Annotated in this window: 49 protein-coding genes and 1 tRNA gene (1 of these 50 running past the window's edge); 22 read left to right on the forward strand and 28 right to left on the reverse strand. The window is 63.3% G+C overall.

The annotated features are described in order from the left end of the window. From ACDA63_RS15550 to ACDA63_RS15575, 6 genes are all read left to right on the forward strand, one after another. A partial coding sequence (locus ACDA63_RS15550) for a hypothetical protein (RefSeq protein WP_373664193.1) occupies window positions 1–209 on the forward strand: 209 nt, incomplete at its 5' end. A gap of 81 nt (window positions 210–290) precedes the next feature. Further along, complete coding sequence (locus tag ACDA63_RS15555) at window positions 291–635, forward strand: hypothetical protein (protein WP_373664194.1); 345 nt, start codon at window positions 291–293, stop codon at window positions 633–635. 214 nt (window positions 636–849) lie between these two features. After that, window positions 850–1,383, forward strand: coding sequence for a MarR family winged helix-turn-helix transcriptional regulator (locus ACDA63_RS15560; RefSeq protein WP_373664195.1), 534 nt, complete (start codon window positions 850–852; stop codon window positions 1,381–1,383). A 452-nt stretch (window positions 1,384–1,835) separates the two neighbouring features. Beyond that, window positions 1,836–2,558, forward strand: coding sequence for a helix-turn-helix domain-containing protein (locus ACDA63_RS15565; RefSeq protein WP_373664196.1), 723 nt, complete (start codon window positions 1,836–1,838; stop codon window positions 2,556–2,558). Window positions 2,559–2,770: 212 nt separating this feature from the next. Then, window positions 2,771–2,992: a hypothetical protein gene (locus ACDA63_RS15570; RefSeq protein ID WP_373664197.1), complete on the forward strand. Its 222-nt coding sequence runs from the start codon at window positions 2,771–2,773 to the stop codon at window positions 2,990–2,992. A 41-nt stretch (window positions 2,993–3,033) separates the two neighbouring features. After that, window positions 3,034–4,821, forward strand: a complete 1,788-nt coding sequence (locus tag ACDA63_RS15575; protein ID WP_373664198.1) for an ABC transporter ATP-binding protein/permease — start codon at window positions 3,034–3,036, stop codon at window positions 4,819–4,821. 2 nt (window positions 4,822–4,823) lie between these two features. On the opposite strand, the gene ACDA63_RS15580 is transcribed toward ACDA63_RS15575, so the two are convergent. Both ACDA63_RS15580 and ACDA63_RS15585 read right to left on the reverse strand, forming a co-directional pair. Then, a complete protein-coding gene (locus ACDA63_RS15580) occupies window positions 4,824–5,723 on the reverse strand; it encodes a DUF72 domain-containing protein (RefSeq protein WP_373664199.1) in 900 nt (299 codons plus the stop codon). 9 nt (window positions 5,724–5,732) lie between these two features. Further along, window positions 5,733–7,838 (reverse strand): ATP-dependent helicase, encoded by a 2,106-nt coding sequence (locus tag ACDA63_RS15585; RefSeq protein ID WP_373664200.1) that lies wholly within the window; start codon window positions 7,836–7,838, stop codon window positions 5,733–5,735. Between the two features lie 230 nt (window positions 7,839–8,068). Here ACDA63_RS15585 and ACDA63_RS15590 point away from each other — a divergent pair, with 230 nt between their 5' ends. After that, window positions 8,069–8,842: a ferredoxin--NADP reductase gene (locus tag ACDA63_RS15590; protein ID WP_373664201.1), complete on the forward strand. Its 774-nt coding sequence runs from the start codon at window positions 8,069–8,071 to the stop codon at window positions 8,840–8,842. A 21-nt stretch (window positions 8,843–8,863) separates the two neighbouring features. Here the strand turns inward: ACDA63_RS15590 and ACDA63_RS15595 are convergent, their stop codons facing one another. From ACDA63_RS15595 to ACDA63_RS15605, 3 genes are all read right to left on the reverse strand, one after another. Beyond that, window positions 8,864–9,361 carry a YgjP-like metallopeptidase domain-containing protein gene (locus ACDA63_RS15595; protein ID WP_373664202.1) on the reverse strand — a complete coding sequence of 166 codons (498 nt, stop codon included), beginning with the start codon at window positions 9,359–9,361 and terminating at the stop codon, window positions 8,864–8,866. Between the two features lie 64 nt (window positions 9,362–9,425). Beyond that, window positions 9,426–10,781, reverse strand: a complete 1,356-nt coding sequence (locus tag ACDA63_RS15600; RefSeq protein ID WP_373664203.1) for an NTP/NDP exchange transporter — start codon at window positions 10,779–10,781, stop codon at window positions 9,426–9,428. Further along, the gene (locus ACDA63_RS15605; protein ID WP_373664204.1) at window positions 10,771–11,736 is read right to left on the reverse strand and encodes an aldo/keto reductase; all 966 of its coding nucleotides are present in this window, start codon (window positions 11,734–11,736) and stop codon (window positions 10,771–10,773) included. The genes ACDA63_RS15600 and ACDA63_RS15605 overlap by 11 nt, the downstream gene beginning before the upstream one ends. A gap of 289 nt (window positions 11,737–12,025) precedes the next feature. Between ACDA63_RS15605 and ACDA63_RS15610 the strand changes: the two genes are divergently transcribed. After that, complete coding sequence (locus tag ACDA63_RS15610; RefSeq protein WP_373664205.1) at window positions 12,026–12,235, forward strand: hypothetical protein; 210 nt, start codon at window positions 12,026–12,028, stop codon at window positions 12,233–12,235. A gap of 87 nt (window positions 12,236–12,322) precedes the next feature. Here ACDA63_RS15610 and ACDA63_RS15615 read toward each other — a convergent pair whose 3' ends face one another. After that, window positions 12,323–12,565: a hypothetical protein gene (locus tag ACDA63_RS15615; RefSeq protein ID WP_373664206.1), complete on the reverse strand. Its 243-nt coding sequence runs from the start codon at window positions 12,563–12,565 to the stop codon at window positions 12,323–12,325. Window positions 12,566–12,795: 230 nt separating this feature from the next. Here ACDA63_RS15615 and ACDA63_RS15620 point away from each other — a divergent pair, with 230 nt between their 5' ends. After that, on the forward strand, window positions 12,796–13,134 hold the full coding sequence (locus ACDA63_RS15620; protein ID WP_373664207.1) for a hypothetical protein: 339 nt from the start codon (window positions 12,796–12,798) through the stop codon (window positions 13,132–13,134). 67 nt (window positions 13,135–13,201) lie between these two features. Then, window positions 13,202–13,813 carry a LysE family translocator gene (locus tag ACDA63_RS15625; protein WP_373664208.1) on the forward strand — a complete coding sequence of 204 codons (612 nt, stop codon included), beginning with the start codon at window positions 13,202–13,204 and terminating at the stop codon, window positions 13,811–13,813. A 44-nt stretch (window positions 13,814–13,857) separates the two neighbouring features. On the opposite strand, the gene ACDA63_RS15630 is transcribed toward ACDA63_RS15625, so the two are convergent. Continuing rightward, on the reverse strand, window positions 13,858–15,294 hold the full coding sequence (locus ACDA63_RS15630; RefSeq protein WP_373664210.1) for a diguanylate cyclase: 1,437 nt from the start codon (window positions 15,292–15,294) through the stop codon (window positions 13,858–13,860). 276 nt (window positions 15,295–15,570) lie between these two features. On the opposite strand from ACDA63_RS15630, the gene ACDA63_RS15635 reads away from it, so the two are divergent. Together ACDA63_RS15635 and wrbA are read left to right on the forward strand one after the other, a co-directional pair. After that, the gene (locus ACDA63_RS15635; RefSeq protein WP_373664211.1) at window positions 15,571–17,571 is read left to right on the forward strand and encodes a phosphatase PAP2 family protein; all 2,001 of its coding nucleotides are present in this window, start codon (window positions 15,571–15,573) and stop codon (window positions 17,569–17,571) included. A gap of 182 nt (window positions 17,572–17,753) precedes the next feature. Beyond that, complete coding sequence (gene wrbA / locus ACDA63_RS15640) at window positions 17,754–18,353, forward strand: NAD(P)H:quinone oxidoreductase (RefSeq protein WP_373664212.1); 600 nt, start codon at window positions 17,754–17,756, stop codon at window positions 18,351–18,353. Window positions 18,354–18,431: 78 nt separating this feature from the next. On the opposite strand, the gene ACDA63_RS15645 is transcribed toward wrbA, so the two are convergent. The 7 genes from ACDA63_RS15645 to ACDA63_RS15675 all read right to left on the reverse strand — a co-directional run bounded on the left by ACDA63_RS15645 (window position 18,432) and on the right by ACDA63_RS15675 (window position 29,300). Then, window positions 18,432–18,508, reverse strand: a tRNA-Pro gene (locus tag ACDA63_RS15645). Between the two features lie 107 nt (window positions 18,509–18,615). After that, entirely contained in the window at window positions 18,616–20,721 is a 2,106-nt protein-coding gene (gene ppk1, locus ACDA63_RS15650) for a polyphosphate kinase 1 (protein WP_373664213.1), read from the reverse strand. A gap of 364 nt (window positions 20,722–21,085) precedes the next feature. After that, window positions 21,086–21,985: a DUF4434 domain-containing protein gene (locus ACDA63_RS15655; protein ID WP_373664214.1), complete on the reverse strand. Its 900-nt coding sequence runs from the start codon at window positions 21,983–21,985 to the stop codon at window positions 21,086–21,088. Next, on the reverse strand, window positions 21,985–24,969 hold the full coding sequence (locus ACDA63_RS15660; RefSeq protein WP_373664215.1) for a tetratricopeptide repeat protein: 2,985 nt from the start codon (window positions 24,967–24,969) through the stop codon (window positions 21,985–21,987). Before ACDA63_RS15660 ends, ACDA63_RS15655 begins: the two co-directional genes overlap by 1 nt. Further along, window positions 24,966–27,176 carry a cyclic di-3',5'-guanylate-activated glycosyltransferase NrfB gene (gene nrfB / locus ACDA63_RS15665; protein WP_373664216.1) on the reverse strand — a complete coding sequence of 737 codons (2,211 nt, stop codon included), beginning with the start codon at window positions 27,174–27,176 and terminating at the stop codon, window positions 24,966–24,968. The genes ACDA63_RS15660 and nrfB overlap by 4 nt, the downstream gene beginning before the upstream one ends. Before the next feature lie 10 nt (window positions 27,177–27,186). Next, window positions 27,187–28,293, reverse strand: coding sequence for a non-hydrolyzing UDP-N-acetylglucosamine 2-epimerase (gene wecB, locus ACDA63_RS15670; protein WP_373664217.1), 1,107 nt, complete (start codon window positions 28,291–28,293; stop codon window positions 27,187–27,189). A gap of 236 nt (window positions 28,294–28,529) precedes the next feature. Further along, window positions 28,530–29,300, reverse strand: coding sequence for a ThiF family adenylyltransferase (locus tag ACDA63_RS15675; protein ID WP_373664218.1), 771 nt, complete (start codon window positions 29,298–29,300; stop codon window positions 28,530–28,532). A 234-nt stretch (window positions 29,301–29,534) separates the two neighbouring features. On the opposite strand from ACDA63_RS15675, the gene gltS reads away from it, so the two are divergent. Beyond that, the gene (gene gltS / locus ACDA63_RS15680) at window positions 29,535–30,752 is read left to right on the forward strand and encodes a sodium/glutamate symporter (protein WP_373664219.1); all 1,218 of its coding nucleotides are present in this window, start codon (window positions 29,535–29,537) and stop codon (window positions 30,750–30,752) included. 85 nt (window positions 30,753–30,837) lie between these two features. On the opposite strand, the gene ACDA63_RS15685 is transcribed toward gltS, so the two are convergent. Beyond that, window positions 30,838–31,326, reverse strand: a complete 489-nt coding sequence (locus tag ACDA63_RS15685; RefSeq protein WP_373664220.1) for an AP2 domain-containing protein — start codon at window positions 31,324–31,326, stop codon at window positions 30,838–30,840. Window positions 31,327–31,489: 163 nt separating this feature from the next. Beyond that, entirely contained in the window at window positions 31,490–32,857 is a 1,368-nt protein-coding gene (locus ACDA63_RS15690) for a protein kinase (protein WP_373664221.1), read from the reverse strand. A gap of 219 nt (window positions 32,858–33,076) precedes the next feature. Between ACDA63_RS15690 and grpE the strand changes: the two genes are divergently transcribed. The 3 genes from grpE (at window position 33,077) to dnaJ (ending at window position 36,959) form a co-directional block, all read left to right on the forward strand. Next, on the forward strand, window positions 33,077–33,649 hold the full coding sequence (grpE, locus tag ACDA63_RS15695) for a nucleotide exchange factor GrpE (RefSeq protein WP_373664222.1): 573 nt from the start codon (window positions 33,077–33,079) through the stop codon (window positions 33,647–33,649). A 157-nt stretch (window positions 33,650–33,806) separates the two neighbouring features. Next, entirely contained in the window at window positions 33,807–35,729 is a 1,923-nt protein-coding gene (dnaK, locus tag ACDA63_RS15700; protein WP_373664223.1) for a molecular chaperone DnaK, read from the forward strand. Between the two features lie 84 nt (window positions 35,730–35,813). After that, on the forward strand, window positions 35,814–36,959 hold the full coding sequence (gene dnaJ / locus ACDA63_RS15705; RefSeq protein WP_373664224.1) for a molecular chaperone DnaJ: 1,146 nt from the start codon (window positions 35,814–35,816) through the stop codon (window positions 36,957–36,959). Window positions 36,960–37,027: 68 nt separating this feature from the next. Here dnaJ and ACDA63_RS15710 read toward each other — a convergent pair whose 3' ends face one another. The 7 genes from ACDA63_RS15710 to ACDA63_RS15740 form a co-directional block, all read right to left on the reverse strand. After that, on the reverse strand, window positions 37,028–38,578 hold the full coding sequence (locus tag ACDA63_RS15710; RefSeq protein WP_373664225.1) for a hypothetical protein: 1,551 nt from the start codon (window positions 38,576–38,578) through the stop codon (window positions 37,028–37,030). A gap of 75 nt (window positions 38,579–38,653) precedes the next feature. After that, window positions 38,654–40,567, reverse strand: a complete 1,914-nt coding sequence (locus ACDA63_RS15715) for a bifunctional sugar phosphate isomerase/epimerase/4-hydroxyphenylpyruvate dioxygenase family protein (protein WP_373664226.1) — start codon at window positions 40,565–40,567, stop codon at window positions 38,654–38,656. 9 nt (window positions 40,568–40,576) lie between these two features. Continuing rightward, window positions 40,577–41,482: a shikimate dehydrogenase gene (locus tag ACDA63_RS15720; RefSeq protein ID WP_373664227.1), complete on the reverse strand. Its 906-nt coding sequence runs from the start codon at window positions 41,480–41,482 to the stop codon at window positions 40,577–40,579. Between the two features lie 29 nt (window positions 41,483–41,511). After that, the gene (locus tag ACDA63_RS15725) at window positions 41,512–42,522 is read right to left on the reverse strand and encodes a TRAP transporter substrate-binding protein (RefSeq protein ID WP_373664228.1); all 1,011 of its coding nucleotides are present in this window, start codon (window positions 42,520–42,522) and stop codon (window positions 41,512–41,514) included. 92 nt (window positions 42,523–42,614) lie between these two features. Further along, window positions 42,615–43,892 carry a TRAP transporter large permease subunit gene (locus ACDA63_RS15730; protein WP_373664229.1) on the reverse strand — a complete coding sequence of 426 codons (1,278 nt, stop codon included), beginning with the start codon at window positions 43,890–43,892 and terminating at the stop codon, window positions 42,615–42,617. A gap of 10 nt (window positions 43,893–43,902) precedes the next feature. Continuing rightward, the gene (locus ACDA63_RS15735) at window positions 43,903–44,475 is read right to left on the reverse strand and encodes a TRAP transporter small permease (protein WP_373664230.1); all 573 of its coding nucleotides are present in this window, start codon (window positions 44,473–44,475) and stop codon (window positions 43,903–43,905) included. A gap of 176 nt (window positions 44,476–44,651) precedes the next feature. Next, complete coding sequence (locus ACDA63_RS15740; protein ID WP_373664231.1) at window positions 44,652–45,359, reverse strand: TetR/AcrR family transcriptional regulator; 708 nt, start codon at window positions 45,357–45,359, stop codon at window positions 44,652–44,654. Window positions 45,360–45,512: 153 nt separating this feature from the next. On the opposite strand from ACDA63_RS15740, the gene selD reads away from it, so the two are divergent. From selD to ACDA63_RS15760, 4 genes are all read left to right on the forward strand, one after another. Further along, window positions 45,513–46,550, forward strand: a complete 1,038-nt coding sequence (selD, locus tag ACDA63_RS15745; protein WP_373664232.1) for a selenide, water dikinase SelD — start codon at window positions 45,513–45,515, stop codon at window positions 46,548–46,550. Continuing rightward, the gene (gene mnmH, locus ACDA63_RS15750; RefSeq protein WP_373664233.1) at window positions 46,550–47,650 is read left to right on the forward strand and encodes a tRNA 2-selenouridine(34) synthase MnmH; all 1,101 of its coding nucleotides are present in this window, start codon (window positions 46,550–46,552) and stop codon (window positions 47,648–47,650) included. The genes selD and mnmH overlap by 1 nt, the downstream gene beginning before the upstream one ends. A 199-nt stretch (window positions 47,651–47,849) precedes the next feature. Further along, a complete protein-coding gene (cycA, locus tag ACDA63_RS15755; protein WP_373664234.1) occupies window positions 47,850–49,253 on the forward strand; it encodes a D-serine/D-alanine/glycine transporter in 1,404 nt (467 codons plus the stop codon). Between the two features lie 646 nt (window positions 49,254–49,899). Next, entirely contained in the window at window positions 49,900–51,384 is a 1,485-nt protein-coding gene (locus ACDA63_RS15760) for a hypothetical protein (RefSeq protein WP_373664235.1), read from the forward strand. Between the two features lie 140 nt (window positions 51,385–51,524). Here ACDA63_RS15760 and ACDA63_RS15765 read toward each other — a convergent pair whose 3' ends face one another. From ACDA63_RS15765 to yjgA, 3 genes are all read right to left on the reverse strand, one after another. Further along, complete coding sequence (locus ACDA63_RS15765) at window positions 51,525–52,133, reverse strand: hypothetical protein (RefSeq protein WP_373664236.1); 609 nt, start codon at window positions 52,131–52,133, stop codon at window positions 51,525–51,527. Window positions 52,134–52,263: 130 nt separating this feature from the next. Then, a complete protein-coding gene (mog, locus tag ACDA63_RS15770) occupies window positions 52,264–52,878 on the reverse strand; it encodes a molybdopterin adenylyltransferase (protein WP_373664237.1) in 615 nt (204 codons plus the stop codon). Beyond that, on the reverse strand, window positions 52,871–53,419 hold the full coding sequence (yjgA, locus tag ACDA63_RS15775) for a ribosome biogenesis factor YjgA (RefSeq protein ID WP_373664238.1): 549 nt from the start codon (window positions 53,417–53,419) through the stop codon (window positions 52,871–52,873). Before yjgA ends, mog begins: the two co-directional genes overlap by 8 nt. A 137-nt stretch (window positions 53,420–53,556) precedes the next feature. Here yjgA and pmbA point away from each other — a divergent pair, with 137 nt between their 5' ends. Continuing rightward, window positions 53,557–54,915 (forward strand): metalloprotease PmbA, encoded by a 1,359-nt coding sequence (gene pmbA / locus ACDA63_RS15780; protein ID WP_373664239.1) that lies wholly within the window; start codon window positions 53,557–53,559, stop codon window positions 54,913–54,915. A 265-nt stretch (window positions 54,916–55,180) separates the two neighbouring features. Further along, window positions 55,181–56,275, forward strand: a complete 1,095-nt coding sequence (locus ACDA63_RS15785) for a TRAP transporter substrate-binding protein (protein ID WP_373664240.1) — start codon at window positions 55,181–55,183, stop codon at window positions 56,273–56,275. A 63-nt stretch (window positions 56,276–56,338) separates the two neighbouring features. On the opposite strand, the gene ACDA63_RS15790 is transcribed toward ACDA63_RS15785, so the two are convergent. Together ACDA63_RS15790 and ACDA63_RS15795 are read right to left on the reverse strand one after the other, a co-directional pair. Continuing rightward, the gene (locus ACDA63_RS15790) at window positions 56,339–57,220 is read right to left on the reverse strand and encodes an SAM-dependent methyltransferase (RefSeq protein ID WP_373664252.1); all 882 of its coding nucleotides are present in this window, start codon (window positions 57,218–57,220) and stop codon (window positions 56,339–56,341) included. Between the two features lie 103 nt (window positions 57,221–57,323). Beyond that, window positions 57,324–57,671: the 3' end of an AI-2E family transporter gene (locus ACDA63_RS15795; protein WP_373664241.1), read on the reverse strand. 633 nt of this gene lie beyond the right edge of the window; only the last 348 of its 981 coding nucleotides appear in the window; the start codon falls outside the window, past its right edge — the gene reads right to left on this strand; it ends in the stop codon at window positions 57,324–57,326.

The following is a 57,671-nucleotide window of genomic DNA, read 5'->3' on the forward strand; positions in this document are numbered from 1 at the left end:
CCGACGATGCCGCCTGGGCCAAGCAGGAGGCCTCGGAAGGCTACGTCTGGCAACAGGATGAATCGAACAACGGCTACGTGTTCGCTGGCACGCCGGCGCAAGCCAAGGCCGATTCGGTCGTGTCGGATTCGAACACCCCGGCCGCCCGCTCGCTGCTGCGCAGCCCCGCCGAGCAAGTTCGCTTCGACGAACAACAAACCGCCGGCTGATCGAAGCGCGAACGCTCGCGTCACGCCCCCGGCGTGACGCGCGATACCCCTGACCCCTCCCCCAATTCCAAGGAGAACAACATGTTCCTTCGCAAGACTGCCCTGATCGCCGGCCTGGCACTGGTTGCCGGCACCGCCGTTGCCGCCCCGACCGAAAACGACTTCCCGGCCGACCAGATCTACCAGCAGAGCACCATCTCCCGCGCTGACAAGCGCGCCGACGATGCCGCCTGGGCCAAGCAGGAAGCCTCGGAAGGCTACGTCTGGCAACAGGACGAATCGAACAACGGCTACGTGTTCGCTGGAACGCCAGCACAAGCCAAGGCCGACTCGGTCGTGTCGGATTCCGACACCCCGGCCGCCCGCTCGCTGCTGCGGAGCCCGGCCGAGCAAGTCCGCTTCGACGAGCAGCAGACCGCAGGCTGAGCGCCTGCGAAAGGCGCGCGCAACGCATCTCTCCTGGCGGCGCGCGCGCCGCCTGAGCGACGAAACGCCGCCAATCGGCTTGGGTCTTCCATTCAGGTGGAAACAAAGCGCCAGGAGCGTCAAAACCTGTGAAAAGCAGGTCGTTGGCAACGGTAACTTGACGAAACAGTTGTAAAATGCACTGTCGATGATTCGATAATTTCGGAGTAGCGGTATGAGCATTCAGAACGAAAAAGCCTCGCGGCTCGGCGACATGCTGTCGCGGCTGGAGCGCACGAATGCGCGGTTGCCATGCTCTGCGGGGCTTCCCACCAGCCCCTTGCCCCAATTGATCCGGCACGTCGCCAAGATGCTGCAGGAGCAGATCAACGAAGATCTGCGCGACACCGATCTCACCTACAACAATTTCCACGTGCTGCTGATGCTGTACAGCTCGCCGGACTGCGAAAGCGGCGTCAATCCATCGGTGTTGTCCGAATGCTCGGGCGAAACCCGCACCAACATGACCCGCATCATCGACGACTTGGTGTCCCGCGGGCTTGTGGAGCGCGTGCATTGCAAGGAAGACCGTCGTCGCATCGATTTGCATCTCACGGAATCAGGCATCGCTCTGGTTGAGCATGCGCTGCCCATCATCCGGCGCCACGCCCAGACAACCTTCGATGTGTTCGAACCGAAGGAACGCGCAGAATTCGAACGCCTGCTGATCAAGCTGCTGTCCGCTTCGCCCAGCCTCGCGCCGGCCTGAGCCGTAGCGCGCGCTCACGCAGAAAGCCGGTACGCCGGCTTTTTTGTTGCCTGTCGCCGCACAAGGCGGCGGCCGCGAACGCCGGCGCCGCCCAAAGTGACACGTGGCGGCCAGGCAATCTTCAACGGCGCGTCCTATTGCAGGGACAGGCAAGCCGGATCTCCACTCCGGCCACACCTCCTACACTGCACATCCACAAGACTGACTCAGCACTGGGAATATTTCGGCGCCAATGTAGCGAGATGACTCAGCAAAACCCATCATCCCATTGATTTAAATAGCGTTTTCTTCCCTTCAGTCTCAGACGCCGCCTATTGAGCAAGCTCGGATTTTGTACTGCAAAAAATGTGTAAATTCCTGTGAGTCGATACGCATCAACGTTTCTATTCGATCAGTTTGATCAAATGTATTGTTACAATAACTTTTGTAACAAACTACAAGAGGAGACAGAGGTGGATTGGCAGACCCATGCATCGATTTCGCAGCGAACCGCCAACATCGATCTGCAACCGCCTGACGTCGGTCCGTACGGCGAGGGCGACGAGGAGATGGTTCAACATCGCAAGATCAGCCGCGGACGCTATGTTTTCCATGCCGGCGATCGTTTTGACGGGGTCTATGCAATCCGCACAGGCTCCTTCCTGACGGAGGTAGGCACGGAAAGCGGGCAGGAACAAGTCACTTGCTTCTACTTTGCCGGCGAAGTCTTCGGCTTCGATGGCATGCAGGACAACCTCCACCGCTGCAGCGTACGGGCACTGGAAGACTCGGAGATCTACATGATCCCGTCCAGCCGCGTGCGCGATCCCATGAGCCAGAGCCCCGGCCTGCAACGCCAGCTCCTCAGATACATGAGCGAAGAAATCATCCGCAGCCACCGCCTGATGGTGATGCTCGGTTCCATGCGCTCCGAAGCGCGGCTGGCCACTTTCCTGCTCGATCTGTCGCGCCGCATGCAGGCGCGCGGCTACTCGCCGAACGAGTTCGTGCTGCGCATGTCGCGCGGCGAACTGGCTTCGCATCTCGGGCTGACAGTGGAAACGGTCGGCCGCAATTTCAATCGCCTGCAGGAATGGGGCCTCGTCGACGTGGTCCGCAAGCACGTGCGGCTGCTCGACATGGAACGCCTCTCCGCACTGGTCGAAACCGGCAGCGGCAGCGCCAGCGCGACGTAATCGTCCCAGGCGCGCCGAGCAAGGGAGCCCGAGGGCTCCCTTTTTCGTTCACGCGAACTGCGGCCTGGGATGCCAGCCCTCTTCCGTCCAGCCAATGGAAACAACCGGGCTTCGCGTCGCAGCTTTCCGATACATAAATGGCAGGAACCTACATACCTCCCGCGATTGAGGCAGGCTATAGTGCCAACCCGTCGTGCAACCGGGCATCGCCGATGACCTACGAAGAATATCTGGACGAAGTCACCACCCTCATCACCGAGCAATATGACGTGAGCGAAAACGCGGCGATCCGCATGGTGATGCGCGCGCAGGATCTGGAGTACTTCGTCCCCCACGATCAGCACGACGACATGCGCACGCTCGAACGCGCCCATCGCGACGCCGAGCGCATCTTCACCACCCGCGGCCGCGTGCAGCCCCCCGCCCACGGCTGATACCGATACCGTCGCATGCCCCTTTTGCAGAGGTGCTGAACATGGATTGGACGAATCAACTCGCGGACAGTCTGTGGTGGCTGCTGCGCACGTTTGTCATCAGCCTGGCCGGCTTTGCGGCCGTCACTTACTCGCTGGGCAAGTACACGCGATGGGGGCGCCAGATCTGGCACCTGGCGTGGCCCTACTTCAGCCCCCGGCGCAGTCTCGGGCCGCTGACCATGCTGGCGGTGATCATCTTCATGGCCCTGTTCGCCGTACGCATGAACGTGCTGTTCTCGTACTGGTACAACGGCTTCTACGCCGCCATGCAGGCGCTCGACGCCAAGGCATTCTGGTTCATGATGGCCGTGTTCTGCGTGCTGGCCACCGTCCACGTGGTGCGCGCGCTGCTCAACTTCTACGTCAACCAGGTGCTGCTGGTCCGCTGGCGCATGTGGCTGACCGATTCGCTCATGCGCCGCTGGCTCGACAGCCGCTCGTACTATCGCGCCGACTTCGTCACGCACAACGTCGACAACCCGGACCAGCGTATCCAGCAAGACGTGGACAGCTTCGTCACCAGCACGCTGTCGCTATCGACGGGACTGCTCTCGTCGGTGGTCTCGCTGGTGGAGTTCACCATCATCCTGTGGGGGCTGTCGGGCGCGCTTTCCTTGTTCGGGATCGACATCCCGCGCGGGATGATCTTCGTCGTGTACATCTACGTCCTGGTGGCGACGGTGTTCGCCGTCTGGGTCGGCCATCCGTTGGTGCGGCTGAACTTCCTCACCGAACGCTTCAACGCCACCTTCCGTTACGTGCTGATCCGCGTGCGCGAATACGGTGAGAGCATTGCCTTCTTCCGGGGCGAAGCGGTCGAACTGCAGGGCCTGCGCGGACGTTTCGCCGACGTTATCCGCAATACCTGGGACATCATCTACCGCTCGCTGAAATTCCAGGGCCTGAACCTGGCGGTGAGCCAGATCGCGGTGGTGTTCCCCTTCCTGATCCAGGCGCCGCGCCTGTTCACCAAGCAGATCACGCTGGGCGACGTCATGCAGACCGGGCAGGCATTCGGCCAGGTACAGGACGCACTGTCGTTCTTCCGCACCTCGTACGATGAGTTCGCCGGCTTCCGCGCGGTGCTCGATCGTCTCACCGGGTTCGTCAATGCGATGGATATGGCCGAAGCGCTGCCGATGGCGGACATCAGCCGCGGCGACGCGCTGTCGATCGAGGCCCTGTCGGTGCGCACGCCGGCCGAACATACGCTCGTCAGCAAGTTGTCGCTGCAGCTCTCGCGCGGCGATGCGCTGCTCATCCGGGGGCGCTCGGGCATGGGCAAGACAACGCTGCTGCGTGCGGTTGCCGGCCTGTGGCCGTACGTCGACGGACATGTCGAACGGCCGCTAGACGAAGCGCTCTTCCTGCCGCAAAAACCCTATCTGCCGCTGGGCTCCCTGCGTGCTGCGCTCTCTTACCCTTCGCCCACGCCGGCAACGCCGGAACATGCGGCCGAAGTGCTGCACCAATGCCAGCTCGGGCATCTCGTCAAACGGCTGGATGACGAAGCCGACTGGGGACGCGTGCTCTCATTGGGCGAGCAGCAGCGGCTCGCCATCGGCCGCGCGTTGATCGCGCGCCCAAGGCTGGTCTTTCTGGATGAGGCCAGTTCGGCCATGGATGAAGGGCTGGAACACGCGATGTACTCGCTGCTGCGGCAAGCTCTGCCGGACAGCATCATCGTCAGCGTGGGCCACCGCAGCACGCTGCATGCTTTCCACACGCATGAACTGGAACTGCTCGGCGAAGGCCGCTGGCGCAGCGGCGCGTTGATTCCCGCCTGACCTCAACCGCCGCCGGCCTGCAACGCGCGCATCAACTTGCGGGCGTTGCGCGGGCCTTGATCTTCGTTGTTAGTGTTGAGAATGACGTGCACATCCGAGACGCGCTCCGCGAGTCGGCGGATCTTTGCCGCAATATCGACCAGTTCGTCTTCCGGGTATTCGTAGTTGAAGCGCCCCGAACTGTGCGCAATGCCGCGCGGATTCCAGCTCGTCGCGTTGCGGCCATGCAGGCGCACCACCGCCAGCGACGGATGCGTCGCTTCCCACACGGACGGAATACTCGTATCGGCTACGTCCGGCTCGTCCACTACGACATTCACCGCACCGAGCGCGCGTTCGAATTCGAGCGTGGCAGCGCGACGCTCCGCGAGAAACCAGCTCGGATGCCGGAACTCGATCGCCATGCAGTGCCCCTGTATGCGCTCCGCGCAATGCGCCACGTGATCGCGCCCTTCGCGGTTGTTGATCAGCCACGATGGGAACTGGAACAGTACCGCACCAAGCTTGCCCGCCGCTTTAAGCGGTGCGAGCGCATCGATGAAGCGGCGCCACATCTCGTCGCGGATTTCCGCTGGCACCTGGCGGTAATAGATCTGCCGCGAAACATCGCCCAGCGCTAGCCGTATATCGCTCGGCAGCGCGGAGGGGTCAGTATGGTGGCCGGTCAGCAGGCGGAACGCCTTGACGTTCATGACAAAGTCATCAGGCGTGCGCATCGCCCATAGCTGCGAATTGCGCACGCTGGGCATGGCGTAATAGCTCGAATCGACCTCGACGATGGGAAACTGCGTCGCGTAGTAGCGCAGGCGCGCTTCAGCCGTCGACACGCCCGGCGGATAGAAGCGCTTGCACGCGATCAGACCTTTGTCGGCCCACGATGCCGACCCGACGAGAATCGCCATCGCGCCGCCTTACTGCCACATCTTGCGCATGCGCGCGGCGATGTCGATGAACGCCTGCGGTGGCGGCGTGGCAGGTGTATTGAGCGAGGGCGGCGAAGCCAGCGGCCACGCGCGCGCTTCGAACAAAGGCATCAATGCGGCCGGGATGAAGCGCGTGCAGGTGGCATATACATGCCGGTCGCCGCCGCTGGCCTGCCCGTGCACATAAAACCGCTGCGGCGTGAGTATCTGCAGTTGATCCTTGGCGCGCGTCATCGCCACGTACAGCAGGCGGCGCTCTTCTTCGATCTCTTCGGTGCTACCCGTCGCCATGTCGGACGGGATACAGCCGTCCACGGCGTTGAGCAGGTAGACGCTGTCCCACTCCTGCCCCTTTGCCGAATGGATGGTCGACAGAATCAGGTAGTCCTCGTCCAGCAAGGGCACGCCCGATTCGTCGCTGGTCGCGTCGGGCGGATCGAGCGTGAGGTCGGACAAGAATTGTTCGCGCGAGGCATATCCCGCGGCGATCTTTTCCATCTGCAGCAGATCGCCGGCACGCACTTCGGCGTCTTCATGGCGGCGCGCCAGATGCGGTTCGTACCACTGGCGCACGAGTTCGAATTCCGCCGGCCAGGGGGATGCCGGCGCACGCGCCACGGCCAGCATGTCGCACAGCAGCTTCCAGTCTTCCGCCGCCAGCGCGGGCGCGCGCGTTGCACGCAGGACGGCCAGCGGATCGTCGTGCGCGGCGATGTCGTCGAGCACCTTGCCGGCAGTCTTCGGCCCCACGCCGGGCAGCATGAGCATCACGCGGAAACCCGCCACGCGGTCGCGCGGATTCTCGATCCAGCGCAGCACCGCCAGCATGTCCTTGACGTGCGCCGCTTCCAGGAACTTGAGACCGCCGAACTTCACGAACGGAATATTGCGGCGGGTGAGTTCGACTTCCAGTTGCGAGCTGTGATACGCCGCGCGGAACAGCACCGCCTGACGCTTGAGCGGCACGCCTTCTTCACGCCGCGCGAGTATCTGTTCGACGATGTAGTCGGCCTGCGCGGATTCGTCGCGCACCGTCACCAATCGCGGTGATTCGGCCTGCGGCCTGTCGGTCCAGAGATTCTTGGTGAAGCGCTCCGCCGCCATGCCGATGACTGCGTTGGAGGCATTCAGGATGGCTTGCGTCGAGCGGTAATTGCGCTCCAGCGTCACCACTTTGGCCGGCGGATCGAACTGCGCGGGAAAGTCGAGGATATTGCGTACCGTCGCGCCCCGAAAAGCGTAGATCGACTGCGCGTCGTCGCCCACCACGGTCAGGCCGCGACCGTCCGGCTTCATCGCCTTGAGGATCGCGGCCTGCAGGCGATTGGTGTCCTGGTACTCATCCACCAGCACGTGCGTGAAGCGTTCGCCCACGCTTGCCGCGAGTTGCGGTTCGGTCAGCATCTGCGCCCAGTACAACAGCAGATCGTCGTAATCGAGCACGGCCTGCGACTGTTTGGCTTCGACGTACGCGCCAAACAACTGGCGCAGTTCGGATTCCCACTCCACGCACCACGGGTAGGCAGACTCCAGCACCTCTTCCAGCGTGTCGCCGGTGTTCACCACCTTCGAATAGATCGACAGGCAGGTGTTCTTGGCGGGAAAGCGTTTGTCCTTGGCCGACAACCCACGCTCATGGCGCACGAGATTCATCAGGTCGGCGGAGTCTTCGCGGTCGTGGATGGTAAAGGACGGACTCATGCCGAGGTATTCGGCGTACTCGCGCAGCAGGCGCGAACCGATGCTGTGGAAAGTGCCGGCCCAGGTCAGCGCCGACTTGGCAAGCTGCGCGTATTTGCCGTCGATGCTGCCGACGATGCGCTCCACACGCCGCGCCATCTCGTTGGCTGCGCGCCGCGAGAAGGTCAGCAGCAGGATGCCGCGCGGGTCCACGCCATGCGCGATCAGATGCGCCACACGATGCGCCAGCGTATTGGTCTTGCCCGAACCCGCGCCTGCGATGACGAGCAAAGGGCCGGCAATGCTCTGGCCGTGCTGGCCCACGCCATATTCAACGGCCTGGCGCTGTTCGGCATTCAGCCGGGCAAGATACGCCGGAGGCGTGGTGGGCGCGGGAGTAGCGGGAACCATCATTGTTGTGTGTGGGGGGCGGCCATCGAAAAGCTGTACAAACATACAGCAGCACTATCGATCAGGCAATCTTCCATTTGTGTCGCGCACCGCTCTTCGGCAGGCGGGCCGCCAAGGTCAAACCCCTTACGCTGGCAAGGATTTGGGCTCATGGTGCAACATCGTGGTTGACGGAACCCGACGACCGCGGACGGGTCCTGCCAATATCCCTCGCAGTACGCCAAGGCCTCGACATGGAAGCACTACACACCGCCCCCCGCTGGACCACCCGGACCATCGACAGCTGGACGCGCTGGGCTCCGAATCAATGGTCGCTGCGCATTCCCCGGCCGGACAACTTCACTTTCACGCCCGGCCACTACGCGCGCCTGGGCTTGCCCGCACACAGCACGAGCGACATCGTGTGGCGCCCCTACTCCATCGTCTCCGCCCCCGACGACAAACACCTGGAGTTCCTTGTCACGCTGATTCCCCACGGCCTGTTCACCAGCCAACTGGCGACCCTCGAAGCCGGCGCGAACATCCTGCTCGATCCCGGGGTGATGGGTTTCTTCGTCGAAAGCCAGCTCGCGCCCGGGCGCACGCTATGGATGCTGTCGACGGGCTCGGGCCTGGGGCCGTACATCTCGATGCTGCGCGAAGGCGGCGTACTGAGGCGGTATGAATCGATCTTCGTCGTGCACAGCGTTCGCACGGCCGCCGAACTGGCCTACGCCAACGAATTGCGGGCGCTGGAAACGCGCCACCCCGGCGTGCTGCATTACGTGCCGGTCGTCACCCGTGAATCCGGCAGCGGCTATCTCGCCCGCCGCATCCCGACGATGATCAACGACGGCTCGCTCGAAGTGCTGCTCGCCTCGTCGCTCGATCCGGCCTTTGCGCGAGTGATGGTCTGCGGCAACCCGCAATTCACCGGCGACATGCGCGCGCTGCTGCGCGACAGGAACTTCCAGCCCTGCCGGCGCGGACTCATCGGCAGCATGTTGTTCGAAAACTACTGGCAGTAAGCCGGCAGGAAAGGCCCGCGGCTAGGTCGTGGGCAGTTCGCGCCAGGTCAGGAACAGGCGCAGATCGAATTCGAGCTGGTGGTAGCCGGGCGCGATGCTCTCGCACAGCCGATAGAAAGCCTTGTTGTGCTCGCGCTCCTTGAGGTGCGCGAGTTCATGCGCGCTGATCATCAGGAGGAATTCCGGCGCGGCTTCGCGAAAGACCGTAGCGATGCGGATTTCTTTCTTCGCCTTCAGGCGCCCGCCCTGCACGCGCGAGATCGCTGTATGCAAGCCGAGCGCATGGTGCTCGACGTCGAGCCGGCTGTCGTAGTGCACCTTGTCGATGGCGGGTGCGCTGCGCAAGTGGCGCTGTTTGAGATCCGTGACGTAATCGTAGAGCGCGCGGTCGTTGCGCACCTCGTGCCGATCCGGATAGCGCTCGCCGATGTAGTCGCCCAGCTTGCCGCTGGCGATGAGCGCGCGCACCTTGTCCTGCAGGGGCGCGGAATAAGCGGAGAGATACTTCAGGCGGTCCATGGCAATACGGCGGCAAGGCGCGCCAGTATGGCCGAAAACGCACGATCGGACATCGGCGACGATGTTACGAACCTTGCCACGCCGGTGCCGCGGCCTCCGCCTGCGCGGCTCCACGCTGCTCGCGCACCATCGCGGCCTGACGACGCCCCAGCCACAGCGCATTGAAGAGCCACAACACCGACAAGGGCACGGCCACGATCGCCACGCCGACCGGCCCGAATCCCATCCAGCCAAGCAAGGCATACGACCAACTGCCCACCTGGTCGCCACCGCGATAGACCACCGTATCGATGACGGGCTTGGCCTTGTATTTGTCTTCGCGCGAAGTCACGGTGAAGAGCACTTCGCGCGTCGGCTTGGCAAAGCCGAAATTGCCCACGCGCCGGATCACCTGAACCGCCACCAGCACCGCCACCGTCGGCACCACCGCCAGCACGCCGAAGCTGATCACCGACACCAGCGGCAGCAGCCCGATGGTGATGGTCACGCCAAAGCGGCGCAGAAAACGGTTGGTCACGAATACCTGGACGACCAGCGTGAGTACGTTGACCACCAGATCGACATTGGCGAAGAACGCCGTGCGCGCGGCGCGATCGGCGAAATGTTCGGCCACGATGGCGGCCTGCTGGAAGTACAGGAAGGTCGACGTGATGGCGTACAGCAAGATGTACAGACTGATCCCAAGCAGGTACGGCGAGCGCAGCGTGTGCGCCAGCCCGGCCATCAGGCTGCCGCCGATGGGCGCGTCGACTTCCGACCGGGCCGCGGCGACTTCGCGCGGCGCGCGCAATGCAGGCGCCAGCCGCGACAGGCGACGTACGCAGAAGACCGCCAGGCACAGCAGCGCAACCGACCCCAGCAACAGCCACGTCGTCGGCACCGAATGCGCCAGCGCGGATGCAATGCCCGAACCCGCCATGGCGCCGATGGTGGCGCCCGCCGATATCAGTCCGAACAAACGCTTGGCCTGCTCCGTGTCGAACACATCGACCATCAGCGCCCAGAACACGGATACGACAAACAGGTTGAACACCGACACCCAGATGAAGAACACGCGGCCGACCCACACGAGCTGACCAGCGGAGGCAACGTGCATGGCCACCGCGAACAGCAGCAGATTGGCCATGAAGAACACGTAGGTGACGGTGATGAATCGCTCCCGCGCCCATCTGCGCACCAGCGCCGCGTAGGCGGGATTGATGGCGATCATCGCCAGCAAGGTGCCGGTAAAGAGCCATTGCAGATTATCGACACCGCCCTCGACGCCCATCGCGTCGCGCACAGGCCGGATGACGTAGTACGCCGCCATCACGGCCAGCACGTACAGCCACGCCCAGCTCAGCGCAATCCACTCGCCGGGCCGCACGTCGATCAGCCTGCGTGGCAGGGCGCCCTCGTCCACGGCGCGCTCAGAGGGCATCGATGTAGGCTTCCATGCGCCGGCGCATTGCGGCATCCGGCAGGCGCCCCGTTGCGGCGCCGAGGTTGTCGATGACGTACTCGGGCTTGGCCATGCCGGGGATTGCGACCGTCACCGCGTCGTTCGAGACGATGTACTTGAGGAAAAACTGCGCCCAGCTATGACAGTCGAAGTCTCCCGCCCATTCCGGCAGAGGCCGTCCCTGCACCGCGCTGAACAAGCGCCCGCGCCCGAACGGCAGATTCACCATCACCGCCATGCCACGATCGCGCGCCAGCGGCAGCAGGCGCTCGCCCGCACCGCGATTGTCGAGCGCGTAGTCGACCTGCACGAAATCGAGCGTTTCGCGCTTCATGGTGGCTTCGAACGCGTCGTACTGACCGTCGAAGGACGTGGTCATCCCGAGATAGCGAATACGCCCGGCCTGCTTGAGTTCGCGCAGCGTTGCCAACTGCGTGGCGGTGTCGCGCAGGTTGTGCACGGAAATAAGATCGATGCGATCCGTACGCAACTGGATGAAAGAACGCTCGATCTGCGCACGGCCCGCATCCTTGCCATTGGCGCCGACCTTGGTCGCCAGGAACATGCTGCGCCGGATGCCCAGATCGGCGACCAGCGCGCCGACCACGCTTTCTGCCATGCCGTACGACGGCGCGGTATCGATCATGCGGCCGCCCCCGGCTTCAAAGGCCTTCAGCGTCGCCCGCAAGGGCGCGAGGTCCGCCTCGCTGGCGGCGTCCTCATAGCGCCGGGCCGTGCCCAGCCCAATGACCGGCACGCGCTCGCCCGATGATGGAATCTGCCTGAGGATGAGGGCGGGTGCGGCCTGCGCGCCGGCCCGCCCTGCCATCCCGAATGCCAGCCCGAGCGCGCACACCTGTCCGATGAAGCGCCTGCGCGATGGAAAATCCGCGCCGGCCGCGAACGCCGTGCGCGGGGGAGACGTACGCATCATGACTTTCCTCCATCCGGTACCGGCGCACGGCCGGCCATGTCGTGGATGCACATCGCGCACAGGTAGTGCGTCAGCAACAGACACATGAGCCCCCATTTGGTTGCACGATCCGCCCCTCGAAAACCAATTGCGGCAATGTGTCATAGGCCCTGCAGCGTAAAAGGAAGTAAATGTTCTCTCCATTCAACTGGAATGCATGCGCACGGGCTTTTCCTTGCGTACATTCCCATTTGGGCACTCCGCGCGAGAACCGGCGGCCAGCAACACGCAAACCCAAAGAGGAGACAGCATGATCGGCATATTCAAGGCAGTGGCACTCGCTGCGCAGTGGTGGCTCATGACTATCCTGATTCCCGTGGCGATCTGGCATTGGAGACCGGAATCCGTCGGCGAGAGCGAAACCCTCCGCTCCGTTTTCCTTGTCGTCGCCTGCCTCATCGGCCTGTGCGCCCCGTTCGGCTCGATGCACGCTGTCGTGCGCTGGCTGGAGCGTCACTGACCGTCGTGGCAACAAAAAGCCCGCTCGGCAAAGCCGGCGGGCGTCAGGCCCGGTCGCCGCAAGACCGGGCAAATCGAATCCATCCGATCAGTTCATCAGGTTATAGCGCAGGCGCAGGTCCGCAGCGATCGCATGCACGACGCCCGAACACGTGTGAGGGCCGGTATAGCTGCGTAGATACCAATTGCAGCCGTCTCCATCGGGCACCACCAGTCGATAGAATTCGCCGACCTGGCAGTCGCGGGTTTCGTCGGTCAGCAGATCGCTGGACTGGAGCTTCGTGTTGAAAATCGACGCCAATTCGGTGGCTGAGACAAGTTTCCGGTTCATGGGGGCTCCTCCTTCGATACACGGGTTTTTCTAAACGGAAAATGCGCTTCCGCGTTGGAAATCCAGACTCAACCATCGTAGCGCCATGCGAAATAAAGGCGCTCAGGGCCTTCCCCTAAGGGTTTTGAAACACGCCCTGCCTTCTTGACCGTGTCGTCGCGGCCCATATGCCCATGGCGACTTCCATGCTGCGCTGCGACGAAACAGCGTGGACAACAGCGGAAGTTGCCATGCCGGACGACAAACACTTGCTCTCATCCACTGACGACGCGACCAAGCTGCTGACGCTCGTCGCGCTTGGCATTGCAGTCATCGCGGCCTTCCGCGCAGTGCTCAATCTGCAAACTGCGGGCAGCACAACCCGGTGGCGCGTACGGGCCTTGCCGGAGTCGGTCAATCAGCAGCCCGGCTGCGGCATCTGCCAGGGCGAAATCGGATTCACGCCGCCCGACGAAGCCGTCACCGCCAAGGCGCTTGCCAAAGCGTTATACGACCGGGGCAGCACCGCAGCGCTCCACGAAACCTCGTACCCCACGCCGGGGTACGTGAGCGTGTTCGTGTGCCAATGAACCGCATCGCGGCAGCGGCGCACGAGCGCACGCCGCACGAGGCGATCGACATGTATGCTCTGCGGCCATGGACCTGCACACTTGGCTCATCTACACGCTGGCGGCACTCGGACTATCCCTCTCGCCCGGTCCCAACAGCCTGCTCGCACTCACCCATGGCGCACTCTACGGACGCCGCAAGGCGCTGTGCACCGTTGCCGGCGGTTCGGTCGGCTTCATCAGCGTCGTGGCGCTGTCGATGTTCGGCATCGGCGCACTGCTCAAGGCCTCGCTGATCTGGCTCGTCGTGCTCAAGTGGGTGGGCGGAGCGTATCTCGTCTGGCTTGGCGTGCAGGTATGGCGCGCGCCGCCGATCAGCATCCAGCGGAGCGGACTGGCGGCGGCGAGAAGCGGCTGGTCCATGTTCAGGCAAGGTGCGCTGTCGGCGGTGACCAACCCGAAGTGCATCCTGTTTTTCGCGGCATTTCTGCCGCAGTTCATCGATCCGGCCCGCAGCCTCGTGCTGCAGTTCGTCATCATGGCCGGCACGTTCGCCACCATCGAATTCATCACCGAGCTGTTCATTGCCAGCGTGGCGCACCGCATCAGCGCATGGCTGTCGCGCGTGGGCCGCGTCTTCAATCGCGCCTGCGGCGGAATATTCGTGGCGATCGGAGCGGCGCTGCCGCTGCGGGGATGAGCAGGCAATCGGGCATTCCATTGGCGCGGCGACGCCTTCGCTGACTACCCCTCCACCCGATTGCGCCCGCCCGCCTTGGCCCGGTAGAGGCAGTCGTCAGCCACCTTCACCAGCGCTTCGACGCTCTCCACCGTCGTGGAGGATGTGCTGGCCACGCCGATGCTGACCGTCACCACGCCATTGGCGCCCTTCTCGTGCGGCAGCGCTTGCGCGTGCACGGCTTGGCGAACGTTTTCGGCAATGACCAGTGCGCCGGCCAGATCGCACATCGGCAGTATCACGACGAATTCTTCGCCACCATAGCGCGCCGCGCCGTCCCCCTCACGCCTGCATGCCAGTTGCACTTGCTCGGCGACACGCGCCAGCGCCTTGTCGCCCATGGGGTGACCATAGTGATCGTTGTAGGCCTTGAACTGGTCGATATCGAGCATCAGGATGGCCAGCTCGCCTCCGCCACGCAGGTGGCGATGCCATTCGGCGCGGGACTTTTCATCGAACCAGCGACGGTTGTGCAAACCGGTGAGCGCATCGGTGCTGGCCTCGGCACGCAAGCGGTTTTCGACGACATCGAGATGACGCAGATGGCGCGTCAGGCCATAGGCCAATGCCACCGTCGCCAGATTGAAGAGCAACAGCAGGCCGCTGGTGACGACCGTGCGCGTCTCCCAGGCGCGGAAAATGTCCCTGCGCGGCACATCCATCCCTACCACGACGGGATAATTGCCTACCCGCTGATACCCGCGCCAATGCGGTTCGACCTCATCGAATCCGTCGACGACGTATTCCTGCAGGCCAGAGGCGACGAATTGGTGGAAAGCGCCGAGCTCATCCTGCGAGCCCTCCTGCGAGGCAGGCCACTGCGCCAGCAAGGTGCCGTCGAGCAAGCGGATCGAAACGATTCCGCTCGGCTCCGTCTTCAGCCCTTCAATGAATCTGTTCAGATGGCGCAGATCCTTGATGACGGCGGCAACGCCGACGACGTTGCCGGCCGAGTCCGTCACGGAGCGGCTCAGCGCCGTAGCCGGGTGAATGTCGTCGTACGAAGGCAAAAAGGGATGGCTCAGATGAAGCACCCCGGGGGCGGCCATCGCGGCAGTGAAATACTCGCGCCGGGAAAGATCGCGCTCTATTTCCGATTCGTTGTGCAGGCTCTGCAACAACTGTCCCTGCACGTCTGTGACGACGATCGTCCCCTCCACCGAGCCCGCCGCATGCCCCCGGACGAGTGCCGCCAGCGCAGGCCCCGCGATTTCTCGGGCATCCGCCGAGTTCACCACGTTGTTGATGGTCTGCAGCGTCTGGGCGTGGACGTCCAGATCGCGGAGCAGTTCGCGCTCCACCATGAGCAGGATGTTCGCGCCGCTCGCCCGTGCATATTCGAGTGCGTCGCGCTTCATGGTCAGCATGTGCCAGCCCGCGAGCACCGAAACCGCAACAGCCAGCACCATCATTACCGCAAAGACGCGGACCGGCTTGAGCATGTGGGGACTCCCTCTCAGGGTGGCTCGAATGGACATAGCCTTGTCTATTCAAACGAATGGGGCCTGCTCCGGACCACTCGATCATAGTCCAGGGAACCCTTTCCTACCGGAGTGGGCTCGGCCGAACGCGTCACGGTGTGCAGTACTGCGCACGACGGCCAGTATGCACACATCATGACATCCCGTGGTGCATATCGACACGTCGTCATGAAGGCTTAGCAATCGCTTCATACACTCGTGACCGCTTGAAATCACCTCTAGCGGAGCACACCAGAAATGCAGCAGAACGTCCGGCCCTTCCCGGTGGCCACCCTTTTGTCCCTCATCCTGGCGGCATTCGCACTCGCCGCGTGCGGCAGCGATGACAATAGCAACGACACCGCAGATGGCACGAGCCCGGCGGTCGTGGCGCCCGCGGCCCCCACCGGCCTCGGCGCAGAAGAGATCGCAGCCGTTCCGGGCGGCCTTGCCTACGTCGACACGGGCGCGACCAACCAGCGCAATGATCCATGCATGGTCACGCTCAACACCAACGCCGGTGCGCGTGTGCTGAAGGGCTTTCTCGATGTATGGACGCCCAGCTCGCTGATCGTCGACGCCGGTGTGACGCTGTCGGCCGCCAATGGTTGCGCCGCGGTCACCCCATCGACATGGACGGGAATCCCGGGCGACGCCACCGACGGCACGGTCAAGAACAGCGCCGTCCACCTGGCCAACATCAACTACGTGGCCACGGTGACCAATAGCCGTACCAGCGCGCAGGAACTCGCGGCCTACCTGGACGACCGCCGCGGCAAGGGCTACAGCGTCTCGGACGGCATGGGTCCGCTGACCGCCGCATGGCGCGCCGGCACGCAGCAGACGACCACCGTCACCGCGTTGCCCGCCGACAACGGCGCGGCCGCGATCAATGACGGCGGCAACAACATCGGTGTGGGCAGCGCCAGCAACACCAATCTCGGCCTGGCCGTCGACTTCATCGCCAACCTGGATTCGGGTTCGACCGAACCGCCCAAGCGCTTCTACAAGTACGCGCGCCCGTACCGCTGGACGGCGGCCCAGCCCGCTGTGTTCAATGCGCAAGCGGTCGTTGCGCCGTCGCTGGAAAACGCCAAGAGCACCACGCCGTCGACCGATGGCGGCTTTCCGAGTGGCCACACGGCCGAAGCCTGGCGCGACACGCTGACCATGGCCTACCTGGTGCCGCAGCGCTACCAGGAACTTGTCACGCGAGCGATGGAGATGGGCGAGAACCGCATTCTGGCCGGCATGCATTCGCCGCTGGATGTGATGGGCGGCCGCATCCACGCCACGGCGGTCGTTGCGTACAACCTGAATAACTTCAGCTACTACACCGCCAACGCCAAAACGGCCGCCTACAACCAGGCGCAGGCTTACCTGCAGAAGCAGGCCGGCGTGAGCAGCTTCAGCGAGCTGAACGCGGTTGCGCATTCGGGCACCACCAGCACGGATCGCTTCGCTGACTACGCGGCCAACAAGGCCTTCTACAACCAACGCATGACGTACAACCTGCCGAAGATTAGCGCCACCAGCGCTGCTGCCACCGTACCGAAAGGCGCCGAGGTGCTGCTGGAAACGCGCCAGCCGTACCTGACTGCCGCCCAGCGCCGCGTCGTGCTCAAGACCACCGAAATCGACTCCGGCTACCCGCTCGCCAACGATGACGAAGGCTGGGGTCGCCTGAACCTGTTCGCCGCAGCGGACGGGTACGGCGCCTTCAACGGCGACGTCACGGTGACCATGGACGCCGCGCAGGGGGGCTTTTCCGCCGCGGACAGTTGGAAGAACGACATCGCCGGTGGCGGCCTGCTGACCAAGAAAGGCTCCGGCACGCTGACGCTGGCGGGCGCCAACACCTGGACCGGCGGCGCAATCGTCGCGGCAGGCACGCTGGCCGGCGCATCGGCCAACGCCTTCGGCAAGGGCGACGTCTACGTGAGCGGCGGCACGGTCAAGGTGGCTGCAGGTGGCACGCTGACGGTCGGCGGCAAGTACTCGCAACTGGCAAACGGCACGCTGGAACTCAACCTGGGTAGCGGCTCGCAAGGTCGCCTCGCAGTCAGCGGAGCGATGACCATCGTCGGCGGCACGCTGCACGTCACTTTCGCCAAGGGCTACGCCCCGGCTGTGGGCGATGTGCTCAACGTGATCACGGCTGGCAGCCGCAGCGGCACGTTCGCCACGGTCACGGTCGACGGCTTCAAGGCCACGCCGATCTACAACGGCAACAACATCCAGATCCGCATCGACGGCTGATCGCGCCTGATCCACTTCGCGTGAAAAAAGAGCCGGACGCATATCCGGCTCTTTTCTTGTCCACGTAATCCGCATGGCGGCAGGACGATTTACTACCTAATTTGGAGTGACCACCTCATCCCTCGCGCCAAGGGATCTCGATGCGCCGGCGGCGGTATGGGCGCACTACATGGGAGCCATGCATGTCGAAAGTCCTCGTCCTCTACTACTCCACCTACGGCCACATCGAAACCATGGCCGGCACCATTGCAGAAGGCGCACGCTCCGCAGGCGCCACCGTGGACATCAAACGCGTCCCCGAAACCGCGCCGCCGGACGTCGCCAAAGCCGCCCACTTCAAGCTCGACCAGGCCGCGCCGATCGCCAAGATCGATGATCTCGAAGCCTATGACGCAATCATCGTCGGCTGCCCCACGCGCTTCGGCCGCGTGCCCTCGCAAATGGCGGCATTCCTCGACCAGGCCGGCGGCCTGTGGATGCGCGGCGCACTCCACGGCAAGGTCGGCGGCGCATTCACCTCGACCGCCACGCAGCACGGTGGGCAGGAAATGACGTTGTTCTCAGTGATCGCCAACCTGCTGCACTTCGGCATGGTCGTCGTCGGCCTACCCTACAGCCACCAAGGGCAGATGTCGCTGGATGAAATCGTCGGCGGCAGCCCCTACGGCGCCACCACCATCGCCGGTGGCCAAGGCCAGCGCCAACCCAGCCAGATCGACCTCGAAGGCGCCCGCCATCAAGGGCAGTTGATTGCCGAGACGGCGAACAAGTTGTTTGGGTGAAATCCGCAGCCCGGGAGGCGGGCTGCGATAGAAAACAAAAAGGCCAATCCGAAGATTGGCCTTTTTGTTTGGTTCGATTGGTCGGGGCGGCGGGATTCGAACTCGCGACCCCTTGCACCCCATGCAAGTGCGCTACCAGGCTGCGCTACGCCCCGACACAGGAGCGGGATTATAGCAGCGATTCGCCATCTGTCCAGAACCGGCGCCACTTTTCGACGCGTCCCATGCAAGGCGCGGGCTTGACGCCTGTCCGCACAACGACTTACTTCCCCGACGACTGCTTCTCCGCGATTTCGTGCAGGAGGATTTCCTGCGCGCAACGGCGGGCGCCGCGTGCGCTGCGGCGGCGGTAGTTGGCGGATTCGCCGTCCAGTTCCCACGCCTGACAGTTGTCGCCCAGGTAGGCGCGCAGGCCTTCCTTGATGACGCGGCGCTTGAGCTTGGGATCGAGCACGGGGAAAGCCACTTCGATGCGTCGGAAGAAGTTGCGCTCCATCCAGTCGGCGCTGGACATGTAGACCTTTTCTTCGCCGTCGGCGAGGAAGTAGAACACGCGCGAATGCTCCAGGAAGCGGCCGACGATCGAGCGCACGCGAATGTTCTCCGACAGGCCGGGCACACCCGGGCGCAGCGCGCAGGGGCCGCGCACGATGAGTTCGATATCCACGCCGGCGGACGAGGCGTCGTACAGCGCCTGGATGACTTCGCCCTCGAGCAGCGCGTTCATTTTGGCGATGATTTTGGCGCGTTTGCCGGCACGGGCGTTGGCGGCCTCCTGGTCGATGGCGGCCACGACGTTGGGCTGCAACGAGAACGGCGCCTGCCACAGGTGGCGCAGCGCTTCGGCGCGGCCCAGGCCGGTGAGCTGCTTGAAGACTTCGTGTACGTCCGCGCCGATTTCTTCGTTGGCCGTGAGCAGGCCGAAGTCGGTGTAGAAGCGCGCCGTGCGCGGGTGATAGTTGCCGGTGCCCAGGTGCACGTAGCGGCGCAGGACGCTGCGGCCGCGCTCGTCGTCTTCGCGGCGCACGATGAGCAGCATCTTGGCGTGCGTCTTGTAGCCGAAAACGCCGTACACCACGTGGGCACCCGCCTCTTCCAGCCGCGCCGCCCAGTTGATGTTGGCTTCTTCGTCAAAGCGCGCCATCAGTTCGACGACGACGTTGACTTCCTTACCCTTGCGCGCGGCGCGCACGAGTTGCTCCATCAGTACCGAATCGGTGCCGGTGCGATACACCGTCATGCGGATGGCGGCGACTTGCGGGTCGTCCGCCGCGGCGTGCAATAGATCGACGACCGGCGTAAAGCTCTGGAACGGGTGGTGCAGCAATACATCCTGCTTGCGGATGGCAGCGAAGATGTCGCTGTGTGCGCTCAGCACCGCAGGCACCGAGGGCTGGAACGGCGGGTACTTGAGGTCGGGGCGATTGACCCAGTCCGGCACCTGCATGAGGCGCACCAGGTTCACGATACCCGGCACGCGGTACAGCGCTTCGTTCGACAAGCCGAATTGCTGCAGCAGGAAGTCACTCATCTGCGGCGAGCAATTGTCGGCGACTTCAAGCCGTACCGCGCCGCCGTAATTGCGCTGCTGCAATTCGCCCTGCAATGTGGTGCGCAGGTCTTTCACTTCTTCTTCATCGACGAAGAGGTCGCTGTTGCGGGTGACGCGGAACTGGTAGCAGCCCAGCACGCACATGCCGCCGAACAGATCACCGACGTGGGCGTGCAGGATCGACGACAGGAACACCGAGCCGTAATCGACGCCGGTCAGCTCGCGCGGCAGGCGGATGACACGCGGCAGCACGCGCGGCGCCTGCACGATGGCGGCACCTGAATTGCGCCCGAAAGCGTCGCGGCCTTCGAGTTCCACCGCAAAGTTGAGCGTCTTGTTGAGCACGCGTGGGAACGGGTGCGCCGGATCAAGCCCGACCGGCGTGAGTACCGGCTGGACTTCCTTGACGAAGTATTCGCGAATCCATTCGCGCTGGGCGTCGGTCCACAGAGAGCGGCGCAGGAAGACGATTCCCTCCCGCGCCATCGCCGGGAGGATGACATCGTTGAGCAGCCTGTACTGTTCGGCCACGATGTCGTGCACTTCGGTGCTGATCAGTTTGTAAAGTGCCTGTGGCGCGATGCCGCCGGCCGAGACGGTACCGGACTTGATCTGTTCCTTGACGCCGGCCACGCGGATTTCGAAGAACTCGTCCAGGTTGCTGGACACGATGCACAGGAATTTGAGTCTTTCGAGCAGCGGCACGCGCTCATCGGCGGCCTGCGCCAGCACGCGGCGCTGAAATTCCAGCAATGACAGTTCGCGGTTGATCAGTTGATCGAAGGACGCTACGCGTCTCACCTCTGCGGGGATCATGTCTTCGCTTATCTCTGAGGGACTCGGAAGTCCCAGATTCTGTGACAGTTTGATGTCATCCATATGACAACCGTTTTGGACACAAGAAAGGCACCCGTTGGTGCATCTGCGGATGCGCCCGGTAGTGAGCGAAAGGAAGCGATTAACGTGCCTGTTGCCCTGCATCTTGCTACGAGGCGGGCAAAGTGCGCCAGCGGGTATTTCACGTAATGACACGGATTCCGCCAAAAGGTTTTGCCGCGTGGGCCAGCGTGAGCGTCCGCAAGAAAGCCAATCATCAGCTCTCTTGGAGCTTCGGCCCAGGCGCACCGCCGCGTGCCTGCATGTCGACATACGGCGACAGCGCCGGCCGGCGGCGCGCAGCTCAATAGGGCAAGGCGCCGCCGATGGCGGGAAGGTAACGCAGGGAGAAGAAGACGCTGTCCTTGCCATCGGTGCGGCGCGCCAGAATGGCGGCTGCCTCGGCGGGCGGCAGCGGCTCGGCGCGGAAGGCCGAGGCATCGCCGGTCGAGCGGAAAATCTCGAACACCGTGCCGCTTGCTGCATTGCGGTGCGCGATGGCGTCCAGGTACAGGGCGCGCTCCGATGGGCGCAGGCGCCCTACCCCGGCACCGTCCTGCACCCACAGGTTGACGCCCGTCGCGCTCAGCCGGGCCAGCAGACCGGCATAGCGATCCGGCGCCATGTTGCCGACGAAAAAGCTTGTGACGTACACCGGCCGCTCGCCCAGCGTCCGCAGAAAGCCGACTTCGCGCGCGAGATGCAGCGCCACTACGTCAGCCGCACTGTCGTCGCGCCAGCGTTTGTCGTCAATCTCGATCGGCAGATACCAGCCGGCGATGGCGTCCTTGCCGATTGCGGCGATCCAGCGCTGCGCCAGCGTGCGGTTGTCATCGGCCATGCGGCGGAAATAACCGCCCAACACGTTGCCGGGTTGCTGCTGCCGCTCGAAGAAATCCGGGTCGGCCGACAGCCCCGCGACAATATTCAGACCCGCTGCACGTGCTTCCTGCACCCGCAGCACCAGCCAGGCGAATGAAGCCTTGTCCGCGAAGGCGTCGCCATAGCGTCCCCATTGCACCACGAGCGTATCGATGCCCTGTGCCCGCACGGCGGCGAAGATGGCGGGCCAGCGCTCGGCCGGCACTTCCATGTCGCGCAACTGCGGCTGGTAGATGATGCCGGTCATGGCCTGTGCCCACAGGGGCAAAGCGAGGGCAAGGCAGGCAGCGAGGCGAAGCAGACGAACCCACGTACAAGCCATTACCAGCGTCCTCCAAAGGTCAGCAACAGGCTGTCGGCGCCCTTACCGTCCTGATAAGTCTGGAAGGCATGCTGGAATTCAATGCCGAAACTCGTGCGATGACGATAGGCGTCGTAGCGGGTCTGTCCGTACCACCAGTTCCAGCGCACGCCCACACCGATGCGCACGTCGCGCTGGAAACCATAGTCGTTGTCGTTGATGAAGTTGTACTGCGCACGCCCATAGGGTTCGATCGTCTGCGCGCCGCGAAACACCTTCTGGTGCCAGCTCGCCCGGTAATCGGCGGTGAAAGCGTTGCGGTCAGCGCGCACGTAATGGGCAACGTCCAGGTACAGGTTCTGCGCCATCCAGCCGCGCCCCGATGGGTGCCAGTCGTCGCTGAAGCGCCCCGCATTGAAGAATGATGCACTGGCGCGCAGCATGACGTCCGCCTTGGTCTGTTCGTCGTTGTCGAGCGGCACTTGCTGTTCGGCTGCGAAGTAAATGACCTGCGAGCGCCAGGGTTTCCAGCTCAGCCCCGCCCCCAGCATCGGCGCGTACACCGGCAGCGGCGTATCGCGACCGCCGTCGCCCGCGAACACGCGAGCGTAAGCAGACAGCGTGCGTCCATCGCGGATCGGTTCGCGCCCCAGGCGATACTCCGCCGCCAATTGCGCAAAACTTCGATAACCCACGCCGGGCTGCGAGGCGTTGATGGCCGAGGCGTTCTGCGAACCGCCCCAGGCATCGGCGCTGAATGTCCAGCGCCGCGCAAGGTCTTCGTGCAGCCGACGCAAGCCGAATTCGCGGTCGGCAATCTCGTCGCTACGGCCATCGACGCGTGGGTCATCGCGCTTCAGATCATCGACCGCCTGACGCGCATAGCGCCGCGCGGCCGTGTTGTCGGCCAGCCGTTGGTTGGCGTAGACCAGCGCCTGCGTGATGGCGACGTCATCCGGGTACACGACGGCGGCCCGTTCGAGCTGCGTTCGCGCATCGGCCGGACGGCCAGCGCTTGCATAGGCATGGCCGAGCGAGGCCGCCAGCTCGGCATTGTCCGGGTCCAGCGCCACAGCGTGTTCGAGATTCGTCACCGCACTGCGCCTGTCGCCGCGCGCCGAGTCGACCGACGCCATGCGCGCATACAGACTGGCATCGGGCCGCAGCGCGATGGCGCGCTGCAGGTCCTGGTACGCGGCGTTGCCGTCGCGTGATGCCCCGGCCTGGGCACGCAGCGACCAGTACGCAGCATCCTGCACCGCACCGGAGGCGGCGTATCCGTCGAGCCAGACGTCTGCCTGCGCAGGATCGTCGGCGGCCACGGCGGTCGTCGCGGCGGCGAGGTATTCGGCCGGGCCCATGTCGGCGGCAGGCACTTCGCGCCATGCCCCCAGCGCGGTCGCATAGTCGTGGGTGGCGAAGGCCTGGTAGGCCAGCGCACGAGTGGTCGCCGCGCCACCCTGTGCATGCTGGGCGCGCTCGAATGCGTATTCGGCCAGACCCGGTTTTTCATGCTGGTAGCACTGGCCCAGCGCCATCCAGTCGGCGGCGCTGTAGCCGTTCCCTGCCAGCGAATCGAGCAGCGATAAAATCGCATCGCAATCACGCTCGGCGGCAAAGTGGGTAACCTGCACACTACGCAGCGCATCGGGCCGGAGCGGTTGAGACAGCATCTTTCGCTGCGTGGCGGAAGCCAACGAGGCATCGCGCGACATCAACGAGAAGACGCGGCTGACCAGCGCAGCACGTTGCGCGACGTCGGCCTTCGTGAACGGATAGGCTTCCATCAACAAGGCAAATGCGGCCGTGTCGGCGTGCTTGTCGAACAGCCGGTAGCTGAGGCTGTCGAGCAAGGCCATGTCGTCGGGGCGCTGGCGTTGCAGCGTGGCGGCGTAGCGGCCGGCGGAATCGAGTTGTCCCTGGCGCAGCGCCACTTCGAACCGGCTGTCGAGCAAAGCGTTGTCCGGCAAGATCGACAAAATGCGCGCAGCGCCCGTCACATCGCCGGCCGACAATAAGCGGGGCACCAGCATGTTGGCGCGCAGCCCACGGTTTTCGACAAAGCGCGGTTCGTATGATCGCAGAGGCGCCAGATCGGACGACGCCACGCGTCCAAGCAACACCATCCATTGCCGTTCATCCTGCGCTCGCGAAAACGACGGACTGCGGGATGCCATGTAGCGCTCCAGCGCGGCGCCGTTCCCCTGCGCGGCGAGCGCCTGGGCAACAGCGAGTTGCAGTTCGGCGTCGAACAGGCCGGCGCCTTGCTGGAGCGCTACGGCCTCGGTGGTCTTGCCGCGTTGCAAGAGCACACGCAGCCATTGCGCTTGTTCGGCGCGCGTCGCCTCGCCCAGACCGGACAGCGACTGCAATTGCGCATCGGCACGCACCCAATCGCCCAGGTAGATCGCGCGCTGGGCGATGGCGCGACGCAATTGGATGCCTTCGCCACTGTTGGCAAAACCCCTGTCGCCCAGTGCCCGTTCGGCGCTCGCCAGGTCGCCCGCCTGCACGGCAAGCAAGGCTTCGGACAATGGGCCCGGGCGCTGCGGGACTGCCAACGGCATCAATCCGGGCGGCGACGGCTCGGCAGGCGTGCTCGCGGAAGTCGCGGCGGACGGTGCGGAAACGGACTGCCCGAAGGCCGACAATGCGGCGTCAATGCGCGCGTCCTGCGGCGTGTAGCTGCGCTGCGCTTCAAGCAACCCACGTGCGCGTTCGGGGGTGCCGTTGGCGCGATACGCCTCTGCCAGTTGCAGCGCGATGGTGGCGTTCTGCGGGGCGAGCTGACGGGCGCGCTCGAATTCGCGCACGGCCTGCGCGGTGTCGCCACGGCGCAATGCCGCCTGCGCCTTTTCAACGTGCGGATAGATGAGAAAGCGGCGGTACGGCGTGACGTCCGCCCCCAGATCGAAACGGTCGGTATCGGCCGAGGACGCTGCCTGCGACTGCCCGACGAACAGGGCCGCGACGACGGCAGGGATCAATGCCAGGCGCAGCCTCATGCCAACACCATCGAAGGCGGCAGCGACACGCCTGCGTCGCGCAGCATCTTGTGCATCGAAGGTTGCAGCGTGCGCTGGACGCGCAACACTTCGTCGAGGGTCTCGGCGCTCACCACGCCTTCGTTGACCAGAAAAGACCCGAGTTGCAGGTCGGTGCGTTCGTGTTGCAGCAGCAGGGCCTTGAGCGCGGCGCCATCGATGTGGCCGAGCGACATGAGGACTTCGGCGAACAGCACCTGCCGGTCCATGTAGCGCTGCCACAGCGTCGGGGCGCGATCGGCCGCCAAGACACCGCTGCGCACGGCGGCATCGATGAGCGCGCGCGGATCGTCCTCGCGGTTGCGGGCGTACCAGTGACGCAGGCCGACGGTGACGCGCCCCTTGGGTACGATGACGTACCGGACCTCGCCGCGCAACTTGCGCGCCAGGGCGGAGAGCGACACTGGATCGATATCCGACTCGCTGCCGACGACGAGCACGCTTTTCTCGCGTCGCAATGGCAGCACCGCGTAGTGCAGTGCAACTGCCGCCGGGACGGATTCAATCAGCGCCGGATCGATGGCGTAAGCGTCGATGTCTTCCCATCCCACGTGGCTTTGCACGGCCACCGCCGCCGCCAGTTGTTCGGCCGTGATGACGCCTTCATGCACCAGCCACGCCCCCAGGCGCAGACCGCGCGAGGCGTGTGTGAGGGCCTTTTGCAGTTGAGCTTCGGTGATCGCGCCCTGCTCCACCAGAATGCTGCCCAGTGGACGACGTGCGCGGTTCTCGCCCCCGACGCTGGGAAAGTGGTGCGTGGTCTTGTCCCACGCCACGCGGCGCGGGTCACCGTGCTGGACGATCTGACGGATGGCGCGCCAGTTGGCGAGGAAGTTGATCAGGTTGCCCCAGAACAGGCGCGGCAAGGACATCAGCCCCTGGAACAGTCCGTAATAGCTCGACACGAAGATGACCCGCTGCAACATGCGGTTGGCCATCAGGAAGAAATTCACCCACAGCAGCGACATGAGCAGTTGGCTGTCGCCGAAGATCGACAGGAACTGATAGGCGTCCGGCCACACGGCCTGGTAGATGCCGAGCACCACCAGTTGCAGAAGGATCAGCGAGGCGATGAAGCTCACGAAATTGCTGATCGCCCCCTTGCGGTCGCGCCACAGGAAGTAATTGAGCGACAGACTGTCGGTCCATTTGTGCGTCTTGAATCCTTGGTACACGATGCCGATGATCCAGCGCGACTTCTGCCGCACGGCGGTCTGCAGAGTATCGGGGAAGTACTCGCGCACGCAGATGACGCTTGCATCGCGCCGGCTGCGCCCGACGCGGCCACTCGTTTCCTTGCCGCGCACCACGGGGAAGCGCACGAAAATTTCGCTCATCCCCTTGGCCTTGAGGCGGAAGCCGATGTCGTAGTCCTCGGTCAGACTCTGCACGTCAAAGGCGATACCGTCGCCTTCGGCCAGCAGCGCCATGATCGCGCGCCGGCTGAAGCACGTTCCCACGCCGGCGCTGGGCACCTGGCCGGCAACCGCTTCGCGCACCAGCACGTCCTTGCCGTGCAGCTCGGCGAATTCATCGAGGTAATGCAGGCTGGTGAAGTTCCACCACGTGCGCTCGAACGGATACACCGGCAGTTGGATGAGATCCTTGCGGTCGACAAGATAGTTGAACAGGCGCAGCTCCATGTCGGAGGTGACGTCCTCCGCGTCATGCAGGATGAAGCCGGCGAATTCGAGATTGGCGCGCCCTTCGAACTGGAAGATCGCATCGAGCACGTTGTTCAGACAGTCGGCTTTGCTGGTCGGCCCAGGCCGCGCGCACACCACTTTGTGGACGTTCGGAAAGCGTGCGCACACCTCATCCACGTCGCGCTGCGTGTCCGGATCGTTCGGATAGGTGCCGATGAAGATGTGATAGTTCTCGTAGTCGAATGTGGTCGCCGCCAGTTCGGCCATCTTGCCGATGACGCCCGTCTCGTGCCACGCCGGCACCATGATCGCCAGCGGTTTCTCGACCGGTTCGTACAGCGCCATGTGCGACAGGCGCGGGTGCTCGCGATAAACGGTGACCGCGCGCCACAGGCGGCGCACCCAGTACGTCACGTCGATGAACAGGTCGTCGAGTCCGCTCACGAACATCGCCGTCGCCACCACCAAAGCGATCAGCTTCAGCCCGTACAGATACGTTGAGAAGACGTCGACAAACCACATGGGCACTCCTTCAGGCGCAGGCGGGGATCGGGCGGGACAGGGTCTCGCGCAGCGTATGGGCGATGACCTGGCAGGCCGTGCCGTCGCCGAACGGATTGCCCGCGCGCTGCATGCGGCGATAGGCCACGTCGTCGCTCCACAGTTGTTCCACCGCGTCCACAACCGCCTGTCGTGCCGTGCCGACGAGGCGCGCGCAACCGGCTTCGACGGCCTCGGGGCGTTCGGTTTCTTCGCGCAGCACGAGCAGCGGCACGCCGAAGGTCGGCGCCTCTTCTTGCAGGCCGCCGGAATCGGTCAGCACCAGCCACGCATCGACCAATGCCTGCTGCATGTGCAGGTAGTCGAGCGGCGTGGTGAGTTGCACGTTGGGCAGATCGCCGAGGATCGCGTGCACCGGCGCCTGGATCATCGGATTGAGGTGCACCGGAAACAGCACCGGCAGTTCGGGATGCGCGCGCGCGATATCGGCGATGGCGTGGCAGATCTGCTCCACTTCATTGCCCCAGTTCTCGCGCCGATGGACCGTCACCAGCAGATGGCCGCGCCCTTGCATGGTGCGGCGGATGCCATGGTGGGCAATGCTCCATTGCTGCGCATCGACCACCGTGTTGCCGCTCAGAGCGATCTGATCCGAGCGGATGGCCTCGCTCAACAAAGCCTGACGAGCGCGTTCGGTGGGCGCGAAGTGAAAGCGCGCCACACGGCCGATCATCTGGCGCAAGCCTTCTTCGGGGAAAGGACGATCCGGGTTATAGGTACGCAGTCCCGCTTCGATATGAGCGACCGGCACGCGGTGATAGAAGCCGACGAGTGCGCCGAGGAATGCGCTTTCAGTGTCGCCTTGCACGATGACGAGTGACCATTGTCGGCTCGTCATGACGGCTTCGAGCTGCTCACGGCACCCCAGGCTGAATTCGGACAGGCTGGAGCCGCGACGGGTCAGTGAAATATCCGGAATGATGTCGAAGCACGCCAGGATCTGGTCGGCCATGTCGCCATGCTGGCCGGTGTGCAGCCACTGGACGCGAGCCCACGATTGGGCGCACAGGGCATGGTAGAGCGGCGCGAGCTTAACGATTTCCGGGCGCGTGCCGCAGATGATGAGAATGTCTTGCATAGCCGTGACTCCCTTTTTCCGTTCCGCCCAAAACGAGGCCGGATACGGCTGACAAATTCATTAAATTTGCCAATTATTCTTACACGGCTATTCATTGCGCTTTGTAAGTCAAACGTTAATTTCTGACCATATTCAAACCTTTACAACGTAAATTCACGATGCCTGACGTATTTGTAAGTAAATCTCCGAATGTTCTTTATCAAATTCGATAAAATTATTACGAGAATTAATTCAGATTATTCTTGCTGTGCAGCCGAACGTCCCTCGCCGCACACCGGGCACGAAGGATCTCGGCCGTATCGCACAGTCCGCATCTCCCCTCCCAGCCCATCCACCAGCAGGAGTCGCCCCACCAGCGGCGAACCGAATCCGGCGATGACCTTGAGCGCTTCGGCCGCCTGCATGCTGCCGACGATGCCGGTCAGCGGCGCAAAAACCCCCATGACAGCGCAGCGCACCTCTTCAACGTCGTCCGCTTCCGGAAAAAGGCAGTGGTAGCAGGGATTGTCGGGCGAGCGTGGATCAAATACCGACAACTGCCCGGCAAAGCGGATGGCCGCCCCCGACACCAGCGGCGTGCGATGCGCAACGCAGGCCCGGTTGATGGCGTGCCGCGTGGCAAAGTTGTCCGAGCAATCGAGCACGACCGAGGCCTGTGCGACCTGCTCATCCAGTTCGTCGCCCTGCAGGCGATGCGCCAGCGTCGTGATGCGTGTCTCGCCGTTCAGGCGCAATAGCGTGTCGCGGCCCGAATCGACCTTCGGCCGGCCGACCGACGCCTCGGTATGCAGGATCTGGCGTTGCAGGTTGGTCAGGTCGACGGTGTCACCATCGCACAGCACGATCTCCCCTACGCCGGCGCTGGCCAGATACATTGCGGCCGGCGAGCCAAGGCCTCCCGCCCCCACCACCAGTGCGCGAGCGGCAAGCAAAGCGGACTGCCCGTCGACGTCGATTTCGGGCAGCAGGATATGGCGGGAATACCGCAGCAACTGATCGTCGTTCATACGCGGGCGGTTCGACTCGGGAAAAGACTTGGAGCGTAGCGCATCGCGGGCCCGTGCTGCACACCCGCGCCGCGCCTGGACACAAAGACAGGCGCACCAGGAACGATATGAATCAAGGCGCCGGCGCGCTCCGGCCCCTACCATGCACGGCCCGCCAGGGCGGGCGCAGCAGCGCCGGCACTGACCTTCCACCCGCGGCCATCCTGCCTGGCCGCCGCACTCCATCCCCCGATCATGACTCTACAGCTCGATATTTTCCCATCCCTGTTCGTCGCGACCGCGGTCCTGCTGCTTGGCCGCGGGCTGATCGCGTGCATCGCACCCTTACGCACCTACAACATTCCCGAGCCCGTCGTGGGCGGACTCGTGGCGGCATTCGCGGTGACCGTCCTGCGTGCCATGGGCATCGAAGTCAGCTTCAACACCGCGCTCCAGACGCCGCTGATGCTCATGTTCTTCTGCACCGTGGGGCTGGCCGCCAACATCAAGATGGTGTTGTCGGGCGGCCGCATGTTGTTGCGCTTCCTGCTGATCGTGGCGGCCTTCCTGGTCGTGCAGAACGTGCTCGGCATCGGCGTGGCGCTGGCACTGGACGTGAATCCGCTGCTCGGCCTGCTGGGCGGCTCGATCACGATGTCCGGCGGCCACGGCACGGGCACCGCGTGGGCGGATGTCTTCGCGCGGCAATACCAGCTCTCCGGCGCACTGGAAGTCGCCATGGCCTGCGCCACCTTCGGCCTGGTGCTGGGCGGACTGATCGGCGGCCCGGTCGCGCACTACCTGATCGACCGCCTGCCTGCGGCGAAGCGCGACGCCACGGCGGGCGAGCAAGGCGCGGAGCCGGACAACGCCTTCGAGAAGCCCGAAAAACTGCTCCTCATCACCACCAAGCTGCTGGTGGAAAAGCTCTTCCTGCTGGCTGGCGCCATGTCGATCGGCTTCGTGCTTGAAAAGCTCACCAGCGGCACGGCGTGGTCGCTGCCGACCTTTGTGTGGGTGATGTTCAGCGGTGTGCTGGTGGGCAATGTCGTTGCCCACACGCCGTTCTATGACATGGAAGAACGCGCGCTTTCGGTGATCGGCAATACCTGCCTGTCGCTCTTCCTCGCCATGGCGCTCATGTCGCTCAAGCTGTGGCAGCTCATCGATCTGGCGCTGCCGATTCTCGCCATGCTGATCGTGCAGACGATCGCGATGGCACTGTGGGCTGTATTCGTGACCTATCGCTTCATGGGGCGCAACTACGAAGCCGTGGTGCTGGCCGCCGGCCATTGCGGGTTCGGGCTCGGCGCCACGCCGACGGCCATCGCCAACATGCAGACCGTCACCAACCGTTTCGGCCCCGCGCACCTGGCTTTCATTCTCGTGCCGGTGGTGGGCGCGTTTTTCATCGACCTGGCCAATTCAGTCGTGCTGAAGGGCTTTTTGAGCCTGCCGTTGTTTGCGCACTGAAAACGTCCCGCCAGCGCAGATAGCAACGAAAAAAGCGCCGTGAGGGCATGCCCTCCGGCGCTGTGCTTTTGCAGTCCGTCGCAGATCAGGCGGCCAGCTTGCGGCTGTCGATCGAACGCGAGCGGCGCGGCTTGCGGCGCACGGCACCCGGATCGAACTCGCCTTCGAGCTTCTTGAGCGCGTCCTTGCGCGCCTTGAGCGCCTGCTTGAACGCACCTTCTTCGCCGTACTTCTTGACCGAGAACTTGACGCGCTTGCGACGACCGTCCGGCAGCGGCCACGAGGCCACCCAGAACCAGCGCTGCCGGTCTTCCGGCATGTCGCGGGTTTCCGACGCGCAGTAGCGGCACACGCCCACTACGCCTGAACGGTTGTTCTTCTTGACGATGTTCGAGTACTCGCGCATCGAAAACGGCGGGTACCTGGCGATGATTTCGTCGCGAAAATCCTTGGCCGCGTTGAAGGCGCGCGTCTTGCCGCCGAATACGCCGTCCGAAAAATGCTTGCGGTGAATCACTCCGCGCCGCTGGATCGTTACCAGCCAACCGTGTGTGCGGCTTAGTTCGTTATCCACACGGCTGATTCCATACACACTGCTCCGACTCACGTCTTCCTCCAACGCCTGACAGGTTGCGAGTGCCGACGCAGCATTTTTTCCAGGATGCCCTCGGCCCTATCAGGGTTTTCGGCGATCACTGTGCAAACTTTAGGGCTCACGTCGCAATGAAACAAAAATATTAGTTGTCGAGTAATTGCAGCTCGATGCCAGAGGTCGTGACATTGACTGCGCGCGTCGCGGGCTCCCCCTGCAACGCCAGTTGCCGTTCGCAATTGGACAGACGCCGCGCAACGGTCGTAATGAGCCGCGAACGGAAATGCGCGAGGCACTCCTCCGACGCCAGGATCAAGGCCGCGGGCTGGATCTCGAGGTAGCGGACCGGCGTCAGGCTGATCACTGAAACGTGCTGCAGATGATCCTGCTCGTCCAGGTAGGCCGACTCGCCAAAACACTCGCCGGCCCGGATCACCCCTGCCTTATGGCCGCCGATCGACAGCTCCAGTTCCCCTTCGAGCACGATGCCGAAGCGCTGATCGGTGCTCCCTTCGCGGATGATCTGCGTCAAAGGTTCGACGACTCGCCAGGTCGAGAAGCGGACGACCTCCCAGATTTCGATGTCATCGAACTCCGTGAAGAACGGCAGCCGGCGTATCTGACCGAAACGCGTGCTGTCCGGCACGAGGTCTTTTTCGTCGTAGATCTTGTAGCGGACCGCGGACAGGTCCTTCGCAAACTCGGCGCCGTTCTTGTAGCGCGAGTAGAGATCCTTCTCCAGCGACTTGCGGATTACCACGTCCATCTGCTCGGGGACCAGCGGATTGAGCTGGCTGGCCGAGGGCGGATCGGTGTTGATGATCTTGTAGACCAGTTGTGCCGGATTCTTGGCACGGAACGGCAAGCGGCCCGTGAGCAGATGGAAGAGCACCACGCCCAGCGAATACAGATCGGTCTTCTGGTTGAGCGGATAGCTCTTGATCTGTTCGGGCGACATATAGGCCGGCGAGCCCACGCCCATGATGAAGGTCGAGTCCTGGTCGCTCTTCTTGTTGATGTTCAGCGCCAACCCAAAGTCCGTGATCTTCACGTTGTCGTCGTCATCGATCAGGATGTTGGCTGGCTTGATGTCGCGGTGGACGATGCCCTGGCGGTAGGCGTAGTCCAGCGCCATGCAGCATTTGAAGATGATGCTCACCGTCCGGTGGATCGGCAGCATCCGCTCGAAGCTGCAATATTCCTCGAGCGACTTGCCCGGGAAGTACTCCATGACGATGTAGGCCTCTTCCTGCTCGATGACGGCCTCGAAGATCTTGATGATGTTGGGGTGGTCCAGCTTGTTGGCCACCGCCTCTTCGGCCCGCAGCAGCTTGAGTAGCCGGCGATTCCACTTGGCCTCGTCGCGCCCCCGGTCCTTGAAGGACACATGCTTGAGGGCAACCGGCTGCGGGTAATAGGGATTCTCGGCCAGATAGACGACCGCCGTCGCCCCGCGGCCCACTTCGCGGATGATCCTGTACTTGCCGATGCGCTCCGGAATGGAAGAGCCCATTGTCCCTATTCTGCCCGCCTGCTACCGATTTGAAGAATAGCGCCGAGCCCGGCGCACCGCGTATCTTACCGATTTCGAGAATAAGTCTGACAAAAACCAGCCTGCAGGACCAACGGCCTCCGTCCGCATCGGCGTGACGAAAAAAAGAGGGCCAATGCTCTTGAAACAGCGCGGGACGCCCCCATTAAGGCTGTTGAATCTTATCAGGGAGCCTTTTTCATGCAGGACAAACAAGACTCGCTCGCGCCCCAGGAACTGACCGACGGCGCTTCGCCGGCTACGGACGCGACGCCCGCCACGGCTGACGCCGTCGGCAATGGCCCCGACATCATCCCCAGCCTGCAGGAACAACTGCGTCAGCTGGAACTGAAGGCATCCGAACACTACGACGCTTGGCTGCGCGCCAAGGCCGAGACGGAAAACATGCGCCGCCGCGCGCAGGAAGACGTCACCAAGGCCGCCAAGTTCGCCATCGAAAAGTTCGCCAACGAACTCCTGTCGGTCAAGGACAGCCTCGAACAGACCCTGGCCGTCGATAACGCCACGCTCGAATCACTGCGCGATGGCGTGGAACTGACGCTGCGCAATCTTGCCCGCGCCTTCGAAAAGAGCGGCGTGGAAGAAGTAAACCCGGTCGGCGAGAAGTTCGACCCACACAAGCACCAAGCCATGAGCGCCGTGGAATCCGACCAGCCGGCCAACACCGTGCTGCAGGTCTTCCAGAAGGGCTACGCGCTGGAAGGCCGCATCCTGCGCCCGGCGCTGGTCTCTGTCGCCAAAAGCGGCCAGTAAGTCGCCGCCGCGCGCTTTTTTTCGCCCGATTTCGCGCGTTTTTCGCGGAAACGGCCCGCAAAGGGGTTGAAGTCGGGCGACACAGCCGCATTTAGAAAGCATCACGAAATTCTGGACGGACCCGGGATACGGGGCGTCGACAAAGGAGAAAACGAACATGGGCAAGATCATCGGGATTGACCTGGGCACCACCAATAGCTGCGTGGCCATCATGGAAGGCGGCCAGCCCAAGGTCATCGAAAACGCCGAAGGCGCGCGCACCACGCCATCCATCGTCGCGTACATGGAAGACGGCGAAGTGCTGGTCGGCGCACCGGCCAAGCGCCAGGCGGTCACCAACGCCAAGAACACCCTCTTCGCGGTCAAGCGCCTGATCGGCCGCCGCTTTGAAGAGAAAGAAGTGCAGAAGGACATCAGCCTGATGCCCTACTCCATCGTCAAGGCCGACAACGGCGACGCTTGGGTGGAAGTGCGCAACAAGAAGATGGCCCCGCCGCAGATTTCCGCCGACGTGCTGCGCAAAATGAAGAAGACCGCCGAAGACTACCTGGGTGAAGAAGTCACCGAGGCCGTCATCACCGTGCCGGCTTACTTCAACGACAGCCAGCGTCAGGCTACCAAGGATGCCGGCCGCATCGCCGGTCTTGAAGTCAAGCGCATCATCAACGAGCCGACGGCTGCGGCACTCGCATACGGCCTCGACAAGGGCGGCAAGAAGGACCAGAAGATCGCTGTATTCGACCTCGGCGGCGGTACCTTCGACATCTCGATCATCGAAATCGCCGACGTCGATGGCGACAAGCAGTTCGAAGTGCTGGCCACCAATGGCGACACCTTCCTGGGTGGCGAAGACTTCGACCAGCGCCTGATCGACTACATCGTCGAAGAATTCAAGAAGCAGAACGGCATCGACCTGTCCAAGGACGCGATCGCCCTGCAACGTATCAAGGCGTCGGCCGAACGCGCCAAGATCGAACTGTCCTCGTCGCAGCAGACCGAAGTGAACGAGCCGTACATCACCATGGCCAATGGCGTACCCGCCCACCTGACCATGAAGCTGACGCGCGCCAAGCTCGAGTCGCTGGTCGAAGAGCTGATCGAACGCACCATCGAGCCGTGCCGCAAGGCCATCAAGGACGCCGGCCTGAAGGTCTCGGACATCGACGACGTGATCCTCGTCGGCGGCCAGACCCGCATGCCGAAGGTGCAGGACAAGGTCAAGGAGTTCTTCGGCAAGGAACCGCGCCGCGACGTGAACCCGGACGAAGCCGTGGCCGTGGGCGCTGCCGTGCAAGGTGGTGTGCTGCAAGGTGAAGTCAAGGACGTGCTGCTGCTGGACGTGAGCCCGCTGACGCTGGGCATCGAGACGCTCGGCGGCGTGATGACGCCCATGATCAAGCGCAACACCACGATCCCGACCAAGCACTCGCAGGTGTTCTCGACGGCCGACGACAACCAGCCGGCGGTGACGATCAAGGTCTATCAGGGCGAACGCGAAATGGCGGCCGGCAACAAGTCGCTGGGCGAATTCAACCTGGAAGGCATTCCGCCCGCACCGCGCGGCACGCCGCAGATCGAAGTGACCTTCGACATCGACGCCAACGGCATCCTGCACGTGTCGGCCAAGGACAAGGCCACCAACAAGGAAAACAAGATCACCATCAAGGCCAACTCGGGCCTGTCGGATGATGAAGTGCAACGCATGGTCAATGACGCGGCCTCTCACGCCGAAGAAGACAAGCGCCAGCACGAACTGATCGACGCCCGCAACCAGGCCGATGCGCTGATCCACACGACCAAGAAGGCGCTGGTCGAGCACGGCGACAAGATCGACGGCGCGGAAAAGGCCAAGATCGAAGCGGCCCTGAAGGACGCCGAAGAGGCCATCAAGGGCAACGGCAAGGCTGAAATCGAAGCCAAGGCACAGGCCCTGGCAACCGCCAGCCAGAAACTGGGCGAAACGATGTACGCCCAGCAACAGGCAGCGGGTGCTGCGCCGGAAGCTGCCGCTGAAGAAGCCAAGCCGGCCGATGACAACGTCGTGGATGCTGAATTCACGGAAGTGAAAGACAACAAGTAATACCTGGCAAGACAACGCACGGGCGCAAAGGTCGCGGAGCTTCATCGCGCGCCCTTTGCGCCTTTGTGCTGAGGACAACAACAGATGGCAAAACGGGATTACTACGAAGTCCTCGGTGTCAATCGCGACACTTCGGACGAAGACATCAAGAAGGCCTACCGCAAGCTGGCCATGAAGTACCACCCGGACCGCAATCCGGACTCGAAGGACGCCGAAGAGAAATTCAAGGAAGCCAAGGAAGCCTACGAAGTCCTCTCCGACGAACAGAAGCGCGCGGCCTATGACCGTTACGGTCATGCCGGCGTCGATCCTTCGATGGCGGGCGGCCCCGGTGGCTTCGGCGCGGGCGGCCAGGGCTTCGAAGGTTTCGCCGATGCTTTCGGCGGCATCTTCGACGAAATCTTCGGCGGCCGTGGTGGTGGCGGTGGCGGCGGCGGTCCGCGCGTCTATCGCGGAGCTGACCTGCGCTACAACCTCGAGATTTCGCTCGAGGAAGCCGCTCGCGGCGTCGAAAAGACCATCCGCATTCCCGTCCTCGAAGAGTGCGAGACCTGCCACGGCTCGGGCGCCAAGCCGGGTACGCAACCCAAGACCTGTACCACCTGCGGCGGCGCCGGCCAGGTGCGCATGCAGCAGGGTTTCTTCTCGGTGCAGCAGACCTGCCCCAAGTGCCACGGCAGCGGAACGGTCATCTCCGATCCGTGCAAGACCTGCGGCGGCGCGGGGCGCGTGAAGAAGCAGAAGACGCTGGAAGTGAAAATCCCCGCCGGTATCGACGACGGCATGCGCCTGCGTCATGCCGGCCACGGCGAAGCGGGCGTCAATGGCGGCCCCGCGGGCGACCTGTACGTCGAAATCCACGTGCGCAAGCATGCGGTCTTCGAGCGCGATGGCGACGATCTGCATTGCGAAATGCCGATCAGCTTCGCCACATCGGCACTCGGCGGCGAAATCCAGATCCCCACGCTCGATGGCGTGGCCGCGATCAAGATCCCGGCCGAGACGCAGACCGGCAAGGTCTTCCGCCTGCGCGGCAAGGGGATCAAGAACGTCCGCGGCTCCGGCCACGGCGACCTGATGTGTCACGTCGTGGTCGAAACGCCGGTGCACCTGACCGATCGGCAGAAAGAAATCCTGCGCGAGTTCGACACCATCAGCCAAAGCAATGCGGGCCAAAACCCGCGCGCCAAGAGCTGGATGGACAAGGTGCGCGATTTCTTCAACGACTGATCGCTACCGCTCGAGCAACGACAAAGGCCGCTTTCGCGGCCTTTGTTCTGTCCACCAGGCGAGCACGCCTACTCCGCCACGCGCTCCACCGCCCATTGATTGCCATCGCCCACGCTGCGCGTCAGGCGGAACTCACGCGCGTCCGCTCGCGGCGGCGACTCGAACCATCCCGCGATCGCGGTTTCGTTCGGGACGGAGACGTTCTTCTGGATAGCCTGATAGATCAGGTTTCCGTTAATGAAGATCGGCAAGTTCTCAATGTGGACAATGTCGCCATCCCGGACCTCGTTCATCAAACCGTTTCGCAGCGCCGCCACAAGCGAATCGCGCGGGGCGCGGTAGAAGGCATCGAGACGGACTGACTGCTGCATGTTCATGACCCAGTTCAACGACGCGTAGAGCGCCAGCGGAAGAGCCACTGCAATCCCGAGTCGGCGCGCCGCTGGCGGAATGGTGCGATCGAGCAAGGCCGCGCCGATGAAAGCCAGACCGAAATACTCGTAATAAACCGGAATGTGGGCCGCCCCCCAGGAGAGACTCGCCTGGTATTTGGCCGAAATTGCGATCAGTGCGGGCGGGATGAACAGCAGGAGCGCAGCACCGAAAACCGCCTCGCGGGGCCAGCGCTGCATTGCAGTCGTCCGCGACGTCACAAGGAACAATGCCGCCCACACGACTGCAATCGCCCACGCCAGCCAACTGCCGGCCGCCAGTCTGACAAGCGCCGCTGGGGACAATTGATTGTGGCCGTCCAAGGCATAGAAGCTCCCGGGAAAGGCTGCGACGAACTGCTTCAGGTATGTTGGGGGGATGGCAGAAACCTGGCCGAACTGTGAGCCGCCGTAGATGTTGGTTGCCATGTGTTTGGCGAACAGATTGGCTGCCACGAAGCACGCGAAGGGCACGAGGATCACCAGTAGATTGCGAGGCGAAACGCGCTTCGATGCCCATACGGCCGCCAACGCAATCGGCACATAGATCGCATTGAGCTCGTAACACAGCATCGACAGCGTCGCCAACAGCGAAGAGGCGATCAACCAGCCGGGCGAGTCGGTTTCGCGCCACTTCTGCAATCCCAACAGCGCCAGGGTCAGCATGATGCCAAGCACATGGCAGAAGGTAATGTACGCCGCGATGGGGTCATCGCTATTGCGTATCTGGAAGAGCGGAAAAAGAAGCAGCAGAAAGAACGCGACCAAGCGCTGCCCCACCCCCAGCCTGCGAAGAAGCACGACGGTCACGCCGACATGGATGAGCAGCAGCCCAACGTCAAGGCAGCGCGCCAGCAAGGCATCGTGGATGTAATAGTAGAACCCGTAGGCCAGCGGCCAGCCGAGCAATACTCGGCCGTATTCAGTAAACCAGACATAAGCCACGCGCCCCGAAAACCACCAGACGTTTTCGTGGAAGCGATTCATGGCGCCCCAGGTCTGGCTGTTGAGCGAATCGTCGAACCAGAATCCGTTGCGCAGATACGGCAGCATCAGGATGACGAGCAGAAGGGCAGACGACGCAATAACGCCCCACCAACAAACAACGCGGATTCTCTCGGACGACATGCGCGGCGGGACGGTGCGAAAGCTGGAGGGGGCATTATACGCAATTGACATCGATGCCAACGCAGGACTCAGCCGGACGCGCGACCAACCAAAAAAGAGCCGCGATTGCAGCCCTTCACACACAGACGGAAAGCTTCACATCACCTCGTTCTCCGCCCTCCACTGCGCCAGCGCCGCCAGCCGCATCGGCGCGTTGACCGCGCCGTATTGGTCGTACGCGCCACGGCGTTCGATGAATTCAAAGAAGAAGCGGTTGTCGAACGGCACGGTGTAGACGTGCAGAAATTCCCCCTGCGCATTGCGATCGTAGAGCACGTTGTAACTGCGCATCTGGTCGAGCAACTCGGGCGCGAGGTCGTAGCGCGCGGCGAGGTCGTCGTAGTAGTTGTCGGGCACTTCCAGCATTGGCGTGCCGGCTTCGAGCAAGGTCTTTGCGCAACGCAGGACGTCCGACACGGCGATGGCGATGTGATGCACACCCGCGCCGCCGAACACCGACACCGAACGGCCAGCCGCAGTGTTATGCCGATCGGATACGTTGAGCGAGTAACGCACCGCCTTGTCGGCGGATTCCATGGCACGACTGCGGATGACGCCGAACGGATCGTTCATGACTGCGCTGGAAACGGCTTCCAGTCCGAGCACCGAGCGATAGAAAAGCACCCATGTGTCGAGCCCGCCGAGCGGCACGACCTGCGAGATGTGATCGATGCGCGCGCCTTGGGCGACACCTTCGTCCGGCGCAATGTCGAGAATGAAGTCCGCCTCGAACCCATGCGTGCCACCCTTGTGCACGTCGAAGAAATACACCAGGCTGCCATCCGGCGCGCGCACGGCGGGAATGGTCAGTTCGTTCGGCCCGATACGCCCTGCCACGCGCGTGCAGCCCAATGCTTCGGCGCGCGCCAGCGCGGCCACCGCGTCGCTCGTGGACAAGGCCACCGCGCAGGCCGAGGTGCCGTGCATCTCGAAATACGAGCGCGCGAAAGAGTCTTCTTCCAGGTTGAGCACGACCCGCACATCTCCCAACCCGAACAGCTCGACCTGCTTGGAGCGATGGCGGCCGATCTTGCGGAACCCGATCACCGACAGGAATGCGCGTAGCCGATCCGCGGTGGCACGGTCGGCGGCGAACTCGATGAACGACCAGCCCTGCAATTCGGGAGCCGGCGGCAGATCGATGAGCGGCACACGATGCACGGTCGGCGTTGCTGGCGCAGCTTCGCCAATCGGCGGCAGATGCAGCACGCGGTCTTCCAGCCACAACAGCGAGCGCATGGCATCAGTGGCCGAGGCGCGCGCAGGTGCGGCGCGCAGGTCGTCGTTGAAGATCTCAAGCGAAAGCGGCCCCGCATAGCCCGATTGCAGGACGACGCGGGTAAATTTGTCGACGTCAAACTGCCCCTGCCCCGGAAAGCATCGGTAATGACGGCTGTGCGAAAGCACGTCGGTATTCACCCAGGGCGCGTCGGCCAGTTGCACGAAGAAGATCTTTTCGCCAGGGATTTTGGCGATCGGAAGATAGTCGTCTCGCAGCGCCAGGGTATGGAAGCTATCGAGAATGAGCCCGAAGTGCGGGTGGGCCACGCGTTCGACGATCGACCATGCCTGAGAGAAGCGATTGATGTGCGTGCCCCACGCCAGCGCTTCGAAGCCCACGCGCAGGCCACGCTTACCGGCACGTTCGGCGAGCATGTGCATCTGCTCGGCGATCAGATCCATATCGCCGGAGGCGTCCGGCTGCGCGTTCGAGCACACCAGTACCATCGGCGCGCCCAGTTCGTGCATGAGGTCGAACTTGCGTTCAGCGCGGTCGATGTTGCGCAGCAACTGCGCGGGGCTGACGCCTTCAAAGTCGCGGAAGGGTTGGAACAGGTCGATCGACAGCCCCAGGTCTTCGGCGATGCGGCGTACGTCGGACGGCGTGCCGGAGAACTGCAGCAGGTCGTTTTCGAAGATTTCGACACCGTCGAAGCGCGCTGTGGCAATGGCCTCGAGCTTCTGGCGCAGCATGCCGGACAACGACACCGTGGCGATTGAGCGATGCATGTGATGCTCCTACGCAGCGGCAACCGCCCCTTGCGCCAGCATGCGGCGGAAATGCGCCTCCATGCGTGCCGCGTCGGGCTTGATGCCAGTGAACAACTCGAATGCGCCCACCGCCTGCCACACCGCCATGCCGCCACCGTCGACAGTGCGGCAGCCGCGTGCACGCGCGATGCGCAGCAGCTCGGTTTCGATGGGGAAATACACGATGTCCGATACCCATAGCGACGGGTTGATCAGTTCGGCGGGCAGCGGCAGACCCGGGCATTTGTCCATGCCGGTGGGTGTCGCGTGAATGAGACCGTCCGCCGCTCCCAGCGCATCGGCCACATCGGTATTGGCTTCCACGCGCTGCGCGCCGTACAAACGCTGCAACGACTGGGCAAGTGCTTCAGCGCGTGCTGCATCGCGGTCGACAATGATCAGGTGCGCCACGCCCATGCGTAGCGCCGCATGGGCCACCGCGGCCCCCGCTCCGCCCGCGCCGAGCAGGACCACGCGCCCCAGCGGCACATTCGGTAGCGCACGCTTGAATGCCGTGGCAAAACCCGACCAGTCGGTGTTGTGGCCGGTCAGGTGCATGCCCCGGCACACCACGGTATTGACCGCACCCAGCTCGCGGGCGTCGTCCGACAAGGCATCCAGCAGCGGGATGACGGCCTGCTTGCACGGGTAGGTGATGTTCAGGCCGGCAAAGCCGATATAGCGCGCGGCATCGACCAGCGCCGGCAGGCGGGCGACGTCGCCCGCGCCGGTGTCCAGATCGATGAGCTGATAGTGCAGCCGAAGCCCATGCCAGCGGGCCTCTTCTTCATGCAGGCGCGGCGTCAGCGAGCGCTGGATGCCCGCGCCGATGAGGCCGACCAGGAGCTTGGGCGTCTCGACGCCCGGCGCCGCGACGCTCGATTCGTTTGTCATGGTTTCACTCATGATCGGCCTGCGTCGGGTTATTTCTTGCGAGCCTTGGCGATCTCGGCGTTCAGTTCGCTGACGGAGGCTTCGCCGATGGTCTGCGCGGCCTTGGCCACGACCGGCTTCACCTTGTCGCGGAAACGCGCCATCTCGGCGGCCGACACTTCATTGACCTGCATGCCGTTCTTCTTGAGCGCGTCGATGGCGGACTGGTCCGAATCGCGCGACAGCTTGCGCTGGAACGCAGTGGCCTCGTTGGCAGCGTTGACGATGATCTTGCGTTCATCGGCGTTGAGCTGGTCCCATAGCTTCTTGCTGACGATCAGCGCTTGCGGGTTGTAGATGTGGCGCGTGATCGAAAAGTACTTCTGCACTTCGTAGAACTTGGAGGCGAGGATCGTCGTCGCCGGGTTCTCCTGTCCGTCGACCGCGTGTTGTTCGAGCGCGGTGTAGACCTCGGGGAACGGCATCGGCACGGCGTTGGCGCCCAGCGCGTTGAACATGTCGATGTACACCGGCGACTGCAGCACGCGCAGCTTGATGCCCTCCATGTCTTCGACCTTGGTGATCGGGCGTTTGTTGTTGGTCACGCTGCGAAAGCCGAGGTCCCAGTAGCCCAGGCCGACGAGGCTTTTCTCCGGCAGCTTGTCGAACAGTTTCTTCCCGAACGGGCCATCGATGACGGCGTCGGCTTCTTGCGGGTTGTTGAAGAGAAACGGCAGATCGAGCGCGGCGAACTCCTTCACCAGCCCCGACAGCAGACCGGCGTTGAGCACCGTCATCTCGACGGTCCCGCCCTGCAGCGCGGACACGGTCTGCAGATCGCCGCCCAGCGTGCCGCCAGCGAAGAGCTTGACCGCAATCTTGTTGCCGCTCTTCTGCGCCACCAGATCGGCGAACTTCTGCGCGCCCTGGCCTTGCGGGTGTTCTTTCTGGTTCTGGAACGCAAACTTGATGGTGTGCTCGCGCACCTGTGCGTGGGCCACGCCCAATTGCAGCAGCCCCGCCACCGCCATGCCGAAGCACATTGCCTTGATGATCTTCATTGCCGCCTCCTCCGTGGGAATCGATGCGCGCGTTTTGATGATGTGCGGACCGCCGCGCGCACCGGATCGGCGGCCCCGTTGAATGCGTGTGACTAGAAGAACCAGCGCATGGGAACCGTGACGATCGACGGGAAGATCACCATCACGAACATGATGAGGAACTCGGCGATCATGAAAGGCAGCACGCCCTTGGTGACGTCGTCCATGGTGACCTTGCCGACCCCCGCCACCACGTTGAGTACCGTGCCCACCGGCGGCGTGATCAGGCCGATCGAGTTGTTGATGATGAACAGCACGCCGAAGTAGACCGGATCGATACCGGCGGCCTTGATGACCGGCATGAGCACCGGCGTCAGGATCAGGATCGTCGGCGTCATGTCCATCGCCGTGCCCACGACCATCACCAGCACCATGATCGCGATCATCAGCATCGTCGGGTTGTCGAGGAAAGGCTGCAGCAGATCGATCACCTTCGACGGCAGGTCGGCCACCGTGATGAGCCATGCCGACACCAGCGAGGCCGCCACCAGGAACATGACGATGGCGCTGGTGCGCGCGGCGACCACGAACACCTCCATGATCTGGCGCAGGCTGATTTCGCGGTACACCAGTACCGACACGGTCAGCGCATAGACCGCTGCCACCACGGCGGCCTCGGTCGGCGTGAAGACTCCCATGCGCAGGCCCACGAGGATGATGATCGGCAGCATGAGCGCCCACAGCGATTCACGCAGCGTACGCATCACCTCGGCGCGCGTCTTGCGCGGCGGAATCTGCGTCTGCTCCTTGCGCGCCACCAGCCACCACGTGACCCACAGCGACAGGCCCATCAGCAGGCCCGGGACGATGCCGGCGAGGAACAACTTCGAGATCGACACGTTGGCGGCGACACCGAACACGATGAAGCCAATGCTCGGCGGAATGACCGGACCGATCACGCCGGCCGCAGCAACGAGCCCCGCCGAACGCGCCTTGTCGTGCCCGGCGGCAGTCATCATCGGCAGCAGCAGCGCTGCAAGCGCGGCAGCGTCGGCCACGGCCGAACCGGAAAGAGCGGCGAGCAGGCACGCCGCGATGATGGCAACGTAGCCCAGGCCACCCGGCACGTGCCCCACCAGGGCCATCGCCAGATTGACGATGCGACGCGACAGGCCGCCGACGTTCATGATCTCGCCGGCGAGGATGAAGAACGGCACGGCCAGCAGCGGGAAGCTGTCTGCACCGTTGATGACGTTCTGCGCGAGGATCTGCGCATCGAACATGTCCAGATGCACCATCAGCGCGACGCCGCACAGCAGCAACGCAAACGCGATGGGCACGCCCAGCGCCATCGTGCCAAGCAGCGAACCGAGGAAGACCGCGATCGTCATGGCGTGCTCCTCAGGCCTTGCCGTGCGAGGCGAAGACGACGGGCGCGTCGCCGGAACCATGCGAGGCCGTCGGCGGCACCTCTTCGGATTCCTGCACCATCACGAGTTGCTCGTCGGACAGGCGATTGGTCATCAGCTTGATGAGGTCCAGCACCAGGATGATCGCGGCGCTCACCGCGAACACCACGCCCGAGGCGTAGAAGATCGCCACCGATGCGCCGGTAGTCGGCGCAGACACATCCCAGTTGATGCGTGCCTGCTGCAGGCTCCCCTGGAAGAGCAGCCAGCTCACGTACAGCATCAACAGGTGGCCGACGAACAAACAGAATTTCTTGCCGCCGCGTGGCAGGCGCCCCACCAGCACGTCGGTGCCGAGGTGAGCGTGATCGCGCAGCGCTGCGGTGGCGCCGAGGAAAGTGACCCACACGAACAACCAGCGCGAAACCTCGTCGGAGGTCGATATGCCGGAATTGAATGCGTAACGCAGAACCACGTTACCGAAGACCAACACCACCATGATCGCCAGGAATATGGCGGACACGGCGTTGAGCAGGCGGCAGTAGCCCGCGATCAAACGATCCATCTCTCTGTCTCCTTGGGTCATTCGCCCGTGCGGTCCGGATTCAGCCGCCGAGTCGTTTTTTGCAGAATGTACGAACTAGTTCGTTTTTGAAGTAATGGAATACGCGTACTTCCCCGCTGACACCCCCTTGTTGTTCGGTAATCGCGCAGATTTGCGCGATTTCGTTCAGCGTGGCATCAGGCCTCGACGTATCGAACGACCATCTCGACGATGCTGGCGCGCCGCTTTTCCAGCTCTTTGGGCGAAGAAATGTCGCGCTTGAAAATGATCGAGAACGTGTGCCGGTTCGACACATTGAAAAAGCACAACGAACTGATCAGCAGGTGCAGGTCGAGCGGATCGATGTTGGGCCGGAAAACACCCGCCGCCACGCCGCGCTCGTAGACGTCATGAACGGCCACGATCGCCGGCACGTTCAGTTGCTGGATGGTCTTGGACTGTGCAATGAACTGCCCGTTGTTGATGTTCTCCGTCATCACCAGACGGATGAAGTCCGGGTTGGCAAGCTGGTAGTCGAAGGTGAAACTCACCAGTTTGCGCAGCGCATCCACGGGCGGCAGGTCTTCGAGGTGAAGTCCGCTTTCGATGCTGCGGATGCGGCGGTAGGCTTCCTCCAGCACGGCAAGGTAGAGATTCTCCTTGCTGCCGAAGTAGTAATAGATCATCCGCTTGCTGGCCTTGGTCAGCTCGGCGATCTCGTCGATACGCGCGCCCGCCAGACCCTTTTGCGAAAACTCGCGCGTGGCCACCGCGATGATGTCGCGCATCGTGCCTTCGGGGTCGTTGGTGCGCGAAGGGGCCGACGTGCGGCCGACGGTCTTCTTCTGCGCGGCGACCTTTTTCGGTGCGGCCTTGTCTGTTGTCGTGCTCTTTGCCGTTGGCATGTGGCTCTTCACTCTCCCTGTGTGGCCTCGCGCATTCTATAGCAGGGGTCGCGCCACAGCGGGCAGCGGGTTTTCCCGCAACGTGACGTGGATGAGGCCCGCGCCAGAGGGCTTTGCTACGATAGTGGTCTCGCAGTTTTCTTCCGCCCCATCATGACGCAATCCCCGATCCGCCTCACGCAGTACAGCCACGGCGCAGGCTGCGGCTGCAAGATTTCCCCCAAGGTGCTCGAAGTGATCCTCGCCGGCAGCGGCGCGCAGCATCTCGATCCGCGGCTGTGGGTCGGCAACGCCTCGCGCGACGATGCGGCCGTCTATGCGCTGGACGAAGAGCGCGGCGTGGTATCGACGACGGACTTCTTCATGCCCATCGTCGACGACCCATTCGATTTCGGACGCATCGCCGCCACCAACGCCATCAGCGACATCTACGCCATGGGCGGCAGTCCGCTCATGGCCATCGCCATCCTGGGCTGGCCCGTCAATGTGCTGCCGCCCGAAGTCGCCCGCGAAGTCGTCGCAGGAGGCCGCGCAGCCTGCGAAGCGGCGGGCATTCCCCTGGCTGGCGGACATTCCATCGATGCGCCGGAGCCGATTTTCGGGCTGGCCGTCACCGGTATCGTCGACAAACAGAACCTCAAGCGCAACGACACCGCCGCTGAAGGCAGCCGGCTCTATCTGACCAAGCCGCTGGGCATCGGCGTGCTCACCACGGCAGAGAAAAAATCGAAACTGCTGCCCGAAGACGTGGGCGTCGCGCGCGACTGGATGTGCCGGCTCAACACCTTCGGTGCCGCCCTCGGCAAGTTGCCGCAGGTCACCGCGCTGACCGATGTCACGGGCTTCGGCCTGCTCGGCCACCTCATCGAGATGGCCGACGGCAGCGGCCTGACCGCTCGACTCGACTACGATCGCGTGCCGCGTCTCGATCGCGTGGAACACTACATTGCCGAAGGATGTGTGCCCGGCGGCACGCAACGCAACTTCGACAGCTATGGCCATCGTGTGGCCGAACTCACCGATGCACAGCGCGCCCTGCTCTGCGATCCGCAGACCAGCGGGGGACTGCTGGTGGCGGTCACGCCGGCAGGCGAAACCGAGTTCCTGGCCGTCGCGCAGGCTGCCGGCCTGTGGCTGACGCCGATCGGCGAACTGGTGGAAAAAGGGACGTACGCAGTGGAAGTGTTTTGATGCGCGAGGACACCGCCGACTATCGCGCGCTGTTCCTGTCCGGCGTGCCCATGATGGATACGCGCGCGCCGGTCGAATACGCGAAGGGCGCCTTCCCGAACACGGTTAACCTGCCGCTCATGAGCGACGCCGAACGCGAACGCGTCGGGACCTGTTACAAGCAACGCGGGCAACAGGCGGCCATCGCGCTGGGCCATCAACTCGTCGCAGGCGATACCAAGGCTGCACGCATCGCCGCCTGGGCCGATTTCGCACAGCGCCACCCGGAAGGCTACCTGTATTGCGCTCGCGGCGGACTGCGCTCGCAGATCGTGCAGGAATGGCTGAAGGCCGAAGCCGGCATTGCGTATCCGCGCGTACATGACGGCTACAAGGCCATGCGCACGTTCCTCATCGACGAGACCGAACGCGCCGTCAAGGAATGTGATTTCGTGCTGATCGGCGGCCTGACCGGCACAGGCAAGACGGACGTACTGGCCGCATTGCCCAACGCGTTGGACCTGGAAGGCCACGCGCACCATCGCGGCTCCGCGTTTGGCAAGCACGCCACGCCGCAGCCGACGCAGATCGATTTTGAAAACCGCCTGGCCATCGACATCGTGCGCAAGCGCGCCTCCGGGCATGAGCAGTTCGTGCTGGAAGACGAGGGCCGCGCAGTCGGCTCGTGCTCCGTCCCGCACACCCTGATCGTCGGCATGGGCCAATACCCGATCGTGTGGCTCGAAGACGATTTCGACGCGCGCGTCGATCGCATCCTGCGCGACTACATCGTCGGATTGCACGCCGAATTCGCCGCCCTGCATGGCGAAGCAGCCTTCGATCCATTCGCCGATCGCCTGCGCCAGAGCCTGCACAACATCGCCACGCGCCTGGGTGGCGACCGCCATCGGCAACTGCTCGGCCTCATGGACGACGCACTGGCCCGACAGCGCGAAACCGGCGAGGTAGACCTCCATCGCGCGTGGATAGCGCGGATGCTGGCCGACTACTACGACCCGATGTATGCCTACCAGCGCGAAGCGCGGCGGGCCCGCATCGAATTCACCGGACAGGCCGGAGCGGTCGCCGATTACCTGCGCCACAGGGCCGGCCGAACATGAGTGGCGTACCTCATCGCGTTACAGAGTGCAAAAGCAAGAAGAGTTGTCGCGTAATTTGAAGATAATTTGACGCAACTCGGTATTTATTCTGATAGCCACCCCGAATATTTCTGCCCTCGCCGTACCAAACCAAGATTCAGCGAGACACCAGCCCTGAGGTTGCGGGCGACACCACATCACGCATCACGCGAGGACGACAGTGACTCAACAAATACAGCAAGACGGGGAAGAGCACCTCAAGCGCAACCTCAGCAACCGACACATCCAGCTCATCGCCATCGGCGGCGCCATCGGCACCGGCCTCTTCATGGGTTCGGGCAAGACCATCAGCCTGGCCGGCCCGTCGATCATCTTCGTATACATGATCATCGGCTTCATGCTGTTCTTCGTGATGCGCGCGATGGGCGAGTTGCTGCTGTCGAACCTGCAGTACAAATCCTTCAGTGACTTCGCCGCCGACCTGCTTGGGCCGTGGGCGGGCTTCTTCACGGGCTGGACTTATTGGTTCTGCTGGGTCGTCACCGGCATCGCCGACGTCGTCGCCATCGCCGGCTACGCGCAATTCTGGCTACCCGATCTGCCGCAGTGGATACCCGCGCTGATGTGCGTCGGCCTGCTGCTCAGCCTGAACCTCGCCACGGTCAAGCTCTTCGGCGAGATGGAATTCTGGTTCGCGATGATCAAGATCATCGCCATCGTGTGCCTGATCTTCATCGGTATCTACATGGTCGGCACCCACTTCACGTCGCCCTCCGGCGTGCGCGCGTCCTTCACGCACCTGTGGGCGGATGGCGGGATGTTCCCCAAGGGGGTAATGGGCTTCTTCGCCGGCTTCCAGATAGCGGTGTTCGCTTTCGTCGGCATCGAACTCGTAGGCGCGGCGGCCGCCGAAACCAGGGACCCGGAAAAAACTCTGCCCAAGGCAATCAACTCGATCCCCATCCGCATCATCATGTTCTACGTGCTGGCGCTCCTCACCATCATGTGCGTCACGCCGTGGAGCAGCGTTCACGCCGACAAGAGCCCGTTTGTCGAACTCTTCATGCTCGCCGGCCTGCCGGCCGCCGCTGGCGTCATCAACTTCGTGGTCATGACTTCGGCAGCATCGTCGGCCAACAGCGGCATCTTCTCCACCAGCCGCATGCTCTACGGCCTGGCGCAAGAAGGCGACGCGCCGCAGAATTTCGCCAAGCTGTCGCGCCGCGCAGTGCCGGCACGCGGCCTGGTGTTCTCGTGCATCTGCCTGCTCGGCGGCGTGGTGCTCATCTACATCGAACCGAACGTGATGGCCGCCTTCACGCTGGTCACCACCATCTCGGCGATCTGTTTCATGTTCGTGTGGTCGATCATCCTGCTGTCGTACATGGCCTATCGCAAGAACCGCCCCGCCCTGCACGCCGCATCCAAGTACAAGATGCCGGGTGGCGTGGCGATGTGCTGGGTATGCCTGGCCTTCTTCGTCTTCGTGCTGGCACTGCTGGCACTCAAGGAGGACACGCGCCTGGCACTGTTCATCACACCGCTGTGGTTCATCGCGCTGGCGCTCGGCTACGGCGCATCGCGCACGGGCCGCATGGCCAAGGCCGCGAAAGCCACATCCTGACCATCTGGGGCGGGCCCTGCCCGCCCCGGCCCCCGCGAACACGTATGAGCGCAGGGTGTCCATCCGCAGCACTTCAAAGGTGACTGCACGGGTGCCAAAGGCGCCCTCCTTTCCCCGGCCACTCGGGCCAGACCGCCTCCCGCATGCCGCAAGATAGCGGCCCCGTCACTCCGTCCTATCGGCTCATTCCAGGCGCACACGACAAGACACGGCAGCGCTTGCGCCAAGCACGAGCAACGACGACGTACCGTTCCGAAAGCGGCGCGAACAAGCCCCTGCAACACCTCTGATCGAAAACGACGACACGAGAGAGACAGACCTCAGACATACGCAGCGACCCGCCGACAGACGTTGCATCGAGCACTGGAGATAATTCCAGCCTTGTGCACGGACTCATTCGACATATGCCAAACGGCGTTTTTCCCGGAGTCCGTAAGCCACCCCTGGCTCGCCAAATCGCAATGACTTCGCAACCATGTCCTCTACACAATCGTCTGCAGATTCCGACGTTGGACGCTTTGGCACCTGCATGAATTGGGCTGCCACGCTCCCGGCTGGCGAAGAAGTCGGCCGCCAGCTCGACGCTCTACTCAAGTCCTTTGTCGCCCTGCCAGCCCAAACAGCGCTGTATCAGGTCGAAACCCTGTTGGCGAACAATTCCCAACACCCTTTGCTGGGATTTCTGACGCAGTTGGCGACCGCATGCCATCCAGACCATGCCCTCGGGTGGTTTCTACGTGGGTACTACCTGCTACTGCGAAAGCAGGCCGAAGCCATCGATGCTCTTGAGCGTGCCTGGCGAATAGACCCGGCCGCTCACGACATCCTGCCGTCCAATCTGATCGATGCGTATCTCCGTCAAGATCGTCTGACCGAAGCGGAACATGTGGCGCGATGGTATGTGGCGCACTACCCGGACCAAAGCGGGCCACTCGCCAAACTGAGCCAGGTGCTCCGCCAGCAACATCGCGTAGATGAAGCGATGGCATTCGCTCAAGCCGCAAAAGACATCGCCGCAGACGGCCCCGGCGTACATATCGAGTATTGGTATGGGCTCAACAACACCCTTCGTTTTGAGGAAGCCCTGCAATATGCACAGCAGCTATACGCCCAGGCACCCGATGGACGAAACGCCAACGTCATGCTGGGCGAGTCGGTAGCACGCATGGGGAACTGGCCCCCCGCCTGGTACCTCATGCAATGGGACTACAGACCGGAGTGTTCCTTCAGCGTGCAGCTGAATGCTCACCCCCATTCACGACGCCACTATCACTGGGACAACCCCGTGCCCGATATTCCGCAATGGACAGGGCAGGTGCTGCGGGGCAAAACCTTGTGCGTATGGCTGGACCACGGTTACGGCGACTGCATCCTGGTCGCACGCTTATTGCCCCGCATCGCCAGGTACGTCCACGCCAATGGAGGAAAACTGTTCGTGCTGGCCTATCGGCCGTTGGCAGAGATGCTGAGACCGTTGGTGGAACATGAAAACGGCATTGTGCGCGACGGTCTTTCGGAGCCTGCGGATTACCATCTTTCCATCACGACCGCTGCCGGCATCTTCCAGCTCAGCAACAACACACTACCCGGCACGGCCTATTTGCGTGCCAGCGAGGCCATAGCGACACGCTGGCGGAACCGGATCGATCGCGAGCAAGGGCAACGCAACGTCGCCATCGTCTGGTCGGGCGGCCCGAGCCACAGTCGCGACGCGCTACGATCGATATCGCTCAACGACATCACGCCGTTGCTTGCCTTGCCGGGCATTACCTTTCACTCGGCCAACCCCGCCAGCGCACGCGACGTGGCGCATCTGCAGGCACAGGGTTACGCCGTCCGTGACTGGAGCGCCGAGCTCTCTGGTTCATTCGAAGAGACGGCCGGCCTGTTCTGCGCTGTCGACATGGTGGTGTCGATCGACAGCGCCCCCGTCCACCTCGCGGGTGCCGTTGGCGCGCCGACAGTCCTTCTGCTCGATCGCGTCGGCTCGCATCTTTGGGGAACCGACGACGCACGAACACCCTGGTACGACTCAATGCAGATCGTGCGTCAGCATGTGCTTGGACAATGGGCGGAAGCCGTGGAACGCGCAGCGACAATCGTCCGAAACGCTTTGCCGGACGAACGTTGAAAGCATCCAGGATGGGCGGCACGGGCGGCGCGCTGGGATTCTTCGCCGAACCGGCTTACCACGAAGACATGGCGGGCACGGAAAGCACAGACAAAAAAAGGCCGCTCTCTCGCGGCCTTTTTTGCTTGCGCAGAAACCGATCAGTTGCCGTCAGAGATTAGCAGGGTGGCCTGCTTGCGCTCGTCTTCAGGCTTGGCCAGCCATTGCGGCCAGTATTCAGTGTTCTTGGCCTTCACGTCAGCCTGGTTCTGAGAGAACCATTGCTCCGACTCCGGGCTGTTGCCGACCCACTTGGTGCCGGCAAGCATCTCGGTGAAGCTCTTGGCAGCCGTGTTGTAGTCTGTGGAGCCATCCGTCCGCACGGGGTACAGCGAGAAGCGCGCTTTCCATGCGCCCATGCGCGGCACGACGACCGAATAGTAGGTCTTGCCCGGCGCCAGGTCGGCGCGCAGATAGTCGGCCGCTTCCGAGACCACCATGAACACGTGTTGGCCCGGCTCGGTGTCATAGGCCAGCTTGGTACTGTTATTGACGATGCCGATGAACTTCGGCTCGCCGTTCTTCACGTCGTAGACTGACGCACTGATGGCCGACCCCAGGAAGGTTGAGCGCATGAACACCACACGCGTCTTCTGAGGTTGTGCGGCGATCGGCTGAGGATCTTCCACGGGCCGCATCAGCGAGCTCGCGCAGCCGGTCAACGCAATGGTGGCACTCAACGTCACCAACGTGACGATACGTCTCAACATGTCTTCCCCCGTATGTATCTTGGTTATGGTTTCAGCCCGCTTGTCGGGCTGCGGCGATACTACGCACGGGGGTATCGGAGAAGACCTTCCCTTTCGGGCAAGGTTGATCTGGATCGACCTGGGGTTGCCTTCAGTCAGCCGGTCGTGGCGCGCTCTTGGGCCGGAAGGCGGCGACCACGTCATCCACCGTTTCGACATACGGGCCGCCGATGAGGTCGATGCAGTAGGGAATCGCCGCGAACACGCCCGCCACGCGCAAGGTGCCATCGGATTCGCGCAGGCCTTCGAGCGTTTCGCGGATGGCCTTGGGCTGGCCCGGCAGATTGAGGATCAGCGTACGGCCGCGAATTACCGCTGTCTGACGCGACAGGATCGCCGTCGGCACGAAATGCCGCGAAATACGTCGCATCTCTTCGCCGAAGCCGGGCATCTCGCGTTCGCCGACGGACAGTGTTGCCTCGGGTGTGACATCGCGCGGCGCAGGTCCGGTGCCGCCGGTGGTCAGGATCAGATGGCAGCCGCGCGCGTCGGCAAGGTCGATCAGGGTGCGTTCAATGTCGGCACGCTCGTCCGCGATCAGGCGCTCTTCCGCGCGCCACGGACAACGCAGCACATCGGATAGCCATTCGCGCAGGGCCGGAATGCCTTTGTCATCATAGACGCCGCTCGACGCACGATCGCTGATCGATACCAGGCCGATAACGAGAGGTTCAGCCTCGGTCGGGCGACGCGGCAGCTCACTCATCGTCGCCCTCTTCGTCGTCGCCAACCGCCGCGGCAGGCGCGTCGAGTTCGCGCAACAGTTTGAATATTTCGCGGAAGGCGCGCGGCGGCTTGTTCTGCTCGCGCTCTTTCAGCGCATTGCGGCGCAACTGGCGCAGACGCTGCAGATCGGCATTCGGGTAGGCATTGCCGATTTCGGTCACGGTGTCTTCGTTCTCCAGCAGCAGTTCGCGCCAGCGCTCCAGCCGATGCAGGTGCGCGGTAGCGGCCGCGGACACGCCCTTGATTTCGTCGAGCACGGCGCGCAGCGGCTCGGGGTCGACGCCGCGCATGATCTTGCCGATGTACTGCAGTTGCCGGCGCCGCGCTTCGTGCTTGGTGAGGCGATGCATCTCGAGGATGGCGTCGCGCAGCGACTCGGGCATGTCCATCTTCTTGAGACGATCGAGCGGTAGTTCGACCAGTTCGGCGCCAAGGTCCTGCAACGCGTTCATGTCGCGCTTGCGTTGCGATTTGGAGGGACCGTCGTAGAGGGAATCTTTGTCGTTGTCGTCTGGATGCATGGATCAGGCAGGCCGCGCCGGGCCTGGTTTTGTTCGAATGGCAGCACCTTGGGCCGCAGTCAATGGCAGGCACCAATGGGTGCGCGCTGCCAGAGTTGGTAAGATTATAGCTTTTGCGAGCGCGCCTCCCCTCATCCATGGCCAGCAGACACGACGGTTTTGCCTATCCCCAAGAGCGCCTGCGCGACATCGCGCAGGAGATTGTCGACTACGCCAAGAGCCGTGGCGCCACGGCCTGCGAGGCGGACGTGTCCGAAGGTGTCGGCCAGTCGGTCACCGTCCGCCGCGGCGCGGTCGATACTATCGAATACAACCGCGACAAGGGCATCGGCGTAACGGTCTATCTCGGCCAGCAACGCGGGCATGCGAGTTCGTCCGACTTCTCGCGCGATGCCTTGCGCGCCACGGTCGACGCCGCCCTGTCGATCGCCCGCTTCACAGCGCCCGACGCCTGCGCCGGCCTGGCGGACGCCGACCTGCTGTGGCGCGGCAACGAGTCCGAAATCGCCTCGTTGAATCTGTATCACCCATGGAATATCTCGGTGGACGATGCGGTCGAGCTTGCCCGCTATTGCGAGGCTGCCGCGTTCGACGTCAGCCCCGAGATCCGCAACTCCGAAGGTGCCACGGTATCGCGCCAGGAGTCGCAATTCGTCGCCGCCAACAGCCTGGGCTTCAACGCCGGTTTTGCCACGTCGCGCCACTCGCTGTCGTGCTCGGTGATCGCCGGCGAAGGCGAAGCCATGCAGCGCGACGACTGGTACGCCTCGCGACGCGACGCGCACGAACTGCCCAATGCTGCGCGGCTGGGCGATTACGCCGCGCGCCGCACGCTGTCTCGCCTGGGCGCATCGCGCGTACCGACCTGCAATGTGCCGGTGATCTTTGAAGCGCCGCTGGCGTGCGGACTCATCAGCAACCTCGTGCATGCGGCCAGCGGCGGCAGCCTGTATCGGCGCTCGTCGTTCCTGCTCGACGCGCTGGGCGAACAGATCTTTTCGCCGATCGTGCAACTGCGCGAAGACCCGTTCGTGCCCAAGGCGCTGGCCAGCACGCCTTTCGACGATGAAGGCGTGGCCACGAAGGCGCGCGACATCGTGCGCGACGGCGTGCTGCAGGGCTACTTTCTCGGCACCTATTCGGCGCGCAAGCTGGCGATGAAGTCGACCGGCAACGCTGGCGGCAGCCACAACCTGGTATTGGAGCCGGGCGAGCGCAGCCTCGTCGAACTGGCCGCCGACATCGGGCGCGGCCTGCTGGTGACGGAACTGCTCGGCCAGGGCATCAACTATGTGACGGGCGATTACTCGCGCGGCGCCGCAGGCTACTGGATCGAGAACGGCGAGATCCGCCAGCCGGTGCAGGAAATCACCATCGCCGGCAATCTGCGCGAGATGTTCCGCAACGTGAGCGCCATCGGTAACGACGTGATCGTGCGCGGCGGCAAGCAATCGGGCTCCATCGTCATCGACGGCATGACCGTCGCGGGCAGCTGATCGCCCTGTCCTTGCGGCGCCCCGCGTTCGCCGGGGCGCCTTTCCCCGCCTTGCTTCCCTGTCTTGACCGTGCGCCTGCGCCACGCAGGACGTCGTCATTACTTACATCAAACTTACGGAATTAGCGCCGTATTTTCATACGGTTATCAGCAATAAATATTCCATGCGGGTTCGCCCTAGGGCTGTTTCTGACATTACGATTTCTATAATCTGACAGCCTGCAGGACAGGCAACACACAGCAGCACACAACAGAGAGGAGACACCGTGGAACGCCGTTCATTCATGAAGAAGGCGAGCGCTGGCCTCGCCGTGGGTGCGGTCGCCGCACCGGCCATCGCCCAGTCATCGCAACCGAACATCAAGTGGCGCCTGGCATCGAGTTTCCCCAAGAGCCTGGACACGATCTATGGTGCTGCTGAATCCGTCGCCAACCGCGTGCGCGCCGCAACGGGCGGCAAGTTCGACATCCAGGTCTTCGCCGCGGGCGAGATCGTCCCCGGCCCCGGCGTGTGCGACGCAGTCAAGGATGCCACCGTGGAGATGGGCCACACCTGCAGCTACTACTTCGTCGGCAAGGACGTGACATTCGCCTTCGATACCGCCCTGCCCTTCGGCCTGAACAGTCGCCAGCAGTCGGCATGGATGTACGAAGGCGGCGGCATGGAACTCATGCGCGACTTCTTCCGCGACTACAACGTCGTCAACTTCCCCTGTGGCAATACCGGCGTGCAGATGGGCGGCTGGTATCGCAAGGAAATCAAGTCCGTGAAGGACCTCGAAGGTCTCAAGTTCCGTATCGCGGGCGCCGCCGGCCAGGTGATGGCACGCCTGGGCGTGGTACCGCAGCAGATTCCCGGCGGCGATATCTACCCCGCGCTGGAAAAAGGCACCATCGACGCGGCCGAATGGGTCGGCCCCTATGACGACGAAAAACTCGGCTTCAACAAGGTCGCCAAGTACTACTACTACCCCGGTTTCTGGGAAGGCGGTCCGCAGATCACGGTGTATGTGAACGCCAAGAAATGGGCTGAGCTGCCCAAGGAATACCAGCAGATCCTGGAATCGGCCTGCGCGGCGGCGCACGTCGAAATGCAGGCCAAGTACGACGTGAAGAACGTGGCCGCGCTGCGCAGACTGGTTGCCAGTGGCACCCAACTGCGTCAATTCCCGCGCGACGTCATGCAGGGCGCATACAAGGCCGCGTTCGAGTTCTACGACGAGACCGCCGCCAAGAATCCGAAGTTCAAGAAAGTCTACGAGCAGTGGCGCAAATTCCGCGACGACGAATACCTGTGGTTCCGTGTCGCCGAGAAGAGTTTCGACGATTTCGTCTACAGCCAGCAGACACGCCGCGCGTAGCGCTCGACCCGAGTCTCATCCCTTGGTGCAATCGTAGCCCCGCCGCGTGCGGGGCTCTTTTTTTCACGACTGCGCGGTCGCCGATGCGGGCACGAAAAAGCGTCCGCGCAACTCGTCGAGCCCGAGCATGGAAAGCAGCTCTTCGAGCCGGCGTGCCGCGCGACGCTGCGGCGCACCCTTGCGCGAAGCGATGATGAGCTCGTTCTTCATGGAATGTTCCCAGCCCACCAGCTCGGTCACATTGAGCTGATAACCGTGGGCTTCGAGCTGCAGACAGCGCAGCACGTTGGTCACGTGGCTGCCGAATTCGCGCGTCTGGATCGGATGGCGCCACATCTCGGCCAATGCGCCTGCGGCCAGTTGCTCGGCCTTGTTCCTGCGCAGCACGGACGCCACCTCCGCCTGGCAGCACGGCACCAGCACGATGAAGCGGCTCTGGCGCTCGAGCGCGAAACGTATCGCGTCATCGGTAGCGGTGTCGCACGCATGCAGCGCCGTGACGACATCAATGCGTTCGGGCAAGGCTTGCGAATGCATCGACTCGGCAACCGAGAGATTCAGGAACGACATACCGGCAAAACCCAATCGGTCCGCCAGCTCGCGCGAGCGCGCCACGAGTTCGTCACGCGTTTCGATGCCATAGATCTGTGGTCCGGCACCCAATTGCTTGAGGAACAGATCGTAGAGAATGAAGCCGAGGTACGACTTGCCTGCGCCGTGGTCGACCAGACGCAGGTCAGCGTGTTCGGCGAGCACGTCGCGCAACAGCGGCTCGATGAACTGCGTGAGGTGATAGACCTGCTTGAGCTTGCGACGGCTGTCCTGGTTCATCTTGCCATCGCGCGTCAGGATATGGAGTTCCTTCAGCAGTTCCACCGACTGGTCGGGACGGACTTCGTACTTGTTCTCTGGTGGCGCAGCCTTAGCGCGGTTTTCCTTGCCCATATCGATACCGGTCATGAATTGCGGCATGCATCCGGGCACGCCGTCGAAGGTGGTGTTTTAGGCCTTTTCGGGTGCATGCGCCTGCGGCGGCACGCGCAGCGCTTCAGGGGCGTTTGGCGCCGATCAGGCCGGCGTCGCCCAGTTCGCGCTTGAGGTAGGCATACAGCACGGGAGCCGCCACGACGCCGCCGACACCGAACAGCGCTTCCATGGTGATCATGGCGATCACGATTTCCCACGCCCGGGCATCGATGCGGTGCCCGATGATGCGTGCGTTCACGAAGTATTCGAGCTTGTGGATGAGCACCAGGAACAGCAACGAAAACGCCGCGATCTGCAACGACAGGGTCGAACTGACCAGCACGATGAAGGTATTCGAAATCAGGTTGCCCACCACCGGGAGCAGCCCCGCGATGAAGGTCAGGGTGACGAGCGATTTCGTATAGGGCAT

The organism is Uliginosibacterium sp. sgz301328 (assembly GCF_041807905.1).
In the GTDB taxonomy this organism is placed as follows: Bacteria; Pseudomonadota; Gammaproteobacteria; order Burkholderiales; family Rhodocyclaceae; genus JBGVSA01.

Bases quoted from the DNA above. Each gene is read 5' to 3' on its own strand.
- selD (WP_373664232.1), top strand. From the start codon at position 45,513: ATGACGCAATCCCCGATCCGCCTCACGCAGTACAGCCACGGCGCAGGC.
- ACDA63_RS15675 (WP_373664218.1), bottom strand. From the start codon at position 29,300: ATGAACGACGATCAGTTGCTGCGGTATTCCCGCCATATCCTGCTGCCC.
- ACDA63_RS15765 (WP_373664236.1), bottom strand. From the start codon at position 52,133: ATGTTGAGACGTATCGTCACGTTGGTGACGTTGAGTGCCACCATTGCG.
- dnaJ (WP_373664224.1), top strand. From the start codon at position 35,814: ATGGCAAAACGGGATTACTACGAAGTCCTCGGTGTCAATCGCGACACT.
- ACDA63_RS15715 (WP_373664226.1), bottom strand. From the start codon at position 40,567: ATGCATCGCTCAATCGCCACGGTGTCGTTGTCCGGCATGCTGCGCCAG.
- ACDA63_RS15615 (WP_373664206.1), bottom strand. From the start codon at position 12,565: ATGAACCGGAAACTTGTCTCAGCCACCGAATTGGCGTCGATTTTCAAC.
- dnaK (WP_373664223.1), top strand. From the start codon at position 33,807: ATGGGCAAGATCATCGGGATTGACCTGGGCACCACCAATAGCTGCGTG.
- ACDA63_RS15560 (WP_373664195.1), top strand. From the start codon at position 850: ATGAGCATTCAGAACGAAAAAGCCTCGCGGCTCGGCGACATGCTGTCG.
- mog (WP_373664237.1), bottom strand. From the start codon at position 52,878: ATGAGTGAGCTGCCGCGTCGCCCGACCGAGGCTGAACCTCTCGTTATC.
- grpE (WP_373664222.1), top strand. From the start codon at position 33,077: ATGCAGGACAAACAAGACTCGCTCGCGCCCCAGGAACTGACCGACGGC.
- yjgA (WP_373664238.1), bottom strand. From the start codon at position 53,419: ATGCATCCAGACGACAACGACAAAGATTCCCTCTACGACGGTCCCTCC.
- wecB (WP_373664217.1), bottom strand. From the start codon at position 28,293: ATGCAAGACATTCTCATCATCTGCGGCACGCGCCCGGAAATCGTTAAG.
- ACDA63_RS15690 (WP_373664221.1), bottom strand. From the start codon at position 32,857: ATGGGCTCTTCCATTCCGGAGCGCATCGGCAAGTACAGGATCATCCGC.
- ACDA63_RS15605 (WP_373664204.1), bottom strand. From the start codon at position 11,736: ATGATGCGTACGTCTCCCCCGCGCACGGCGTTCGCGGCCGGCGCGGAT.
- gltS (WP_373664219.1), top strand. From the start codon at position 29,535: ATGACTCTACAGCTCGATATTTTCCCATCCCTGTTCGTCGCGACCGCG.
- ACDA63_RS15740 (WP_373664231.1), bottom strand. From the start codon at position 45,359: ATGCCAACGGCAAAGAGCACGACAACAGACAAGGCCGCACCGAAAAAG.
- ppk1 (WP_373664213.1), bottom strand. From the start codon at position 20,721: ATGATCCCCGCAGAGGTGAGACGCGTAGCGTCCTTCGATCAACTGATC.
- ACDA63_RS15630 (WP_373664210.1), bottom strand. From the start codon at position 15,294: ATGCTCAAGCCGGTCCGCGTCTTTGCGGTAATGATGGTGCTGGCTGTT.
- ACDA63_RS15635 (WP_373664211.1), top strand. From the start codon at position 15,571: ATGCAGCAGAACGTCCGGCCCTTCCCGGTGGCCACCCTTTTGTCCCTC.
- ACDA63_RS15590 (WP_373664201.1), top strand. From the start codon at position 8,069: ATGGAAGCACTACACACCGCCCCCCGCTGGACCACCCGGACCATCGAC.
- ACDA63_RS15555 (WP_373664194.1), top strand. From the start codon at position 291: ATGTTCCTTCGCAAGACTGCCCTGATCGCCGGCCTGGCACTGGTTGCC.
- ACDA63_RS15725 (WP_373664228.1), bottom strand. From the start codon at position 42,522: ATGAAGATCATCAAGGCAATGTGCTTCGGCATGGCGGTGGCGGGGCTG.
- ACDA63_RS15720 (WP_373664227.1), bottom strand. From the start codon at position 41,482: ATGACAAACGAATCGAGCGTCGCGGCGCCGGGCGTCGAGACGCCCAAG.
- ACDA63_RS15735 (WP_373664230.1), bottom strand. From the start codon at position 44,475: ATGGATCGTTTGATCGCGGGCTACTGCCGCCTGCTCAACGCCGTGTCC.
- ACDA63_RS15570 (WP_373664197.1), top strand. From the start codon at position 2,771: ATGACCTACGAAGAATATCTGGACGAAGTCACCACCCTCATCACCGAG.
- ACDA63_RS15660 (WP_373664215.1), bottom strand. From the start codon at position 24,969: ATGAGGCTGCGCCTGGCATTGATCCCTGCCGTCGTCGCGGCCCTGTTC.
- ACDA63_RS15620 (WP_373664207.1), top strand. From the start codon at position 12,796: ATGCCGGACGACAAACACTTGCTCTCATCCACTGACGACGCGACCAAG.
- ACDA63_RS15600 (WP_373664203.1), bottom strand. From the start codon at position 10,781: ATGCCCTCTGAGCGCGCCGTGGACGAGGGCGCCCTGCCACGCAGGCTG.
- ACDA63_RS15790 (WP_373664252.1), bottom strand. From the start codon at position 57,220: ATGGGCAAGGAAAACCGCGCTAAGGCTGCGCCACCAGAGAACAAGTAC.
- ACDA63_RS15585 (WP_373664200.1), bottom strand. From the start codon at position 7,838: ATGATGGTTCCCGCTACTCCCGCGCCCACCACGCCTCCGGCGTATCTT.
- pmbA (WP_373664239.1), top strand. From the start codon at position 53,557: ATGGCCAGCAGACACGACGGTTTTGCCTATCCCCAAGAGCGCCTGCGC.
- nrfB (WP_373664216.1), bottom strand. From the start codon at position 27,176: ATGTGGTTTGTCGACGTCTTCTCAACGTATCTGTACGGGCTGAAGCTG.
- ACDA63_RS15655 (WP_373664214.1), bottom strand. From the start codon at position 21,985: ATGGCTTGTACGTGGGTTCGTCTGCTTCGCCTCGCTGCCTGCCTTGCC.
- ACDA63_RS15610 (WP_373664205.1), top strand. From the start codon at position 12,026: ATGATCGGCATATTCAAGGCAGTGGCACTCGCTGCGCAGTGGTGGCTC.
- ACDA63_RS15595 (WP_373664202.1), bottom strand. From the start codon at position 9,361: ATGGACCGCCTGAAGTATCTCTCCGCTTATTCCGCGCCCCTGCAGGAC.
- ACDA63_RS15625 (WP_373664208.1), top strand. From the start codon at position 13,202: ATGGACCTGCACACTTGGCTCATCTACACGCTGGCGGCACTCGGACTA.
- ACDA63_RS15730 (WP_373664229.1), bottom strand. From the start codon at position 43,892: ATGACGATCGCGGTCTTCCTCGGTTCGCTGCTTGGCACGATGGCGCTG.
- mnmH (WP_373664233.1), top strand. From the start codon at position 46,550: ATGCGCGAGGACACCGCCGACTATCGCGCGCTGTTCCTGTCCGGCGTG.
- wrbA (WP_373664212.1), top strand. From the start codon at position 17,754: ATGTCGAAAGTCCTCGTCCTCTACTACTCCACCTACGGCCACATCGAA.
- ACDA63_RS15575 (WP_373664198.1), top strand. From the start codon at position 3,034: ATGGATTGGACGAATCAACTCGCGGACAGTCTGTGGTGGCTGCTGCGC.
- ACDA63_RS15580 (WP_373664199.1), bottom strand. From the start codon at position 5,723: ATGGCGATTCTCGTCGGGTCGGCATCGTGGGCCGACAAAGGTCTGATC.